The sequence below is a fragment of the Gryllotalpicola sp. genome, assembly GCF_027352875.1.
GTDB lineage: Bacteria > Actinomycetota > Actinomycetes > Actinomycetales > Microbacteriaceae > Gryllotalpicola.
Window position 1 is genome coordinate 1 of record NZ_DAIEII010000067.1, and the last position, 41,779, is coordinate 41,779.

Sequence of the window (41,779 nt, forward strand, 5' to 3'; positions counted from 1 at the left end):
CGCGGCGCGGCGATCCAGCACACCCGACGACGGAGGTGGCATGAGCGTCGACGAGCGCGAGGTCAGCGAATTGACCCTCGACGAGTGCTGGCAGGTGCTCGCCACGCAGCATCTCGGCCGCCTCGCACTGAGCTACGGCGACGGGGTAGAGATCTTCCCCGTCAACTACCTCGCCCACGAGCGCACCATCATGCTCGCCAGCGCGCCCGGAACCAAGCTCATGGCACTGAGCGCCAACCACGCGGTCGCCTTCGAGATCGACGGCCACGAGCACGCCACCCTCGGCGATCCCGGCAGTTTCTGGAGCGTCATCGTGCACGGGGAAGCCGTACGGCTCGCCGCCGACAGCGACATCGTCGCCTCGGGCGTGCTCGAGCTTCCCACCTGGGCGCCGGGCGAGAAGCTCAACTACGTGCAGATCACCCCGAGAACGGTCACCGGCAGGTCGTTCCTGCCGCCGAAGAAGCGGGCGAACAGGCACTAGACGACGACACCACGGACGCTCCCACCCAGCCGCAGCGGCGCGGTGGCCTGTCCGCCGCGCCGGGTGACGACTCGCGCCCGACAAGGAAGGGCGCGACAACAGATTCAGTCGGTGCCGGAATCGAAGGCGGCGCCCTCGGCGAGAGCGTCGGCCTCGGGCGTATCGAGCACGCCGGATTCCGCGGCGTCGAGCGCGGGAGCGATGATCTCCTCGGCGGAGCCCGGCTCCAGCGCCCCGACGAGATCGGCGGTGGCCCCGCCGACGATGCCGGCGGCAACGTACTGCTCGAGGCGCGCGCGCGAGTCCGCGATGTCGAGGTTGCGCATGGTGAGCTGGCCGATGCGGTCATCGGGGCCGAAGGCGGCATCCCCGACCCGCTCCATGGAGAGCTTCTCGGGGTGGTACGACAGCGCCGGCCCCGTCGTGTCGAGGATGGTGTAGTCGTCGCCGCGGCGCAGCCGCAGCGTCACCTCGCCGGTGACGGCCGAAGCGACCCAGCGCTGGATGGACTCGCGCAGCATGAGCGACTGCGGGTCGAACCAGCGCCCCTCGTAGAGCAGGCGCCCGAGGCGGCGGCCCTCGTTGTGGTAGGCGGCGACGGTGTCCTCGTTGTGGATGGCGTTGATGAGCCGCTCGTACGCCACGTGCAGCAGCGCCATGCCCGGCGCCTCGTAGATGCCGCGCGACTTCGCCTCGATGATGCGGTTCTCGATCTGATCGGATGCCCCGAGGCCGTGCCGGCCACCGACGGCGTTCGCCTCGTAGACGAGCGCCACCGGGTCGTCGAACTCGACGCCGTTGACGGCGACCGGACGACCCGCTTCGAAGCGCACCGAGACGACCTCGGAAGCGATCTCGACGTCCTCCCGCCACGAGGCGACGCCCATGATGGGGTCGACGATCTCGAGACCGGTGTCGAGCTGCTCGAGGGACTTGGCCTCGTGCGTGGCGCCCCAGATGTTGGCGTCGGTCGAGTACGCCTTCTCGGCCGGGTCGCGGTAGGGGAAGCCGCGCGCGATGAGCCATTCGCTCATCTCGTGGCGGCCGCCGAGCTCGCCGACGAAGTCGCTGTCGAGCCAGGGCTTGTAGATGCGCAGCCGCGGGTTGGCCATGAGGCCGTAGCGGTAGAACCGCTCGATGTCGTTGCCCTTGTAGGTCGAGCCGTCGCCCCAGATGTCGACGCCGTCCTCCCTCATGGCGCGCACCAGCAGGGTGCCCGTCACCGCACGGCCGAGGGGCGTGGTGTTGAAGTACGTCTTGCCGCCGGAGCGGATGTGGAACGCACCGCACTGCAGGGCGGCGAAGCCCTCCTCGACAAGAGGCAGCTTGGCGTCGACGAGGCGCGCGAACTCGGCGCCGTACTGGCCGGCACGGCCGGGCACCGCGTCGATGTCGGGCTCGTCGTACTGGCCGATGTCGGCGGTGTACGTGCACGGGATTGCGCCGTGCTCGCGCATCCAGGCGACCGCGGTCGAGGTGTCGAGACCGCCCGAGAACGCGATGCCTACTCGTTCGCCGACGGGAAGCGTGCTGAGAACCTTGGACACGGCATAAAGCCTATGGGCGCGGCCGGATTGCTCCGACCGCGCCCCTTACGCACGATGCGTCGCCGACGGGGTCTCAGTGATCCTGGCGGTAGTTCTTCGACATGGCGATGAGCGCAGCGACGACGAGGCCACCGTCGACGACGCCCAGCAGGATGATGCCGCCCCAGGCGATTGCTCCGAAGTTCATGGCGTCAGTCTCCCACGTTCCGGCTATTTCCTGAGATCGAAACGGTCGAGATCGGCGACCTTCGCCCACGCGGCGACGAAGTCGCCCACGAACTTCTCGGCCGCGTCGTCGGAGGCGTACACCTCGGCCACTGCGCGCAGCTCGGCGTTCGAGCCGAACACGAGGTCGGCGCGGGTGCCCGCCCACTGCTCGCCCTTCGGGCCGATGCCGGCGAAGGCGTGCGAGCCGGGGTCGAGCGGGGTCCACGTCGTCGCGAGGTCGAGCAGGTTCACGAAGAAGTCGTTCGTGAGCACGCCCGGCCGGCCGGTGAGGACCCCGTAGCCGGAGCCGTCGTAGTTCGCACCGAGCACGCGCAGGCCGCCGACGAGGACCGTCATCTCCGGCGCGCTCAGCGTGAGCAGGTTGGCGCGGTCGATGAGAAGGTGCTCGGCGGGCAGCACCGCACCAGGACCGTAGTAGTTGCGGAATCCGTCGGCGACCGGTTCGAGGTAGCCGAAGGACTCGACGTCGGTCTGAGCCTGCGAGGCGTCGACGCGGCCCGAGCTGAACGGCACCGCTACGGGGTGCCCCGCCGCCGCCGCGGCCTGCTCGACCCCGACGTTGCCGGCCAGCACGATGAGGTCGGCGAGCGAGACGGCCACGCCGGCCGTCGCCTTGATCTCCTCGAGCTTCTCGAGCACCTCCGCGAGCTGGGCCGGGTTGTTGACCGCCCAGTCCTTCTGCGGGGCGAGGCGGATGCGCGCCCCGTTGGCGCCACCGCGCTTGTCGCTGCCGCGGAAGCTCGCCGCCGACGCCCACGCCGTCGAGACGAGCTGCGCGACCGTGAGACCGGATTCCGCCACCGCCGCCTTGAGCGTTGCGATGGCGCCCGCCGAGAGCGGTCCCGCGGAGGCGGGCAGCGGATCCTGCCAGATGAGGTCCTCGGCGGGGACCTCCGCACCGACGTAGCGCGACTTCGGGCCCATGTCGCGGTGGGTCAGCTTGAACCAGGCGCGGGCGAACGCATCGGCGAAGGCATCCTGGTCGTCTTTGAACCGGCGCGCGATCGGCTCGTAGATCGGGTCGTAGCGCAGTGCGAGGTCGGAGGTGAGCATGCGCGGCTCGCGCCTGCCGACGCCGAACGCCTCGGGCACCATGTCGGCGCCCGCGCCGTCCTTCGGCCGCCACTGCTTGGCGCCGGCCGGGCTCTGGAAGAGCTCCCACTCGTAGGCGAAGAGGATGTGCAAGAACTCGTTGTCCCAGCGGGTCGGGTGGTACGTCCACGTCACCTCGAGGCCCGAGGTGATGGCGTCCTCACCGACGCCGGTGCCGAATGTGCTCTTCCAGCCGAGGCCCTGCTGCTCCATCGGGGCGTCCTCGGGGGCTGGGCCGACGCTCTCGGCAGGGCCGGCGCCGTGCGTCTTGCCGAAGGTGTGGCCGCCCGCGATGAGCGCCACGGTCTCCTCGTCGTCCATTGCCATGCGCGTGAACGTCTCGCGGATGTCCTTCGCGCTCGAGAGCGGGTCGCCGTTTGCCGCCGGGCCCTCAGGGTTGACGTAGATGAGGCCCATCTGCACCGCCGCGAGCGGCCCCTGGAGCTCGTGCTCGCCGGCGTACCGCTCGTCGCCGAGCCAGGTGGTCTCCGGTCCCCAGTACACGTCGTCGTCAGGTTCCCACACGTCGGGGCGACCGCCGGCGAAGCCGAAGGTCGTGAATCCCATGGTCTCGAGCGCGACGTTGCCGGCGAGGATCATGAGGTCGCCCCACGAGAGCGACCGGCCGTACTTCTTCTTCACCGGCCAGAGCAGGCGGCGTGCCTTGTCGAGCGAGACATTGTCGGGCCAGCTGTTGAGCGGGGCGAAGCGCTGCTGGCCGGTGCCGCCGCCGCCGCGGCCGTCGTGGACGCGGTAGGTGCCGGCGCTGTGCCAGGCCATACGGATGATGAGCGGGCCGTAGTTGTCGAAGTCGGCGGGCCACCAGTCCTGCGAGGTGGTGAGCACCTCGGCGATGTCCGCTTTGACCGCGGCGAGGTCGAGGGCCGCGAAGGCCTTCGCGTAGTCGAATCCCTCGCCGATCGGATTCGCGACGGCCGGGTTCTTGGCGAGGATCTTCAGGTTGAGCCGGTTCGGCCACCAGCGCTGGTTGGCCGAGCCCTGGGTCGGGCTCGGCATCCCGTGGGGAACCGGGCAGGTCGCCTCGTCGTCAGACATGATTTCCTTCCATTTCGCTTCGTCGTTCGGGGGTTCAGGAGGCTCGCGCGCAGTCGGGGCAGACGCCCCAGTAGATGACCTCGACCGTCTCGATGACGAATCCGTGGTCGTCGGATGCCGTGAGGCAGGGCGCCTCGCCGACCGCGCAGTCGACGTCGGCGATGGCCCCGCAGGAGCGGCACACGACGTGGTGGTGGTTGTCGTCGATGCGCGACTCGTAGCGGGCGACGGAGCCGCGCGGCTGGATGCGCCGCAGCAGCCGCGCCTCGGTGAGGGCGTTGAGCGAGTCGTACACGGCCTGATGCGACACCTCCGGCACCTCGGCCCGGGCGGCGGCGATGAGCGTGTCGGTGTCGGCGTGGGGGTGCGTCTGCACGGCGTTGAGCACGGCGACGCGAGGCCGGGTGACGCGCAGCCCCACGCGCCTGAGGCGCTCCGCGGCGTCGGCAGCCGGGTCGATGTCCATCGTCACGGCGCCAGTGTGGCAGCCTTTCCTGAACGAGTCAAGAAACACCATCCACTGACTGGGACTCGCTCGGAGTGCATTGAGAGCCGCCGGCCATGTCGGGGGCACGCTCGTTCTCTTCCCGTCATCAGACGCGACAGCGGCGGGCAGCACGGTCGCCCCGGAGATCAGCCCGACCCGGACCGCTCCGGCGCGGCGAGGAACGCAGCGGATGCGTCGAGCCCGCCCCCCTCGCGCGGCTCGAGGCGCGCCGTGCCGCCGCTCGCGGCGGCGAGCTGCGCGACGATCGCCAAGCCCAGCCCGCTCCCACCACCCGACGGCGAACCGCGCCAGAAGCGCTCGAACGCGCGCCCGCGCTCCGCCTCGCCGAGCCCCGGACCCTCGTCGAGCACATGGACGACGACCCGGTCGGATGCCTCCACCAGCACCGTGACCGTCGATCCCGGCGGGCTCACACCCAGCGCATTGTCGATGTAGTTGTCGATGATCTGCTCGACCGCCGTCTCGACGGCGACGGCGGGTGCGGAATCCGGCCCCTGGTACCGCACCGCGACGTCGGCCTCCTGGGCGAGCGGCAGCCACTGCTCCACCCGCTCCTGTGCGATGCGCGCGACGTCGTGCACCCCGGCCGGCTCAGCCTCGGCGCGGCTCAGCGCCAGCAGGCCGTCGATGACCGTCCCCAGGCGGTCCAGCTCGGCGTCGGCGGCGGCGAGCCGCTCGGTCGCGCCGACCGGATCCGTGTCGACGAGGTCGCGGGCCGCGTCCAGCCTCAGCCGCAGCGCCGTCAGCGGCGTGCGCAGCTGATGGGATACGTCCGAGGCGAAGGCGCGCTGCAGGTCGATGAGCGCAGCGAGCCGTTCCGCCATCGAGTTGAACGTGCGGGCCAGTGAACGCACCTCGGGCACGCCTGCCCGCTCCTCGGCGCGGGTGGCGAGCTCGCCGGCGGCGAGCTGCTCCGTCGCGGCCTGTAGAAGCCGCAGCCGCCGACTGATGCCGCTCGCGAAGACCGCTGCGACGACACCCGCCAGCAGCACGGTCACCCCCGCGACCGCGATCAGACCCCACACCTGCCGCGCCGCGGCATCCGCGAACTCCTGGGAGGGATAGCTCAACCGCACGGCGCCCTCGGTCGTGCTGCCGCTCAGCACCGGGACGGCGACGTACAGCATGGTGATGCCGAGGGTGTTGGAATGGCGCTCTCCGCTGACGATCCTGCCCTGCAGCGCGGCGGCGATTTCAGGTCGGGACAGGTACGAGGCGCCCACGCGCGACTGGTCGGCATCGCTCGTCGAGACCGCGACACCCTCCTCGTCGACGACCACGACCCGCGCACCGCTCGCCGCGCTGTATGCCGCGACGGTCGCGACGGCGGTCTTGTCGCCGGCAGCAGTGCCTTTGCTCAGCGCGTCCTCGAGCCGGCCCGCGAGCACGAAGGCATCCCTTTCGAGGGTGGTCACCACCCGCTCGCGCTCCACGCCGGTGAGGTAGAACGCGAAGGGAATGTTCTGGACGAGGAGCACCACAACGGTGAAACCCATCATGGCGAGCATCAGGCGGCGCCTCATGTCGGCTCCTCGCCGGAGTGCACCGCCTCCGGCAGATCGAACCGGAACCCGACGCCGCGGACCGCCTCGATCCACGCCGGATCGCCGAGTTTTTTGCGGATGGCCGCGACATGCGCATCCAGGGTCTTGGTCGTGCCATACCAGTTCATGCCCCACACGTCGCGCAGGATGTCGCCGCGGCGCAGCGCGGCGCCCGGCTCGGCCGTGAGGTAGTCGAGCAGCTCGAACTCCTTCACGGTCAAGTGCACGGGCTCCCCCGCCATGGTCACCCGGTGCGCGCGCACGTCGAGCACGAGCGGACCGAAGGTGCGCACGGCGGAGCCGGCGGTGTCCGGCTGCGCCATGCGCCGCGCGAGGGCACGGATGCGGGCGGTGAGCTCCCGGAACCCGAAGGGCTTGACGAGGTAGTCGTCCGCACCGACCTCGAGCGCGAGCACCCGGTGGAACTCCTCGCTCCGGGCACTCACCACGATCACCGGTACCGACGAGACGGCACGGATGCGGCGGCAGACCTCCACTCCGTCGAGGTCGGGCAGGCCGAGGTCGAGGAGCACCATGTCCGCCGCACCCGCGGCGACGGCCGCGAGCCCATCCGCGGCCGTGTCCACGCGGACGCCGTCGAACCCGGCGCGGGTCAAGGCGTCGAGGATGCCGGCCGCGATCGAGTCATCGTCCTCGATCAGGAGCACTCGCACACCGCCATTCTCGCGGGAGTCGTCGATGCGCCGGGCGGCGGGCGTGGAACCGGCGCAGAAATTTGCCGAATCTTGGATCTTCGGGGGAACGGTCTTCACCATCGCCTGCCTAGCGTGGAGGACATGAAGAAGGCAGCGATCACCACACTGTCCGTGCTCGGCGTCGTCGGTGCGGCCGCTATCGCCACGGCCGCCAACGCGAACACGCTCGGCGTCCTCGGCGGCACCGGCGATACCTCCTCCAACGTGGCGGTCCTGGACGTGCGCTCGCCGTTCGACGGCTCAGTCGCCGCGCCCTCCCCGTCGGCCACGCCGCATCCGACCCCGTCCGACGCCTCGCCGGCTTCCGTCGCGCCGGCGGTCACGGAGCCATCCGAGAGGCCCGCACACTCAGCGTCACCGGAGGTGTCCCCCGCGCCGGCGGTCACAGAGCCATCCGAGAGGTCAACACACTCAGCCTCACCGACGGCATCCCCCACGGCATCGCCGGTCTCGCCGGCACCGGTTCACGCGACGACGAGCGGATCCGGCCAGTCCGCGGTGAGCGGCGGCGACGAGACTGAGAACGAGACGTCAAGTGACGGAGCCTCCGAGCCCGCCGGTGATTCGGGCAGCACCGGCGGCCAGGCCGATGACTGATCGGCGGGACCCGGGGCGGGTCGCGCGCGCGATCGTGAACACCGCGTCGCTCGCGGCCTTCGGCGGCATTCTGGGCGGATTCCTCCTCCTGCCCCAGGGGACGGCCGCGGCCTCGGCAGGCCTAGCAGCACCGGCTGCGCCGCAAAGCCCGGCCTCGACCGCACCGGCCTCGACCGCACCGGCCTCCGCTGCAGCGCCGACCCCGGCCAATCCATCGCCGACGGCCTCGACCCTCCCGACGCCTCCGGTCTCGGCGAGCCGAGCGCCCTCCGCCGCCGCGAACCCCGCACCCGCGGCGGCGCCATCCGCGGCGTCGGCTCCGAAACCGGCACCACGACCCGCGGCGAGCGCGTCTCCGACGACGAAGAAACCCGCCCCGCAGCCGGCGAAGACCACGGCACCCGCCCCTGCCCCGTCGTCGCACCCGGCGCCTGTCCCGGCCCCTCCAGCACCAGTCCCAGCCCCTCCGGCACCCGTCCAGGCGACCACCTCCGGATCAGGAGGCTGAGATGGCGACGAGCGGCGTCGCTGCACCGACCGGCGCCCGCGGCACGGCGGTGAGCGCGGAGACGATGGCGATGGGCAACCGGTTCGTCATGACCGTGGTGGATGCCGACGACGATGTCGCGAACGGCGCACTCGCGCTCGCCCGACGGCTCGATGCGCTCTGGAGCCGGTTCCGCGCCGACAGCGACATCACCGCTCTCAATCTCGCCGAGGGCGAGCCGCGTCGTGTGGACCCGCTCACGTCCCTGCTGATCCGCGAGATGCTCGAGGCCCACCAGCGCACCGGCGGCGACTACGATCCGACACTGCTCCCGACGCTCGTCGAGGGCTACCGCTCGTCGCGCCTCGACCCGACGCTGAGCACCCTCCTGCCCGCTTCCGCCCGCGCACCGGGCGACCTGACAGGGGTGCGCATCGGCGACGACACGGTCGCGCTGCCCCGGGGCACGACCCTCGACCCGGGCGGGATCGGGAAGGGACTCGCCGCCGACCTCGCCGTCCGATACGCCCTCGACCGCGGAGCGGAAGGGGCCCTCGCCCAGTTCGGCGGCGATGTGGCGGCCGCCGGCAGGGCACCCGACGGCATCGCATGGCGCATCGGCGTGGAGGACCCGTTCCACCCGACGGAGCACTGCGATATCGTCCGCCTCGTCACCGGCGGGGTCGCGACCTCCAGCACGCGCCGACTCCGCTGGAACACCCTAGGAGGCGGCTCCGCGCACCACCTCATCGACCCGCGCACTGCGGCGAGCATCCCCACCGACATCCAGACCGTCACCGTCATCGCCGCCAGCGGGGCGCGGGCCGAATCACTCACCAAGTCCGGATTCCTGCGCCCGCTCGCCGACTATCTCGCCTGGCTGCCGACGCAGGGCGCCGCCGGGCTCGCCATCACGGCGGAGGGCGCGATGCACGCCTCACCGAACTGGAGCACCTACCGGTGACCGATCCGCATCTCTGGTGGTACGTATCCCGATCCGCCGCCATCGTGGCCTGGACGCTGCTGACGCTGACGACCCTGTGGGGCATCCTGCTGTCCACCCGCGTCCTTCGGGTCGCCGACAACCCCGCGTGGCTGCGGACCCTGCACGCCCACCTCAGCGGGATCGCCCTCCTCATGACCTTCATCCATGTGGGCTCGCTGCTGCTGGACCCGTACCTGCGCTCCCAGGGCTTCGGGATCGCCGCCGCACTGGTGCCGCTCTCATCGCACTATGCGCCGCTGCCGCTCTCCCTGGGCATCGTGGCGCTCTACCTCATGGCCGCCGTCGGGCTCTCCTCGCTCGCCATGCGCCTCCTCCCCCGCCGCCTATGGAAGGGCCTCCACTTCGCGAGCTACGCCATCGTCGTGCTCGTCGCCTTCCACGCCGCAACGGCCGGAACCGATACCGGCACCGGGTGGTACATCTCGCTGTCCACCGCCGTCATCGTGGCGACGGCGATGGCGGTCATCGTGAGGCAGTTCGTGGGCTCGGCCGCAGCCCAGCGGCGCCGGAGCGCGGCGAAGACGCGCCAGAGCGCGGTACGCGAGCGAATACCCGTCCGGGTGGCCGCGCTGCGCCAGCGGGCGGAGGATGTGCGCGGCGTCCGCCTCGTGCCACTGACCGACGATCCGCTGCCGCCGTGGACGCCCGGAGCGCACATCACCGTCCACCTCCCGAACGGCCTGGAACGGCGCTACTCGCTCTGCGGCGACCCGGCGGAGCGACACTCCTACGACATCGCCGTCGCCCGCTCGCCCGACTCCGCAGGCGGAAGCCGGTTCATCCACGACTGGCTCGTCGCCGGCCAGATGCTGGAAATCGATCCGCCGCGCAACAACTTCCCCCTTGACGCAGCCCCGGACTACCTGTTCGTCGCCGGCGGCATCGGCATCACGCCGATCATGGCGATGATCGCCTCACTTCCCGCGTCGCGGAACTGGGAGCTGCTCTACATCGGCCGGACCCGCTCGAGGATGGCCTTCGCAGAGTCGCTCGCGGCGCGCTACCCGGGCAGAGTCACGATCTACGCGCGGGACGAGCACACCGAGCGGCTCCCTGTGGCGGACCTCGCGGCGCACAGCACCGCCCAGGTCTACGCCTGCGGCCCGGCCGGTCTTCTCGACGCGCTCGCCGCGGTCGTGCCGGCTGGACGACTCCATCTCGAGCGGTTCGTGCCCGTCGACCGGCGGGCCGGCCTGCGCCCGAGCCCGGTGCAGGTCGAGCTCGCGGGCGTCGGCTCGTTCCGCGTTCCGGCCAACCGCAGCATCCTCGACGTGCTGGAGGCCGCCGGGGCGCCCATCGCGGGCTCCTGCCGCGAAGGCGTATGCGGCGCCTGCGAGCTGCGGGTGCTCGACGGAACGCCGCTCCACCTCGACTCGGTGCTCGGCGACGCCGAGAAGGATGCCGCGCGGGTCATGTACCCGTGCGTCTCGCGCTCCGTCACTGATCGCCTGGTCGTCGATCTCGTCGACTGAGGTCGGGACGGATCCACGTCGACGGCGACGGCGGACGCATCGCGGCCAGGAGTGCGTCGAGCTCGACCGAGACGACCCGGATGCGCGCGTCGTCGACACCGTGGGGAATCCACAGCACGCCGTCGTGGACGATTCCGCCGCAACTGTAGACGACGTTCGGAACGTAGCCGCCGCCGTCCAGGCCGGACGGCTCGACGAGCGGGCCGGGAAGCACGCCGATGACGTGGGACGGGTCGGCCAACTCCAGCAGGATCGCGCCGATGCTGTAGACGCGCATCGGCGCGACGCCGTGCGTGAGGACGAGCCATCCGGCCGCCGTCTCGATCGGCGGCCCGCAGTTGCCGCTCTGAACGACCTCCCAGAGTGCGTCGGGGCCGTGCAGCGGCTCCTCGGTGCTCCAGTCGAGCCCGTCCGGCGAGCGGGCGAGGCCGAGGGATTCCCCGTCCGTGCGGCCGAGCGCGAGATGCATCCCGCCGACGAGGCGCGGGAACAGCGCCATGCCCTTCGTCCACGCCGGAGGACCGGTCAGGCTGCGGACGGCGAACTCGCGGAAGTCGGTCGTCGTCAGGAGCTTCGAGGCGATCGAGCCGCCGTCGTAGGCCGTGAAGGTGCCCCGGTACTCGCGCCCGCCGTCGTGCTCGAAGGCGACGAGGCGGACGTCCTCGATTCCGTGGCTCTCCTCGTCGGTGACGGGGAACAGCACCCGCGTGCTGAGGCCACTGGTCGGGTCGAAGACCGCCCGGTAGGACGAGTCGGCGTCGGCGCTGACGACGGCGCGGCTGAGCGGGGCCTGGCGGGGAAGGAACTCCCAGCGGCGACCCGGGCCGATCACCGCCTCGCAGAACTGGACCGAGGAGAGGTGCGGCTCGCCGATCGAGCGCAGCGACAGCATCACCCGGAGCTGGCCGGGGGCGAGCCCGCTCTGATCCGGGTGGGCGACGGCGCTCGGATTGCACAGCGCCGTGCCCTCCACCGAGTACTCGGCGGTGAAGGCCGCGCCCACGACGATCGCCATGTCGTCGTCGAGGTCCGGCGCGCCGGGCGCGCGCACCGCGGCGGCGTTCGCGCGCAGCGTCGCGACGAGGCCGTCGTGGCGGGCGCCGAAGCGGTCGAGGATGGACCACGCCTCGGCCGCGATCGCATCCGGCGACGTCGCCAGCACGCGCGCGAGCACGCCCTCGGTGCGCGGTTCGCCGCCAGGGGTGCTCTCGCCCGGCAGGAAGAGGCGGGCGATGGCCCGTCCAGGGTCCGGGGCGAGCTCGACTCCGGCGTCCGTGGCGAGGATGCTCATGCGAGCCGTCGGGCCGCCAGGCGGGCGTCCTGGTTCGCGCTGATCGCGGCCAGCGTGGACTCCGCGCCGCAGTTCTCGTTGCGCCCGCCGGGCTCGAGACCGTCGTATCCGGCCCCGGTGGCGAGATCGACCATCACCGTGCCGGCATCGTTGTCGCCGGTGAACCAGGCCCAGGCCCTCAGCGTCTCGCGCGCCCAGTGGGCCTCGCCCGTGACGGCGAGCGCTGCGACGCAGGCATCGGCGAGCGCCGCCGCCTCGATCGGCTGCTGGTCCCAGAGCGGCCCGGGCTCGCCGGCGCCGCGTCCGTCCGTGCCCGCCAGAGACAGATGCCCGGACGGGCTCGTCTCGATGGCGAGCAGGGCGGTGAGGAGGGCGATCCCGTCCGCGACGGTCCCGTCCTCGCCGAGCGCATCGCCGCCGACGATGAGCGCGCGGCACAGCGCCGCGTTCGCGTAGCGCAGCCTCGGCTCGGGCCATCCCCAGTCGGCGAGCGGGTGGCGGGGAATGCGGGCGAGGCAGTCGACGAGCAGGAGCCTGGCCGCGGCCAGGTGCGGCAGGGCCGCGAGCACGTCGGCGGCGCCGACGGCGGCGAACGCCGAGGCGCGGACGTCCGTCGACGAGCGCCCCGCAGCGCGGAGGAAGGCGCGCAGCGCGCGAGCCCGGTCGCCCGCGCTGGGCGCGTACCTCACCATCGCGCCGAGGCCGGCGACGGCGCGCCCCCACCAGTCGTCGGTCGAGGGCTGATCGGTCCAGTCGCCGGCCGGCGACATCCGGTTGTGGACGGCGCCGTTCGCCGTGACGGCCCGCTCGAGGAACGCGAGGTACACGCCGGCGAGGCCGACGAGCTCCGCCGTGCGCTCGGGCTCGCGCACGACCGCCGTCAGCGCGCGGGCGACGTCGTCGGTGCAGTAGCCGTGCCCGATACGCGGCGCACGATGGTCGGCGTGCTCGTAGATGCCGTGGCTGCCGGTCATGGCGGCCACATGACTGTAGGGCAGCGGCGCGATGGCCGTCTCGACGACGGTCATCGGGGAACGCGGTCGACGACGGCGAGCTCCGCGGCGAGTTCGCGGTAGCGTTCTGCGACGGTCTCCCAGCTGTTCGCCCGGGCGGATTCCAGGGCGCGGGCCGCGGCGGCCAGCGCATGGCGCGGATCGCGCAGCACGGTGCGGATCGCCGCGGCGATCTGGTCCGGGCGCTGATGGTCGACGAGCATGCCGCCGCCCCCCGCGAGCACCTCGATCGCGTGCGGGAACCGGGTCGCGATGACGAGCTTGCCGGCCGCGGCGGCCTCCGCCAGGACCCCGGACGTCGCCTGCTCGCGAGAGTCATAGGGCAGCAGCACGATGTCGGCGGCCGCGACCTCGGCGGCGAGCTCCGCCGTCTCGCGATACCGTCCGTCGATCTCGACGTCGTCGGCCAGAGCGAGCTCGTCGACGAGCGCCAGCAGGGAGCGCCGGTACCGCTGGCCCTCCTCCAGCACGACCTTGGGATGGGTCTGCCCGAGCACGCGGTACAGCGGCGCCGGCGTCAGGTCGCCGAGCTCGGCGAGCGCGCGGATGCCCCACTCGATGCCCTTTCCCGGGCCGATCAGACCCCACGTCAGGATCACCGGGCGCGGAGACTCGCGCACCGCCGTCGCCGACGCCCACGGCCCGACGCCGTGCGGGATGAGGTGCAGCTTCGCCGGCGGGACCGCGTACTCGTCGGCGAGCAGCGCGAACGCCGTCGCCGTCATGGCCACGACCGCGCCGGCGAGCGCCGCGATGCCCGCGGTGACCTCCCGCTGATGAGGGGTCGGCGTCGCGAGCACGGTGTGCATCACCACGATGCTGGGCCGGCGCAGGCGGGCGAGCACGTCGAGGATCTCGTCGCCATCGGGTCCGCCGTAGATGCCGTACTCGTGCTGCACGATGACGACATCGGAGGCGTCGAGCATGTCGGCCGCGCGCGCCCGGCTGGCGTCGTCGTCGGGGCGCAGCACGCTCCCGATCCGCAGCCCGGGCCCCGGAAGGGACGGGCCCGCGGGGACGAGGTCATCGACGCGCACGATGATCGACTCGTCGTCCTCGACGGCCGCGATGGTCGAAGCGAGGGCCTCGGTGAAGGTGGCGAGCCCGCACCGCGTCGGCGGGTAGGTGCTCAGGTATCCGAACCGGGTCATCGACCGCATCCGTCCGTTACGGCCTGCGCCGAGGCACCGGGCCGATGGCGAGACGTCTGCCGGACGGCACCTCCCGTGGAATCACAGCGTGATCCGGTCGACGACGACCGAGCGGAACTGCTGCGATCCGGCCGTCGCAGGTAGTGCGAGCATACGCCCGCCGCCTGCACGCGGCCTGGGCGCCGAGCGAGCGCTTGACCCGACCGGAGCAGGCCCATCGGGCTAGATTGGGTGCGCAGGACGGTGTGCCGGGAAGTCTGGTCGGCGATGACTCGCTGACGCCACAGAAGGGTACGCCGATGGAGAACGAAACGTTCGCGCTGACCGTCCTGATCGGCGCTGCGGTGGTGGTCGCCGCCGTGTTCTCGAACCGGCTCACCCGCCTGCTGCGGATCCCGACCCCGGCGCTCTTCCTGATTCTCGCCGCCATCGCCGCGCTGTTCCTTCCCCCGTTCACCGCCGACAACCGCATCGTCGACGAACGGGTCGTGAGCATCGCCCTCGTGGTCATCCTCTTCGACGGCGGGATGCACATCGGCTGGAGCCGATTCCGGGCGGCCCTGGGACCGATCGCCTGGATAGGCATCGCCGGCACCGCGGTCACGGCCGGCGCGATCGCCGTCGCCGCGCACTTCCTGTTCGGGTTCGAATGGCAGAGTTCGCTCCTCCTCGGTGCGGCTCTCTCCCCTACCGATCCCGCTGTCGTGTTCTCCGTGCTCGCCGGCCGCGAGATCTCCGGCCGCTCGGGCACGATCCTCGAGGGCGAGTCGGGTGCCAACGATCCGGTCGGGATCGCGTTGATGCTCAGCCTGCTCAGCGTCGGCGGAGCCGGACTCGACTCGGTGGGGACCGGCGTGGCGACCTTCGTGCTCCAGTTGGCGATCGGGGCGGCAGTGGGCATCGCCGGCGGCCTCGTCCTCGCCTGGGTCATGCGCCGGGTGCGCCTGCCGGACGAGGCTCTGGCCTCCGTCTTCACCGTGGCCGCCGCGGTGCTGCTCTACGCGGTCGGCACGGCGCTGCAGGGATCGGGCTTCCTTGCGGCGTTCATCGCCGGCATCCTGGTCGGCGACGTGCGCGCACCCTACAAACGCGAATCCGAGCGATTCAGCTCGGGGCTGGCGAGTCTGGCCGAGATCACCGTGTTCGTCCTGCTCGGTCTCAGCGTCCGGCTGCGCGACGTGCTCCGGCCGGAACTGCTCCTCACCGGGCTGGCGATCGCCGGGCTGCTGATCTTCGTCATCCGCCCGGTGTTCGTCGGCCTGCTCACCCTTCCGATCCGGCTCAAACGCGGCGAACGCGCCTTCATCCTCTGGGCCGGGCTCAAGGGTGCCGTCCCGATCCTGCTCGGCATGTTCATCCTCGAATCGGGCGCGCCGGGCGCCGCCGAGCTGTACGCCATCGTCTTCATCGTCGTGCTCGCCTCGGTTCTGCTCCAAGGCGGGCTCGTGCCGCTCTTCGCGAAACTGCTCCGGGTGCCGATGCGCATCGTGGAGGCGCGGCCGTGGTCCCTCGACGTGAAGTTCGCCGACGAACCGGAAGGCCTGCGCCGTCACGTGGTGGCCGCCGGCTCGCCGGCGGACGGAAGCACGGTCGCCGAGATCTCCACCGGTGACGACGACTGGATCAGTCTCATCAGCCGCGCCGGGCGCAACATCCCGGTCCGCAACAGCACCCGCCTGCACGCCGGAGACGTCGTGCTCACCCAGGTCGACGGCGAAGAACGGCTGGCATCCCGATTCGACGCCCCGGCCTCACCGCAATAGCGTCGTCACGGTCACACGGCGGGCCGGCCGTACGCCTCGAGCAGCCGCAGCCAGATCTCGCTCATGGTGGGATAGGCGGGCACGGCATGCCACAGCCGTTCGAGCGTCACCTCCCCGACGACCGCGATCGTCGCGGCGTGGACGAGCTCAGCGACATCCTGACCGACGAAGGTCACGCCGACCACGACCTTGCGCCTCTCGTCGACCACCATCTTGGCTCGGCCCTGGTAGCCGTCGGCCTGCAGAGACGCGCCGGCAACCCATCCCAGGTCGTACTCGACTGCGCGCACCTCGAATCCGGCCGACCGCGCCTCCGCTTCCGTGAGCCCGACTCGGGCGACCTCGGGATCGGTGAAGATCACCTGCGGCACGGCGGCATGGTCGGCGGTGGCGACATGCGCGCCCCAGGGCGCATCGCGGACCGCGGTGCCGAGGTACCTGGCGGCGATCGCCTCGCCGGCAGCGCGCGCCTGGTATTTGCCCTGGTGGGTGAGCAGGGCGCGATGGTTGACGTCGCCGACCCCGTAAAGCCAGTCGGTGCCGCGCACGAGCATCGTGTCGTCGACGTCGAGCGGCGCATTCGCCGTCAGTCCGACCGCATCGAGCCCCAGGTCGGCCGTCCGGGCGGTCCTCCCGGTCGCCACCAGGACCTCGCTCGCGACCACGGCTGGACCGTCGGGCAGTTCGAGGGCCACCGGACCGTCCGGGCCCGATCGGTCGACCCGCACCGGCTGGACTCCGAGGCGGACGTCGACGCCGAGAGCGCGCAGCGCCCCGGCGACGGCTTCCCCCGCGAACGGCTCCTGGCCGGAGAGCAGACCTGACCGCGCGAGGAGCGTGACGGATGCCCCGAGCCGCGCATAGGCGGTGGCGAGCTCGACGGCCGCCACTCCCCCGCCGATGACCGCAAGGCTGGCGGGTATGGACTTCGCGCTGGTGGCCTCGCGCGTCGACCAGGGCTGGGCATCGGCGAGTCCGGGGATGTCCGGCAGCACGGGCACCGAGCCCGTCGCCACGGCGACCGCGGCGCGAGCCCGGTAGCGGGTGCCGCCGACCTCCACGGCGCGCACGCCGACGAGCCGGCCGTGACCGCGGATGAGGTCGATGCCCGCCGAGCCGAGCCAGTCGACCTGGGAGGCGTCATCCCAGTTCGCGGCGAAGGAGGTGCGCCGCTCGAGCACAGCCGCGGCATCGACCCGAGACCCCACGACCTGTGCGGCGCCTCCGACCCGCTGCGCGGCCGCGAGCGCGTGACCGCTGCGAAGCAGCGCCTTCGACGGCATGCACGCCCAGTAGGAGCATTCGCCGCCGACGAGTTCCTCCTCGACGATCGCGACCGACAGGCCGCGCTTCGCGGCGTAGTCGGCGACGTTCTCGCCGACGGGACCGGCGCCGATCACGATGAGGTCGTAGAGGTCCACAGCTCAGCCGAACAGATTCTTCTGCTTCAGCCACTCCGTGGCGATGTTCTGCGCGGATTCCTTGCCGACCGAGCTCTTGGTGTTCATCTCGATGAGGTCCGCGGTGGTGAGGTTGGCCTGCACCTTGTCGAGCGCCTGGGTGACGGCGGCGTCGGCCTTGCCGGAGTTGATGAGCGGAACGACGTTCTGCGCGAGGACCATGTGGTCCGGATCCGCCAGCGTCACGAGGTTGTTCTGGGTGATCGACGGAGTGGTCGAGTAGATGTCGGCGAGCTGGGCCTTGCCGTCGAGCAGCGCCTTGAGCGTGTTCGGGCCGCCGCCGTCGTTGATCGGCAGCAGGGTGGCGCTCACTCCGTAGACGCTCTTGAGGCCGGGGATGCCGTACGGCCGGGTCTGGAACTCCGGGTTCGCGGCGACGGTGATCGGGTCGGTGACCTTCTTGAGGTCCGCGAGGCTCGTGACGCCCCACTTTTCGCTGAAGGCCTTCGTGACGTTGTACGAGTCGGCGTCCTGCGCCGCAGCCTGGTCGAGTACCTCGTAGCCCTGCGGAACCGCCGTCTTCAGCGCCGTGTACACGTCATCGCTCGACTGGGCCGTCGCCTTCGCGTCGAAGTACTGCAGCAGGTTGCCGGTGTACTCGGGCACGAGGTCGATCGAGCCGTCCTTCAGTGCGGCGATGTAGGCGTCGCGGGCGCCGATGTTCGGGGTGACCGTGGCGGCGACGCCGCTCGCCTGCAGCGCGTCGGCGTAGACGTAGGCGAGGATCTCGCTCTCCGGGAAGGCGGCCGATCCGACGGTGATGCTCGTCACCGGCGCACCGGTCGAGGGCGGTGAGCTTGCCGGGTTGTTGTCGCCGAGCGGGTTGCTGGATGCGCATCCTGCGAGGGCGGCGGCGAGGGCGAGCACCCCCGCGGCGGCGGTCAGGCGGATGGTTCTGGCCATGGGATTTCCTTTCGGGACGGCTGGTGCGTGGTGGTGGGGGCATCGGGGATCCGGGCGGCGCGCACGCCGCGCGGAGTGGCGAGGCGCTGGGCGATGACGAACACGCCGTCAGCGGCGAGGGCGAGGGCGATGACGACGAGCGAGCCGCCGAGCATCTGGGCGTAGTCGCGGATCGCCAGGCCGTCGATGAGGAAGCGGCCGAGCCCGCCGAGCGGCAGGAACGCCGCGACCGTCCAAGTGGCGATGACCTGCAGGCACGCCGAGCGGATGCCGCCGAGGACGAGCGGGAGCGCGAGCGGGAACTCGACGCGCCAGAGGACCTGCCAGCCGGTGAATCCGATCGCCTTGGCGGCGTCGACCGTGTCGCGGTCGACCGCCTGCACCCCCGCGTACGCGCCGGCGATGATGGGCGGCAGCGCGAGGATGACGAGCGCGATGAGCGGGGCGAGGAGGTCGCTGCTCACCAGGAGCGCCAGGACGGTGACGAGGCCGAGCGTCGGCAGCGCCCGCAGCGCCCCGGTGAACGGCACGACGATCTCGCGACCGCGGCCGGTGTGGCCGACGGCGAGACCGGCGGGAAGCGCGATCGCGACGGCGAGCGCAAGGGTGAGCCCGGTGTAGTCGAGGTGCTCGAGGATGCGCCATCCGATGCCGCCCGGACCCGCCCAGTTGCCGGCGTCGGACAGCCAGGCGAAGGCCTGCGAATAGGGGTTCACGACGGCTCCGCCTCGACGCCGAGCAGGGTCGCCGTCGCTCGGCCGGCCCGACGACTCGGGCGCGCCCACGGCATGAGGAGGCGACCGGCGAGCACGAGCAGCAGATCGAAGACGACCGCGATGACCACCGTGCCGACGATGCCCACCCAGATCTCCGTCGGGAAGTAGCGCTGGTAGCCGTCAAGGAAGAAGAAGCCCAGCGAGTTGACGCCGATGAGCGAGCCGACGGTGACGAGGCTGACGGTGCTCGCCGAGACGACGCGCACCCCCGCGAGGATCACGGGGCCGGCGAGTGGCAGCTCGACGCCCCAGAAGCGGCGCCATCCGCCGTAGCCGACCGCCGTCGCCGACAGCGTGACCTGCCCGTCGACCGAGGCGAGCGCGTCGGCGGTGGCGCGCAGCATGAGCGCGAGGGCGTAGATCGTCAGCGCCACCTCGACGTTGAGGGGGTCGAGGATCCTGGTGCCGAGCAGGGACGGCAGCAGGACGAAGAGCGGCAGCGACGGGATGGCGTAGAGGATGCCGCCGATCGACAAGAGCACGCCCCGCGAGAGGCGGTAGCGGTTCGCCAGCTGGCCGAGCGGTATCGACAGCGCGGTGCCGGCGACGATGGGCGGAACGCTCAGCCAGACGTGCTGCAGGCCGTAGCGCGCGATCTGGTCCCAGTTCGCGACGATCCAGGTCATCGCAGGATGCTCCGCGGGCGCCCGGCGTCGATGAATCCGCTGACGAACTCGTCGGCCGGGTTGTCGAGCAGTTCGCGCGGCGCGCCGAGCTGGGCGAGGATGCCGCCGTGGCGGAAGAGCGCGACCTGGTCGCCGAGCAGAAACGCCTCGTCGATGTCGTGCGTGACGAAGACGATCGTCTTGCCGAGTTCGCGCTGGATGCGCTGCAGCTCGACCTGGAGCTCGGCGCGCACGATCGGGTCGACGGCACCGAAGGGCTCGTCCATGAGGAGGATGTTGGGGTCGGCAGCGAGCCCGCGGGCGACGCCGACGCGCTGCTGCTGCCCGCCGGAGAGCTGGGCCGGGTAGCGCTGGGCGAGATTCGGATCGAGGCCGACGACGGCCATGAGCTCGCGGGCGTGCTCGCGGGCGGTTCCCCGCTTCGCGCCGCGCAGCAGCGGGACGGTGGCGATGTTGTCGAGCACCGTGCGGTGCGGCAGCAGGCCGGAGTTCTGCATGACGTAGCCGATGGAGCGCCGTAGCGCGACCGGTTCGAGGCCGCCGATGTCGTTGCCGTCGATGAGGATCGACCCGCTGCTCGGGTCGACCATGCGGTTGATCATGCGCAGAATCGTGGTCTTGCCGCTGCCGGACGACCCGACGAAGACGGTCGTCTGCCGGGCGGGGATGACGAGGTCGAGGCCGCTCACGGCGAGCGTCCCGTCGGGAAAGCGTTTGGAGACCTGGCGGAACTCGATCACGCGCCGACCGGCCTCAGTCGAGGACTTGCGCGAACTTCCAGAACGCGACGTAGTTGGAAAAATCCTTGCCGACGCGGTCGAACGCGGTGGGCAGCGGTTCCGGGTAGCTCCATGCCGTGTCACGGTAGGCCTTGCCGCCGACATTCAGCGTGAAGTACTGGCATTCGCCCTTCCACGGGCACGTGTACGGGGTCGGGCTCTTCTCGAAGTATTCGGTCTTCACCGCTTCGGGCGGGAAGTACCAGTTGCCCTCGATGCGAATCAGCTCCTCGCTCGGTGCCTCTGCGACCACCGTGCCGTCGACTACTGCCTTCACGACGCACCTCTTTCCGTTTCCGTCATCTCAAGCTAGATGACCGCCTCGGTTATTCCTAGGTCCGTTCCAGGACCCCGCGGATGAACGCGGCCTGGCCGAGATGCTGGAGGTCGTCGCTGACGATGCTGACCAGTCGGGCGGCGAGGGTCACCGGCGGACTCCAGTTCCGGTCGACCACGCGGTCGAGGTCGGACTCGCTCAGTGTGCCCAGATAGGCGACCGTGCGGTCGCAGACGGCTTCGATGTATCCGAGGAGCAGCTCGGCGGCAATGCCTTTCACCGCGCCGACTTCGTCCGCGCTTTGCCTATATCCGGTCGCGGAGGAGTCGAATGGCAGCCCGAAGCGGTCGACCCAACCGTCCGCGATCCAGACCTCGTCGGTCCCCGCGGCGTCCGCGACCTGGGCGTCCTGCACGCGCCCGACATGCCAGAGCAGCCAGGCGATGGTGTTCGCCTCGGGGTCGAGCCTGCCCTCGAGAAGCTCGGGCGTAAGGCTTCGCGCCACTGTGCCGGCGATCGACCGCACCCGGCCGATCGCATCCACCAGGACCTCTGCGCTCGTCGTCACGCCGTCGACGCTACGCCACGGGGGCGCGAATGCGGCAGGCCTTCCCTCAGACGTCGGACGTCGTCGCTTGGGCGATGACAGCGGGGGGCGGGCCGTTGACGCCCTCCTCCTCGACCGGCTCGCGATCCCAGGCGCGGAGTCGGCGCAAGAGGCTGCGCTTCTTCTGCATGTGGTCCTGCATCCTGCCGAGGATTCCGGCCAGCATCCGGATGGCCTCGTCGATGTACGGTCCCTTGTTGAGCATGACGCACTCGGCGCGCTCAGCCATCGCCGCATCGGTGACCTCCGCCCGGGAGGGGATGCCGGTCCTGGCCATCGAGTCCAGGACCTCAGTGGCCCAGATCACGGGCGCGTGGGCCGCCTCGCAGAGCCAGAGGATCTCCTCCTGGACCTCGGAGAGCCGCTCGAAGCCGACCTCCACCGCAAGGTCGCCGCGGGCGATCATGACGCCGATACGGTCCCAGCGCATCGCCTCGAGGAGGATCTGCGGCAGCGCGTCGAACCCGGCGACGGTCTCGATCTTGAGCACGACGCCCAGACCGCCCTCCGGCACCTGGTCGAGGCGGTTCAGCAGGTCGCGCACGTCGTTCTCACTGCGGACGAAGGACATCTCCACGATGTCGGCGTGCCCTTTCACGAACTCGAGATCCTCGATGTCCTGCTCGGTCAGGGCGGAGAGCGAGAGCCGGGTGTCGGGGAGGTTGATCCCCTTCTCGGCACCGAGCTTGGTTCCCGCGACCCCTGCGGCACGCACCTCCACCGTCAGCGCGCCCGGCGAGACAGCGGTGATGACGCCGCTGATCTTGCCATCGTCGAGCAGCACCCTCTCGCCCGGCCTGGCGTCCGCGAAGACGTCGGGCAGGGTGCATCCGATCCGATGCAGGGCATCGGTCGTGGGTTCGACGGGGCTGAGGTCGTCGGAGAGGACGATCCGGTCGCCGCGCCGCACCAGGATCGTCCGTTCGGCCTGCGGGAGCGGGCCGATGCGGGCGTTCCGGCTCTTCGTGCCGGACTTCTTCCCGTCGGACAGGATCATCCCGGGCACAAGGTAGGCGGTCTGCCGGAGCGAGACCAGGCAGCCCGCGGCGGTGACCCTCTCGACGGTCATGGTCCGGCGCGCTCCGCGGGCATCCACGGTCTGGATCCGCTCGCCGACGCGGCGGCTGCCCACCCAGGCGGGCTCCTGCAGCGGGACGGCCGGGACGGAGGGCTGTCCGGCGTCCGGGGGCGGGGTTCCCAGCCAGACCCGGGCGGGCTCGATCACCGCCCCGAGCGCGTCACGAGACGGCCGGACCTTGAGTACGGACGGGCCGGGCTGGATGGGACCGGTGCGCAGCTTGGGGCCGCCCAGGTCCATGGACACCAGGCACGGCCGGTGGGAGGAGGCCGTCCCGGCGCGGATGTTGGCGAGCATCGCCTCCCATGTCGCCGGATCGTCGTGAGCGCAATTGATCCGCGCGATGTCCATGCCGCTTTCCAGCATGTCGCGCACGAGCGGCGGGTCGGAGGCGGCCTCGGTCGGAAGCGTCACCATGATTCGCGTGACCCGGCCCGCCGGCTGCGGGCCGAGCAGGGCGACCGCATTGCGGGAGAGCAACTCCGCACCGTCCGGGACGGACGGTAGCGGCAGGTCGCTCTCGACCCGCCCGGTGAGACGGGCCAGTCTGCGAAGCAGCGCGTCGATGCTGACGAGCACATGCGACTCGGTCCTGCCGAGCGAGGAGAGGCCCTGATCGGAGAGGCGGGCCTGCAACTCGCGCATGTCGTGCCGGCGCAACTCCACGTAGTGGATGAGGTTGGCGGCGCTGTAGCGGTGATTCGGTCGGACGGCCTCGATCTGCGCGGCATTCCGTACTTCGGCGTCGAGAATCGCCTGACGGAGAAAGCTGACATCCGCGAACAGCGCGTCGAGTTCAGCGCTCTGCGCCGTCGCGGACCCCTCGGCTTCCTCGTTCGGCACGGTCGATCACTCCATCTCGGCAGCAGCTGCGCTCGTTACCGCGAACGGCCTGCCCTGCGCGGGCGTCGGGCTGGTCTACTTGTGTGTCGTGTCGTGGCTCGCGGCGTGGTGGATCTTGTCCGCCGCCGTCTTCAGCGCGTTCTCCACCGCGTCGGTGGCCTCGTTGACCTTGCCCTCGACGGCGTCCACGACGTTGTCGGTGACCTTCTTGGCGCCTTCAGCACCTTTTTTGATGCTCTCTCCAGCGGTCATGATGACTCCTTCATCTCGTTGTCCCGAATCTACGCTCCGGTGAAGACGGTCGCCAAGGACCAAAGTCCCAGAGGAAAAGATGGCGAATTCCGGTCCATGAAGCGATCGGCCGGCGACGTTGAGGCCGCTGGTCGAGTCCGACTCCGGTCTCTACCCGTTCCGGTTGCACCATCAGACCGGCCAGATGGGAATCGGTGTCGCCGGAAAAAGCTGATCGGCATCACGGTGCTGACGACCGCCACCGCGCTGATGTTCGCCGATACACCAAACCTGCACCTTGGCCACCATGGTCGTGGCGGCTCATCGCGGCCGTTGCGCTCATGGTCGCCTACGAGCCTGGCTTGTACTAGATCACGACGAAGCTCGCGCTCACTCCCGGCGTGAGCGGGGACGAGGTCGCCCTCAGGGTGTAGATTCCGGCCCGATCGATGCTGCACCCCGAGAAGGCGGCGACGCCCGACACCGCCGCCTTCGGGTTGCTCATGCAGTTGAGGGTCGCCCCAGCGGGATTCGTGATCGCCAGAGTGACCGATGCGGTGCTGGTCGTGGTGTTCCCGAACGCGTCGAGCACGGCGACGACCGGCTGGGTCGCGAAGGTGATCGACCTGACCGAGTTCGAGGGCGATGAAGTGAAGCTCAGCCGGGTCGCGGGGCCGGCGCTGATGGTGAAGCTGGCGCTCGTCGCCGAACTCAGGCCGAAGGCCGTCGCGGTCAACGTGTAGGTCCCCGCCTTCCCGATAGCGCACCCGCTGAAGGTCGCGGTGCCGTTCACTGCCGCCTTCGGGTTCGCGGCGCAACTCAGCGTCGCCCCGGCCGGGGTGGTGATCGACAGGGTGATCGAGGTCGTGCCTGAGGTCGTGTTGCCGCTCGCATCCTGAATGGCGACGGTCGGCTGGATGTCGAACGCGGCGCCGCTGAGCGCCGACGAAGGCGAGGTGGTGAAGGCCAGCTTGCGCGGGGTCGTGAAGATGAAGAACGTGGAGCTGACCCCGCTCTGCAGGCTCGCCGAGCTGGCGGTGAGCACGTAGCTTCCGGCCTGATTGATCCGGCAGCCATCGAAGGCAGCGACTCCCGCGACAGCGTTCTTGGGGTTGCTCGTGCAGACGAGCTTCCCCTTGGCGATGGTCAAGGCGACCGGAGCGGTGCTGCTCGTGACCGTGTTGCCGCCGGCATCCTGCACGGCGACCACCGGCTGGGTGGTGAAGGCCACGTTGCGGGCCGCGTTGCTGGGACTCGTCGTGAAGACCAGCTTGCTCGCCGCGCCAACGGAGACGACGACGGTGCCGCTGATGGCCGAGGACAAACCCGGCGAGGTTGCCGTCAGGGTGTAGGTGCCGGCCTTGTCGATCGTGCAACCCGAGAACCCGCCGGTTCCGGAGGCAGCGGCGACCGGGTTGGCACTGCAGCTGAGGGTGGCGCCCGCAGGGGTGCTGATGGACAGCGTCACCGGAGCGGTGCTGATGGTCGAGGAACCGCTCGAGGTCTGGATCGCGACCACCGGCTGGATGCCGAAGGCGATGCCGCCCGTCGAGTTGGACGGATTGGTCGTGAAGGCGAGTTTGGCCGGACTCAGCGCCGTGGAGGCGACCCAGTTGTTCGCTGCATTCGTCGTGCTCCCGGTGAACGCCGCGCTCGCGGCCGGGACGATCGGGGCGATGGCGACCATTGCGGCGCAGAGAAAGAGAAACATCACCGACAGGGCGCTCTCCGGGCCGATGCGTCCGGCCAAAGTGCGGATGCCAGGGTACGGCGGCCGAGAGTGCCCGGATCGACGGTCGCCTCGTCCTCGGGTCTCGCCCCGCGACGCGAGGAACTCGATGACCAGCGCGAGCAGCGTCACCGCGATCCATGCGGCGAAGGGGACGAGAAGGCCGTGCTGCAGCCAGTAGGCCGGAAGGCCGATCCACGGAATCAGCAGGCAGCTCACCGCGATGATGTCGGCTCGGGCCAGCGGCGCGCTGTCGACGTCCCGGTTGGCGTCGCCCGCGGTGATCAGGCTGCCGTCAGGATTGATTCCGACGATGCGATGCAGCCGGATGCCCGGCTCCGCCGAGCCTGCGGGAGCCCGGAAGGTCACCACCCGACCGAGCGGAGTCGGCGCGTCCGCCGACAAAGGCTGGGAGAGCACGACGTCGCCGATGGCGATGTGCGGCATCATCGAGCCGCTCTGCACGACCGTTCCCGTGAGGCCGAAGGCCATCGGGAGTGTGGCGCAGGCGGCAAGCGCGACGAGGAAGACCAGGTAGCCGCGCGCGAGAACGCGCACGACCAAGAGCCCCCAGTCCACGACGACTGCGCGACGCGTCTGAGGCTCCTGGGCCGGCTCCCCTGTCATCGAGCTGCACCCTCACGCCGCCACGACCGCTACGGGGTGGACTGCAACTCCCAAACGACATCGGCACTTGCCGACTTCCCCTGAAGGGCGTCGATCTGGGCCTAGGTCAGAGCGGTGACGTCGAAGGTCCAGGTCGCCTTGTAGGTCTTGGTCTCGCGCGGGGTTCCCGCGGTAGCCCAGGGCAGAACGCCGGTCGTGTAGTTGTTGGTGCTCGCGCCGAGCGCGGCGAGCGACGTCGCCGGGAGGGTGCTGGACGGCGCGAATCCGGTGCAATCCGAGAAGCTGCCCCCGGCTCCGATCTGGATCGACATCGTGATGTTGTTCTCGAGGCCCTGGGCTCCCACGGTGTCGATGTACATCCGCACCTCGCCGGGAACGGTCGAATCGGAGGTGACGACCAGGCACTTCGAGCCGGTCTGCCCTGGAGTGACTCCCGTCACGCGGAAGGCCGCAGCACCGAGGTCGTCATCGGAGAGGAGCACCGAGCCGGTCTCCCAGTTGTTGCCGGTGTTTCGGGTGGTCGCCGTGAAGGCGGCGCTGGAGCCTTGCCAGACGAGCAGCCCGGCAACCAGGATCGCGGTCGGACCGACGAGCAGCGTGGCGAGCCGACGAGTACGAGCTACGGACTTGTTCATTTCAAGTGCCCCCTTCGGGACTGGTATCGCACCGACGCCGATGTCAGTGGCGATGCGCGGAAGAGCGGGTGTGTCCGAATATTTCGGATGTCCCGGACCCCATAACTAGCGAGTCTCCGCCGTGATAAGCACCGGTGACAGAGCCGAAGGTCCCGTCCCCGACGCGGCCGACGATGCGGCGGACCAGCGGGCGCGCACCGATGAAGGCATGCGCTCTGCGCATGATCGAACCCCGGGGAGTCGGGCTCGTCATGTCCGGACGAGGATCACCCGCCCCATCAGCGAGCGGTTGGCGGGGGCGCGTCGGGCGCGGCGAGGGAGGTGTGCGTGACGAGATAGGAGCCGGCGAGGACGAGGAGGAAGCCGGCGACCGTCCACAGGGTGATCTGCTCGCCGAGGACGATCGCACCGGCCGCGATCGCGATCGCCGGGTTGAGGTAGGTGACGGTGGTCGCGCGCACCGGCCCGATTTCGCGGATGAGCGCGAACAGGACGACGAAGGCGATGGCGGTGCAGACGACGGCGAGGACGACGATCGACCACAGCGCCGGCGCGCTGGGCCAGGTGGTCGGCCAGGTGCCGCGGATCGCGACGAACGGGACGTAGAGGATCGCGGTGATGATGAGCGACCAGGTGGTGAGGCCGATGCTGGGCGCGTCGCCGAGCCAGCGGGCGGCGATGACCGGCGCGATCGCGTAGCCGACGACCGCGACGGAGACCTCGGCGACCGCACCCAGGTCGGAGCCCTGGACATCGAGGCCCACGAGAGCCGCGACGCCGACGAGGCCGATGCCGAAACCGGCCCAGTTCGAGGCGGTGAACCGCTCCTTGCGGCGCAGCACCAGGGCGACGAGCACACTCACCAGCGGCACCGCCGCGAGCAGCAGCCCGGTCATCGAGGACGGCAGGCGCTCCTCGGAACTGGTGAGGAAGAACCACGGGAACACGATCTCGGCGACCGTGTAGGCCAGCAACGGCAACCAGTGCCGCCGCTCGAGGCGCAGTTCGCGCCGCCACACCGCGACCGGCAGCAGAAGCAGGGCGCCCAGAGCCGTTCGGCCGAGCACGACGACCTCCGGAGCGAGCTCGCCGACCGCGATCTTGATGAACACGTACGGCACTCCCCACGCCACCGACAGCACCGCGAACAGGATCAGGCCTCGACGAGTCACGGCTCCATCCTGGCGCGGGCCGCGGACATCGCCGAACCCGGCCGCATTCCGCGGATGGGGTCTAGACGGTGTCGGGGACGACGTACGGCAGCCCACGCAGCCATGCCGCGAGTTCGCCCCAGGGCCGACCGGTGGGGAGCTGGCGCAGCAGAGCACGCACCTGAGCCGTCGAGCCGGGCACGGGCAGCACCCGCGTGGGCGCCTTGCGGGCGAGCGCGCCGAACCACCAGTGCCGCCAGGTGCCCTCGACGGTCTCCGGTTCCAGCACGAGGTAGTAGTCGGGCATCACGGTCGCCCCCGACTGCAGCGCGGCAGCGGCCGTCTCGGCCTCGAGGCTCAGCGTCTCGAGCGAGACCAGATCGTCGTAGAACTCGACCCAGGCCGCCGCGACATGCAGCAGCGGATCGGCATCGCTGACGAAGTACGACGCGTGCGAGCGGCTGATGCGGCTGACGAGTTCGGACGCTCCCGCGGCGGCGAACTCGACGGCCTCGACGTTGCGCAGGGCTGCGAGGCCCTTGAGCACCTCGGCCGAGCTATCGCCCACGAGGGAGACAACGGTTCCATTCGATGTGACCATGATCGAGCTTATGTCGCACGCTGCCGCAGCACGGGCGCTGCTGAGCCTGGCATGCGACCGCTCCGCGACTCAGTGCGCGCTCACGGGCTGCGGCACGCGCACGAGCTTCTTGTTGGCGAACTCGCTCATCCCGTACTTGCCGAGCTCACGACCGACGCCGGAGCGCTTCACCCCGCCGAACGGCAGCTCGGCCGAACTCCCCGTGACCGCGTTGATCCACACCATCCCGGTCTCCAGATCGTCAGCCAGGTCGCGAGCGAGGTCGAGGTTCTTCGTGAAGATGCTGCTGCCCAGGCCGAACGGCGAGGAATTCGCCAACTGGACCGCCGCCTGCGGCGACGGCACGCGGTACACCGTCGCAACCGGGCCGAACAACTCCTCAGAGAACGCGCGCATCTCGGGGGTGACGCCGGTGAGCACCCCAGGTGCGTAATAAGCGCTGCCGCCGGTCGGTTGTGGTGCCGAGTGCAATTCAGCGCCCTTGTCGACCGCGTCCTTGACGATCTCGCCGAGATCCTCGGCGGCCTGCGCAGAGGAGAGCGGCCCGATCAGGGTGGCGGGATCCGCGGGGTCGCCGGTGGAAATCTGCGTCATCGCCCCGATGAACTTCTGGGTGAATTCGTCGTACACGGAATCGACGACGATGAACCGCTTCGACGCGGTGCACGCCTGCCCGGCGTTCAGCACCCGGCCCATCACGGCCTCCTGGACCGCGGCGTCGATATCGGCGTCTTCGAGCACGATGAACGGATCGGATCCGCCGAGTTCGAGCACGTAGCGCTTCATGTGGCGTCCGGCGACCTCGCCGACCGCCGAGCCCGCCTTCTCCGACCCGGTGAGGGAGACGCCCTGCACGCGCGGGTCGGCGATGACCTCGGCGACCTGACGGCTGTCGATGAACGCGTTGATGTAGGCGTCGGTCGGGATGCCGGCGTCGTGCAGCAGCTTCTCCATAGCGAGGGCGGATTGCGGGCAGTTGCGCGCATGCTTGAGGACGATGGTGTTGCCGAGAGCCAGGTTGGGGGCGGCGAATCTGGCCACCTGGTAGTAGGGGAAGTTCCACGGCATGACGCCAAGGACGACGCCGATCGGCTCGGTGCGGACGACGGCCTCGCCGCCGCCGACAGCGTCAAGAACCTCGTCGGCGAGGAACTTCGCCGCGTTCTCGGCGTAGTACTGGAAGATCGATGCGACGATCATCACCTCGCCCTGGGCCTGCATCAGCGGCTTGCCCATCTCGAGGGTGAGCAGCCGCGCCAGTTCGTCGATGCGCTCGGTGCACAACTGCGCGGCGCGTGCCAGTGCTGCGGTGCGCTGAGTCAACGGCGTCTTCCGCCACGACAGGTACGCAGTGTGGGCCCGATCGAGGATCGTGTCGACCTCGCGGTCGCTGATGACCGGGAACTCGGCGAGTGCTTCGCCGGTCGCCGGATTGATGGTGGCGTATGCGCTCACTAGTTCCGTCTCCTTGCTCCATTGCCAGGGTCAGTGCGTGTTCCGTGCGCTCGCGCGGACACAATGCCGCAACTGCTCGTCTGCCTTCACAAGCTGCCACCGGTGGGGGCGGATGTCAATGGGCCGACGAGACTCACGGCGGATGCCCACGATACGTCTGCGGTGCCTCCGATGAGGCTGCCCGCAAAGCGGTGAATGCTCACGGCGCGGAAAGCGGGTCGTCGCCGACCATGGCGAAGCACGACCGGTGGAGCGCTGAGCGCTCCCGCGCCGCTCGTGAGCCGAGCCTCCCGTCCTCAGTTCCGCCGCCCCATTGCGCCCATTGCGGTGGGCCCGACGCGGGCATAGCGTGGAGGCATGTCCTGGCCAGTAGCGCCGGGAGCTCGCTATGACGACGATGTCGAAGGAGAGATTGCCATGAAGACCAAAGCGGCCGTGAACTGGGGCGTCGGCCAGGACTGGAAGATCGAAGAGCTCGAGCTCGACGATCCTAAGCGCGGCGAGGTGCTCGTCAAGCTCGCCGCATCCGGGTTGTGCCACTCGGACGAGCACATCCTCACCGGGGACATGCCGGTGCCGGGCTACCCGTACATCGGCGGCCACGAGGGCGCGGGCGTCGTCGAGAAGGTCGGCCCGGGCGTGGAGAACCTCAAGGTCGGCGATCATGTCGTGCTGAGCTTCATCCCCGCGTGCGGCCGGTGCAAGATGTGCTCCACGGGCCACCAGAACCTGTGCGATCTCGGCGCGGGGATCCTCGAGGGTCTGCAGATCACCGACGGAACCTCCCGGCACCACGTCAAGGGCGATGACGCCCGGCTGATGTGCGTGCTCGGCACCTTCGCCCCGTACACGGTCGTGAACGAGGCATCCGCCGTGAAGATCGACGACGACATCTCGCTCGAGTTGGCGGCGCTCGTCGGGTGCGGTGTGACGACCGGCTGGGGATCAGCGGTCAACAGCGCGGAAGTGAAGCCGGGCGACGTGGTGGTCGTCGTCGGCGTGGGCGGGATCGGCTCCAACGCGGTGCAGGGCGCCCGGATCGCCGGGGCGAAGTACATCGTCGCGGTCGACCCGGTGGAGTTCAAGCGCGAGAACGCGCAGTCGCTGGGCGCTACCCACACCGCCGCGAGCATCGAGGAGGCCATGCCTCTCGTGCAGCAGCTCACCCGTGGTGCGATGGCCGATGCGGTCATCTACACGGCAGGGGTCGTGGAGGGCGCACTGATCGCGGGCATCATGGCGCTGACCACGAAGGGCGGCATCGCGGTGGTCACCGGCATCAGCCCGGCCGCCGACATGAGCGTGAACATGTCGCTGTTCGATCTGACGCTTTCGCAGAAGCGGCTGCAGGGCTCACTGTTCGGTTCGGCCAACCCGCGCGCCGACATCCCGCGCCTGCTCAGCCTCTACCAGAACGGGCAGCTCAAGCTCGACGAGCTGGTCACCAAGACCTACAGCCTTGAGGACATCAACCAGGGCTATCAGGACATGCGTGACGGCAAGAACATCCGCGGCGTGGTCGTCTACAACTGACGTGACCTCGCCCCACGGGATCGCCGCGACTCCACCCGGCGGGGTCGCGGCGATCCTCACTCCGGCGACGCTCGCCGCCTTCGATGCGGCTGTGATCGGTCGTCGTCCGGAAACCGAGGTGCTCCTGGCCGCACTCGCGGCGGGCCGCCACATCGTTCTGGAAGGCCCGCCGGGCACCGGCAAGTCCACCTTGCTGCGCACGCTCGCGGACGCCGCCGGCATCGGCCTGGTGTTCGTGGAGGGCAGCGCCGAGTTGACCCCGGGTCGGCTCGTGGGCAGCCACGACCCGAGTCGGCTGCTCGCCGAGGGCTACCGCGATGAGAACTTCCTCGACGGCCCGCTCGTGCAGGCGATGCGGACCGGCGCGCTGCTGTATCTGGAGGAGCTCAACCGCGTCCCCGAGGAGACCATCAACGTCCTGATCACGGTCATGAGCGAGGGCGAGTTGCATGTTCCGCGCCTCGGCCTCGTGCGGGCGGCGCCGGGGTTCGCTCTCGTCGCCGCGATGAACCCATTCGACGCGGTCGGCACGGCTCGGATCTCCGCGGCCGTCTACGACCGCACCTGCCGCATCCGGATGGACTACCAGAGCGCGGCGGATGAGGAACGCGTGGTCGAGCGCGCCGTCCACGCCGGCGGTGCCGCCGCAGTGCCCGATGGGAGCCGGCAGCCGCTCGATGTCGGCCGGGTGGTCGCACTCGTGCGCGCGACCCGCAGCCACCCCGACGTCCGCATCGGTTCGTCGGTGCGCGGTGCCATCGACATGATGCTCGTCGCCGACCGGCTCGCCGAGTTGCGCGGCGCGGCCGCAACGGATGCCGGCGTCAGTCTGGATGCCGCCCTCGCCGCGCTGACCGGACGCATCCGGGTGCAGGAGAGCAGCGAGCGCAGCGCTGAGGAGATCATCACCGAGCTGTGGCATCGCGTCTACGACCCGGCCGTCGCGCCGCAGCCGGGAGCGGACGCGGGGGCGGAACCGGGAAAAGCGCGCGGGGCGACCGGCCCCGACCGACCGGCGCCCCTCGCAACGAGCTGAGCCCCGACCCGCAGCCGCGCGCCGAGCAGGGCGACCAGCCGCGTGTCTCCACGGGCCGTCACCTGCTCAAGGCGATAGCGGGGTTCGAGGAGGTGTCCCCGCAGGTGGGGATGCTCGACGAACAGGCCCTCAGCGCCCTCGAGCGACGGGACCCGGATGCTGCGCTGACCCTGCTCGCGGAGATGAGCGGCGCCACTGACGAGCGGCTGCGACGCCTGGCGCGGGCGCTGTCGGGCCGGGTCATGGTCCGCGCGGCGTCGCCGCGCGGCGCACCACGGCCCGGCGCAGGGCGCATCCGGTCGCGGCGCTGGGAGCCGGGCGTGGACGTGGACGTGGATGCGAGCCTGGACGAGCTCATGGTCTCGAACCTCGCCGGGCGGGCCGCTGACCCGGCCGGGCTGCGCGGACCCGGCTGGGTCCGGTCCGCGACCGCGATCAGTCTCGTGCTGGACCGGTCCGGATCGATGGGCGGCGCAAGGCTGGCCACGGCGGCGGTGGCCGCGGCGGCGGTGGCGCTGCGAGACATCGAGGACTACAGCGTCATCGCCTTCGGCTCGGCCGTGCGCGTCGTCAAGGCGCAGCGCCAGCCGCGCTCCGTGGAGAGCGTCGTGGGCGACCTGCTGAGCCTGCGCGGCCACGGCCGCACCGATCTGGCCGCCGCGCTGCGAGCCGCCGCGCGCGAACTGTCGGACTCGGCCGCATCACGGCGGATCGTTCTGCTGCTCTCGGACGGGCGCGCCACCACCGGGGACGACCCGCTTCCGGCAGCGCGCGCACTGGACGAGCTGCTGGTGCTGGCGCCGGTCGGGCCGGACGAGTCCGGTGCGCAGGCGCGCGCACTGGCGCGGGCGGTCGGCGGTCGGGTGGCGGAGGTGACCGGACCGAGCGCTGTCCCTGCCGCGATCGCCGCCCTCTGGCCGTGACGTCAGCGCGTGAGGCGTCGAGCCGGCCCGACCCGTCCTGCGGTGGCGATGCCGCGGGCTCGGAAAGCGATCGGGCCGCCCGCGGCCGGCCCTTCGCGGCCGATAGCCGCAGGCAGTGAAACACACTCTCCGCCGCAGCAAGCGTGCGGCAGATGGCCCAGACCCCGAAACGCACCCATCTGATCGATGAAGCGGACCATCTCGTCGCGGGGCGGTCGAGCTCCGCGGCGAAAACGCCGACGCCGCCCGCAGTATCTCGTTCGCCCGCTTGAGCTCCGCGTTCTCCTGCTTCAACCGCTTCACCTCAGCATGCTCGATCGAGGTCACTCCCGGCCGCTCGCCCGCGTCGACCTCGAAGCGGCGCCGCCACTTCTGTCGACGGCGCTCGAAAACTGGAAACCACCGGTGAAGGGCCCCGCGGAGAGCCGCTGTCACGCCCCGATCTTGTGCTCCGCGAGGAGCAGCTGCACGGCCTCGCGGACGAGTTCGCTCTGCTTCTTGCCCGTCTGTTCCTCGAGCTGCTTGAATGCGGCGAAGTCGGCCTCAGCCAGCCGCCCCCGCACGGTGGGAGAGGCTCCCTTGGGGTGCTCGCCGAGTCGTGTACGCCCGGCACGCCGCAGCACGGCGTCCAGCGCCGCCTCGCTGCCGTACTCGCGCAACATGAGTGCGCGGCCGCGCCCGGCCGCTTCGGCGCCGGTTGCGATGTCCGTCACCTTCGGCATCGGGGTCGAGGGGTCGGTCAGCCACGCGGCCAGCGCGTCGTAGTCGGTGTCCTTGGGGTCAGCCATTGGGGTTCTCCTCTCGGTGTCGGCGGAACTTCGGGCCAAGCTCCATCGTGTGAAATACAAGGGCTTCGCGGCCGTCTGAGAACACTTCCACCAGGATCTCGATTTCGCGGTCGGTCTGCGGGTGCGGGTGCCCGATGTAGAGCCATACGTCACCGCTGGCGGAGCCTTCATCCGGCAGCTTGGCGGAGTACGTCGCGTGAACGACGGCGTACACCTGGTCGTCGCGTGGGATGCCATGCTTCTCGGTTGAGTCGGTCCACCCGGGCGTCACGCCCTCATGCTATCATGTAGCCGTCATTGGTGGATACTAAATGTGTAGCCGATAACCGCTGCTGTGTCAGTTTGAAGTTACTCCGACCACAAGGGGCCGCCGGGCTCCCACGAAAGAGACCTACGTCGGGCTGTCTCAGATGGTGACGTCCCGCTGAGTGGATGCTCCTATTGCTGTCAAGGGCAAGGTGGAGGGGTGATTTGGTCGAGGGCGGTGTGTGCTTGGCGCTCGAGCGTGGTGTCGCCGCGGGTGCCGACCTCGAGGCGGCGGAGCTTCTGGTAGGGGGCTCCGAGGGTCGCGGCGAGGACCGTGATCGGGATGCCGAGGGCTTGGCGGCGTTGACGAAGGACCAGGCCTGTTGGTGTCTCGGGTGAGGGGTGGGTGAGGGTGTGGAAGATCTCGTTCGCGATGTGCCGTTTCAGGCAGCGGATGATGTCGCGGTCAGAGAGCCCCTCGGCTCGACGCCGGGCGAAGTACTCCTCCGTTCGGGGCTCTTGGTGTCGCATCCGCAGGAGCACGATGCGGTAGAGGGCGCTGTTCGCTTGCCGGTTCCCACCTCGAGAGAGGCGGTGTCGGATGCGTTGCCCTGATGAGGCGGGGATCGGGGCGGCACCGCAGAGGGATGCGAACGCGGCCTTGGAGGTGAGTCTTTCGGGGTTGTCTCCGGCGGCGGTCAGGATGGTCGCCGCGACGACGACACCGACGCCGCTGAGGGCGAGGAGTGCCGGGTTGACGGCTCGGACGAGGGCATCGAGTTGCGCGTCGATGATCGTGAGCTCGTTGCGGAGAAGCGTGTGTCGGATCGCGAGCCGCTTCAACGTCTGCCGGGCGACGGAGTCAGGATCGGAGCCGCCTGAAGGCCTGGTCCGGTTCAAGACGGCGACAAGTTTCGTCTTGTCCAGTGCCCGGTAGTCCTGGCGAACCCGGTCGGGTGCGGTGATCAGGAGGCCGTGGATTTGGTTCATGGTCTGCGACCGGGCCTTGACCGCGGAATGGCGTTCGCTCATCAGAATCCGAAGCGATTCCACGCCCCCGTCACCCCGTTTCGGAGTCGCCGTCTGGGTGCCGGCGATGACCCCCAGCGCGGCTTGGTGGGCATCGATCGGGTCGGACTTCCCTTTGAGCCTGCGATGCTGCCTGTTCGGGCGGGCGATCTCCATGGCAGTGATTCCCGCAATCGCGAGGGCGCGAGCGATGCCGGCGCCGTAGGAGCCGGTGCCCTCGACGCCGACACGCTCGACGGTCTCGTGCTCCTGGAAGAACGCGACGACAGGGCGCCGATCCAAGTAACGATGACTTTTGGGGACCAGAACGCCGGGGGCCCGGAAAAGACGAAGCCCTGGTGAGAAACATGCTCTCACCAGGATTTTTTGTCGGGCTGACAGGATTTGAACCTGCGACCCCATGACCCCCAGTCATGTGCGCTACCAAGCTGCGCCACAGCCCGTGACGTTCGATATTCAGTTGTGTCGGGCCGACTGGAAAGGGCCTAAACCCCTTATCCCCCAGGCGTCCAAACTGCTCGATCTGGCATTGATCCCGCGTGGTTCTGCGGCTCAAGTCATGCCGAGCGCGTCACGAGATGCATGGTTTCCATGGTTTTGGTCCCCTTTTTGGTCCCCGCACCGGGGACGTGACCCCAAGCAGGGAACTGTGATGTCGCAGGACATCGGTGACGGTTCTGTGTCAGGACATCGGTGACACTTCCGGGGTGTCTGGTGGTGACACTTCTGCCGTTCTGATTGGTGGGTGAGCAAAAACGAGCCTGTCGATCCCCGTGTCCGTCTTGCGATCGCCCAGTGGCCGCCGGACGCGCCACGAGGTGCGGTGACGACGTTCTGCGCTGAGCACTCGGTCTCGAGGAAGACGTTCTACGAGATCCGGAAACGCGTCGCCGCCGATGGGCCTGCGGCGGCGTTGGAGCCACGCTCAAGGCGTCCGAAGAGCAGCCCGACGACGATCGCCGATGAGGTGAAGCAGCAAGCACTCGGGGTGCGGGCCGCGCTGGAGCAGTCGGGGCTGGATCACGGTCCGATCAGCGTGCATGAGAAGCTGCGCGCCCTCGGGATGACCGCCCCGTCCCCGGCGTCGCTGGCGCGGGTCTTCCGTGACGCAGGCGTCGCGAGGTTGGAGCCAAAGAAGAAGCCTCGGGCCGCGTGGCGCCGGTTCGTGTATCCGGCGCCGAACGCGTGCTGGCAGCTGGATGCGACCGAATATGTCCTGACCGGTGGGCGCAAGTGCGTGATCTTCCAACTCATCGATGATCACGCCCGCTACGCCGTCGCCTCCCACGTCGCGGGGTCCGAGACCGCCGAAGCGGCTGTGATGGTCGTGAAGAAGGGCATCAACGCGCACGGGGTCCCGCAGCGGCTTCTCAGCGACAACGGCCTCGCGCTCAACCCCTCCCGACGTGGGGTGATCGGTCAACTCACCGCGTATGTCACCTCTCTCGGAGTCGAGGCGATCACCGGGAAACCATACAAGCCGACCACGCAGGGCAAGAACGAACGCTTCCATCAGACCCTGTTCCGCTTCCTCGATAAGCAGCCTCTCGCCGAGACGATCGAGCAACTTCAGGAGCAGGTCGACCAGTTCGACATCATCTACAACACGCAGCGTCCGCACCAGGGCCTACCCGGCAGGATCACACCGCAGCAGGCATGGGAAGCGACACGGAAGGCCGACCCGCCCCGGCCTCGCCCCGACAACACGCAGCGGCCACTGCCACGGCACGCTCCCGCGACCACCATGCACGGTCGGGCCGCCGACGAGGTGCGTGTCGCACGGATCCGCGGCAACGGGACCGTCAAAGCACGCGGCGTGTTGTTCCAGACCAGCAGCACCCTCGCCGGGCAGAGCGCCTATGTCGTTTACGAACAGGACACCGTGCTGTTCTTCGACGACGCCGGCACCCTGATCATCGAACACTCCTGGCCCGATCCCGGCATCAGATACGTCGGCAACGGGAAACCCCGAGGCCGACGACCCCAAACCCTCTAACCGTCACCGATGTCCAGACACAGGAAGTGTCACCGATGTCCAGATACAGTTTCGTCACCGATGCCCCGAGACATCACACCCCAAGCAGGGAACTCGCGGGCTTTCGAGGTTCGAAGTTCGCGAGTCGACGATCAGGCGGAACCTTCCTGGCCGACTGTGGCCTGTACCCGCTCGCCACCCTCAACAGGTTCCGCCGTCACGAAGCCTTCCTTCGACATCACGCGTCTGCGCCGTGAGTACATGCGTTCCAAGATAGGCACGTTCTTGTCTCGGTAGTCGTGAACGATCGCGGGCATAGACTGCTCCGCTCGTCCACGCGTGATGCGGCCGATCTGCTGAATGACGCGCCCTTTGAAAGAGACCGGGACAGTGAGGAAGAGAGTGTTGAGCGTCGGGAGGTCGAGACCTTCTCCGGCGATCTTGTCGATGGCGACAAGAACGAACGGCTGCTGCTGCGCGTCCATCTCCTCGAGCGAATGCCTGATGTCACGGCGGTTGGCGGCGGTGAGGCGTCCGTGAAGCCGGATCACCGGCGAAGCGCATGATTCCAGCGCATCCGCGAGCGCGTCGAGGTGTTGGAGCCTGTTTGTCAGTACGAGGCAAGTGCGCCCCTGGTCGGCTGCTTCTCTGACGTGCCCTGTAATCATTGCGTTGCGCTCGGTATCGGCGGCGAGTTCCGAGTAAATCGCCTGAACGGATGGACCGTCGATTCCGGGTTCCTCGGTGCGGAAGGTCGTCTCATGGACGACCATCTCGCGAGCAGCATGATCGGCGGTGTCGACCACGTGGCGGATCGGACCGCATTGCATCGTGATCAGTCCATTCATCTGATCGGCGCGGTAGGGTGTCGCCGTCATCCCCACCCAGTAGCGGACATTGACGTTGCGCAGGGCGGCTTCGGTTGCTGGTGCTGCGACGGCGTGGCATTCGTCGATGATGATCTGCCCGTACTCCTCCAGCATGCTGGGGTCCGCGTTCCGATGCGCGACGGACTGCATCATGATCAGGTCCACAACGCCGCGCCGTTTCCGTCGCCCCGCCCCGAGCTGACCAATCTGCTTCTCGGTCAGGCCAAGGAACTGCTGGAGTCGTTCGCGCCACTGGGCGAGCAGTTCGGCACGGTTCACGAGGATCGCCGTTGGCGTCGCGCGTTCGGCGATGAGGGCGCAGGCCATGACCGTCTTGCCTGCGCCTGGAGGAGCGACGAGCACTCCGGTGTCGTGCGCGAGGAGCGCATCGACCGCGCGCAGTTGCTCGTCTCGGAGTTGACCCGCAAAGGTCACCTCTAGACACGCCGGCGCCGTAGCCACTGTCTCGGTCGTTGTCTGGAAGCCTGCGTCCGCGAGGAGCGCTTCGGCTTCGTCGGCGAGTCCCCGAGGCAGGCGCAGTTCGTGCTCGTCATGCTCGAAGCTGGTGACCAGACGCGGCGTGCCGAAGGTACTGAACCGCTGAGCCTGTCTGCGGTAGAACTCCGGATTGGGCACGGACGCCATGTGCTTGAGTTCGGTGATCACAATCCCCGGAAGGAGCTCTGTCGGGATGTGCAGAACCGCATCGCGGCGTAGCCCCAGCTTTCGTCCCGCTATCGTGCGCGCGACCGCCTTGATACTTGATCGCCGCGGCCGTGCACCGAGCGACTCCGCGGGCCCCACGCGTGACTCCGCGAGGCTCGTCGAACCGAGTTCAGCGACCCGTTCGACGGGTACGGGCGTCGTCATTGCCAGGGCCGCGAACTGATCCTCATACGGATCCCAGGTCCCGGGATCGACGAACACGGTCGTCCCGCGTCGGCGGCAGTCGCCCTGCAACGGTAGCGCGATGAGATTGCCCAGGCGCGCCCGCCCAGTGGATCGTTCCGGCAGGGTGTCTTGCGACGGAAAGAAGCGATCGTAACTCTGAAAATCCATCGTCGGTCGGCGCGCCATGGCGGCGCGCAGAAGGCGCATCCCTGCCGTGCGTGCTGTCGCCGCCGGAACAAGGTCCTCGATAAAGATCCAGACATGCGCACCCTCACCGGATCGCGACACTTCGGTGAGCACGTCGATCCTGGCGCGCTCGCACTCCGCAACGAATGCTGCGGCATCATGCCGCCACTGCGCGTCGTCGAAGTCGCAGACCAGTAGACGGCACTGGTCGCCAGCAAGCATCGGGTAGAGGCCTGCGTGAAACTCGCGCTCTCCGGGTTGAGAAGCGCCTCGAAGATGCCGCTCCACGGTTCGATTTTCGAGTGGCAGATAGTCCGCAGTGGTCTCGGATCCGGTGTAAAAGCCGCCGCGTACCGCGGGGGCCCAACCTGACTTTCCCGTGCGCGCGCTGGTCCATCGCACCGCGTGGACATCATTCCTGCCGACGAAGCGAGCACGGAACAGGGCGAGCTTTTCGGCACTCGACGATGCTGCCGTCACCGCAGGCAGCAGGCCAGCACGAGCGGGTACAGCCACCAAGGCCTTTTCCATCGCGTCTCTCGCGCGCTCAAGTTCTCCGAGCTCGCTGCGAGCCTCCGCGAGGTCCTGCTCCAGTCTCGTGATCCGAGACCTCAAGATGTCGATCTCGGCGTCAGTCAACGGCTTTTCCCCAGGACTGAGCGTTCGGGTCCCATATCAGATGGGCCACGTTATTTGTCAGGGCAGGTTCGGCGAAGAGTATGCATGCCTGAAGAAGTTCGACGAAGCTCTCCGGTGTCGACTGTTCGAGTCGTTGCTTTTTACGCCACGTTTCCCACTTGCGTTGTGCCAGCGCCGGCATCCCCGCGATCAGTGGCCCAAGAGGTTCGATGTCGACGTGACGGTAGCGGGCGACGGTGTCGATCGCTTCGCGCAGGTCTGCTCCGCGGATGATCCTGGACCGTGCGATGGCCGCGATGTCGGTGAAGTCGCGCCAGCGGGTGTTCTGCTCACCTCGTTCGAGTGCGGTGACGATCTTCTCGGCAAGCACCATGTGGTCGGGATAGCCTCTCAAGCGAAGTGTTCCGCCGAGCAGCAGCGGGAGCACGACTTCAGTCGGGGCCGGCCAGATCGGATCACCAAAGTTCACGTCGACGTGCAGAGCTACCCGCGCTGTCGCGAGTTGCGCGGTGATCTTGACGCGGACACCGTTGTAATCGGCGTCGTCCCGGATTGGCTCTCCTACTGCGGAGTCCGAGTCGAACTCCAATCCGTCCTCGAGGTGCACTTCGATGATGCTGCGCACCCGTTGCTCGACATCGGCTATGTCGTTGGCGAATCCAGTCGCTGCGAAGTCGATATCGCGGGTCGGCCGTCGCGCAGCGAATGCCGCCATAAGCACACCGCCCTTGAGTACGAACTCTCCGACATGCTCAGAGACGGCCAACCGGGCGAGAAAACCTTCGAGCGCGTACAGCGTGAAGTACTCAGCAGGATCGCGTCCGTCGCGGCGGGCGAGATTGCGCAGATCGTTGTACGCCTGCCCAGCAGGAGTGTCTCGTGTCGGCGTTGGCGGAGTCATAGGAGCGCCTCGAGCGCCTGGCGGATCCGCGGCTGCGCCTTTGGGAACGACGAGGCAACCTTCAACAGGGCTGCCGGTGAGTTCCCGCGGCGGCGTAACCACCGTCGGAGTGCGTCGTAGGCGACGTCGCTGCCTTCTTGATGCATGAGCCGGAAGCAGTCCACGATCGTTCTCTCGGCTGAGTAGATGGAGAACCTAAGTCCATTTCCGGCATCGATGTGGTCGCGTCCGATGTGAAAAGTTGTCGGGTCGAAGCTGTGCCAGGCAACGTGAGCGAGCCCAACGGGATGATGGACACCACGCGGTAGGGCGATATCGGACTCGAACGGGATGGCGTCGCTCAGGTCGTGGTGCACGAGCGCACTCGTTAGACACAACGTCGCCTCTTCACGCACGGCCGTTGCTGCGGCGAGCGAAGCAAAGGCAGTGTCGATCTTGTCAGGACGCAGATACACGCCGCGACCTACGCGTTCGATCTCACCCTTCGCGAGAAGGTCGTAAACCTGATCTTTCCGCAGGCCTGCGGTGCGAGCGTCGCCGAGCGTGAACACGGGTCCGAGGTCCGCCGCCATCATCCACCTCCCAACTCTCTACACATGAAGCCTATCTGTAATGAGTTAGGAAGGCTACGACGAGGCTCAAGGGATGAAACGTTCCTTAGGGCTATTCATCTGAGCGGAGTGGTCTTTGGCGTGTGGTTGATCGCCTGCGCGCAGGTGTGCATTACCCCAGGTCGGCGGGCGAGTTGAGGTCGTGGTTCGCTACAGATGAGGACTGCCTCGATTACCTCGACTGGGTCCGATGGCCGGCGGGGTTCGTCTGCCCGCATTGCGGGGGCGCGGGCGGCTGGCGGGTAGCGGACGGCGGGTACCGGTGCCGGCGCTGCGGTAGGCGGACCGCGGTGACGGCGGGGACGTTGTTCGACCGGCGGCGCACGCCTCTGACGGTGTGGTTCGAGGCGTGCTGGATGTTCGTTTCGGCCAAGAATGGTGTCTCCGCGTTGACGGTGCAGCGGTCGCTGGAGATCGGT

37 protein-coding genes, 1 tRNA gene and 3 pseudogenes are annotated in these 41,779 nt (G+C 69.3%); 9 read left to right on the forward strand and 32 right to left on the reverse strand.

Annotation, left to right across the window (positions count from 1 at the left end):
* The coding region (locus M7D61_RS08245) for a pyridoxamine 5'-phosphate oxidase family protein (RefSeq protein ID WP_298229411.1) at window positions 1-484 on the forward strand (484 nt) is incomplete at its 5' end.
* Window positions 485-588: 104 nt separating this feature from the next.
* Here M7D61_RS08245 and argG read toward each other — a convergent pair.
* From argG to M7D61_RS08280, 7 genes are all read right to left on the reverse strand, one after another.
* Window positions 589-2,031, reverse strand: coding sequence for an argininosuccinate synthase (argG, locus tag M7D61_RS08250; protein WP_298229413.1), 1,443 nt, complete (start codon window positions 2,029-2,031; stop codon window positions 589-591).
* Window positions 2,032-2,241: 210 nt separating this feature from the next.
* Entirely contained in the window at window positions 2,242-4,407 is a 2,166-nt protein-coding gene (gene katG / locus M7D61_RS08255) for a catalase/peroxidase HPI (protein ID WP_298229415.1), read from the reverse strand.
* A 34-nt stretch (window positions 4,408-4,441) separates the two neighbouring features.
* Window positions 4,442-4,873: a Fur family transcriptional regulator gene (locus M7D61_RS08260; protein ID WP_298229480.1), complete on the reverse strand. Its 432-nt coding sequence runs from the start codon at window positions 4,871-4,873 to the stop codon at window positions 4,442-4,444.
* A 167-nt stretch (window positions 4,874-5,040) separates the two neighbouring features.
* Window positions 5,041-6,438: an ATP-binding protein gene (locus tag M7D61_RS08265; RefSeq protein WP_298229417.1), complete on the reverse strand. Its 1,398-nt coding sequence runs from the start codon at window positions 6,436-6,438 to the stop codon at window positions 5,041-5,043.
* Window positions 6,435-7,133, reverse strand: coding sequence for a response regulator transcription factor (locus tag M7D61_RS08270; protein WP_298229418.1), 699 nt, complete (start codon window positions 7,131-7,133; stop codon window positions 6,435-6,437). Before M7D61_RS08270 ends, M7D61_RS08265 begins: the two co-directional genes overlap by 4 nt.
* A 95-nt stretch (window positions 7,134-7,228) precedes the next feature.
* A complete protein-coding gene (locus M7D61_RS08275) occupies window positions 7,229-7,612 on the reverse strand; it encodes a hypothetical protein (protein WP_298229420.1) in 384 nt (127 codons plus the stop codon).
* Between the two features lie 94 nt (window positions 7,613-7,706).
* Complete coding sequence (locus M7D61_RS08280; protein ID WP_298229422.1) at window positions 7,707-8,168, reverse strand: hypothetical protein; 462 nt, start codon at window positions 8,166-8,168, stop codon at window positions 7,707-7,709.
* 113 nt (window positions 8,169-8,281) lie between these two features.
* Here M7D61_RS08280 and M7D61_RS08285 point away from each other — a divergent pair, with 113 nt between their 5' ends.
* Both M7D61_RS08285 and M7D61_RS08290 read left to right on the forward strand, forming a co-directional pair.
* The gene (locus M7D61_RS08285; RefSeq protein WP_298229424.1) at window positions 8,282-9,223 is read left to right on the forward strand and encodes an FAD:protein FMN transferase; all 942 of its coding nucleotides are present in this window, start codon (window positions 8,282-8,284) and stop codon (window positions 9,221-9,223) included.
* Entirely contained in the window at window positions 9,220-10,737 is a 1,518-nt protein-coding gene (locus tag M7D61_RS08290; protein WP_298229426.1) for a 2Fe-2S iron-sulfur cluster-binding protein, read from the forward strand. Before M7D61_RS08285 ends, M7D61_RS08290 begins: the two co-directional genes overlap by 4 nt.
* Here M7D61_RS08290 and M7D61_RS08295 read toward each other — a convergent pair.
* Genes M7D61_RS08295 through M7D61_RS08305 form a run of 3 tightly spaced genes read right to left on the reverse strand, consistent with a single transcriptional unit; the run spans window position 10,703 to window position 14,192 of the window.
* Window positions 10,703-12,028, reverse strand: coding sequence for a glycoside hydrolase family 130 protein (locus M7D61_RS08295; RefSeq protein ID WP_298229428.1), 1,326 nt, complete (start codon window positions 12,026-12,028; stop codon window positions 10,703-10,705). The two genes, M7D61_RS08290 and M7D61_RS08295, sit on opposite strands and share 35 nt — an antisense overlap.
* Window positions 12,025-13,056 carry a glycosyltransferase gene (locus M7D61_RS08300; protein ID WP_298229430.1) on the reverse strand — a complete coding sequence of 344 codons (1,032 nt, stop codon included), beginning with the start codon at window positions 13,054-13,056 and terminating at the stop codon, window positions 12,025-12,027. Before M7D61_RS08300 ends, M7D61_RS08295 begins: the two co-directional genes overlap by 4 nt.
* Window positions 13,053-14,192, reverse strand: coding sequence for a glycosyltransferase (locus M7D61_RS08305; protein WP_298229432.1), 1,140 nt, complete (start codon window positions 14,190-14,192; stop codon window positions 13,053-13,055). The genes M7D61_RS08300 and M7D61_RS08305 overlap by 4 nt, the downstream gene beginning before the upstream one ends.
* A gap of 299 nt (window positions 14,193-14,491) precedes the next feature.
* On the opposite strand from M7D61_RS08305, the gene M7D61_RS08310 reads away from it, so the two are divergent.
* Window positions 14,492-15,955 (forward strand): cation:proton antiporter, encoded by a 1,464-nt coding sequence (locus M7D61_RS08310; protein WP_298229434.1) that lies wholly within the window; start codon window positions 14,492-14,494, stop codon window positions 15,953-15,955.
* Window positions 15,956-15,966: 11 nt separating this feature from the next.
* Here the strand turns inward: M7D61_RS08310 and M7D61_RS08315 are convergent, their stop codons facing one another.
* The 14 genes and pseudogenes from M7D61_RS08315 to M7D61_RS08380 all read right to left on the reverse strand — a co-directional run bounded on the left by M7D61_RS08315 (window position 15,967) and on the right by M7D61_RS08380 (window position 29,733).
* Window positions 15,967-17,376 (reverse strand): NAD(P)/FAD-dependent oxidoreductase, encoded by a 1,410-nt coding sequence (locus M7D61_RS08315; protein ID WP_298229436.1) that lies wholly within the window; start codon window positions 17,374-17,376, stop codon window positions 15,967-15,969.
* Between the two features lie 3 nt (window positions 17,377-17,379).
* Window positions 17,380-18,318: an ABC transporter substrate-binding protein gene (locus M7D61_RS08320; protein WP_298229438.1), complete on the reverse strand. Its 939-nt coding sequence runs from the start codon at window positions 18,316-18,318 to the stop codon at window positions 17,380-17,382.
* Window positions 18,297-19,034 carry an ABC transporter permease gene (locus tag M7D61_RS08325; RefSeq protein ID WP_298229440.1) on the reverse strand — a complete coding sequence of 246 codons (738 nt, stop codon included), beginning with the start codon at window positions 19,032-19,034 and terminating at the stop codon, window positions 18,297-18,299. The genes M7D61_RS08320 and M7D61_RS08325 overlap by 22 nt, the downstream gene beginning before the upstream one ends.
* Window positions 19,031-19,720 carry an ABC transporter permease gene (locus M7D61_RS08330; RefSeq protein ID WP_298229442.1) on the reverse strand — a complete coding sequence of 230 codons (690 nt, stop codon included), beginning with the start codon at window positions 19,718-19,720 and terminating at the stop codon, window positions 19,031-19,033. The genes M7D61_RS08325 and M7D61_RS08330 overlap by 4 nt, the downstream gene beginning before the upstream one ends.
* 11 nt (window positions 19,721-19,731) lie before the next feature.
* A pseudogene (locus M7D61_RS08335) lies at window positions 19,732-20,460 on the reverse strand (ATP-binding cassette domain-containing protein); the annotation flags it as partial.
* A gap of 13 nt (window positions 20,461-20,473) precedes the next feature.
* Window positions 20,474-20,776, reverse strand: coding sequence for a DUF427 domain-containing protein (locus M7D61_RS08340; protein ID WP_298229444.1), 303 nt, complete (start codon window positions 20,774-20,776; stop codon window positions 20,474-20,476).
* A 55-nt stretch (window positions 20,777-20,831) separates the two neighbouring features.
* Window positions 20,832-21,344: a DUF664 domain-containing protein gene (locus M7D61_RS08345; RefSeq protein WP_298229446.1), complete on the reverse strand. Its 513-nt coding sequence runs from the start codon at window positions 21,342-21,344 to the stop codon at window positions 20,832-20,834.
* Between the two features lie 46 nt (window positions 21,345-21,390).
* Window positions 21,391-23,304 (reverse strand): pyruvate kinase, encoded by a 1,914-nt coding sequence (locus M7D61_RS08350; protein ID WP_298229448.1) that lies wholly within the window; start codon window positions 23,302-23,304, stop codon window positions 21,391-21,393.
* Window positions 23,305-23,379: 75 nt separating this feature from the next.
* Window positions 23,380-23,556 (reverse strand): hypothetical protein, encoded by a 177-nt coding sequence (locus M7D61_RS08355; RefSeq protein ID WP_298229451.1) that lies wholly within the window; start codon window positions 23,554-23,556, stop codon window positions 23,380-23,382.
* A 346-nt stretch (window positions 23,557-23,902) separates the two neighbouring features.
* Window positions 23,903-25,891 (reverse strand): S26 family signal peptidase, encoded by a 1,989-nt coding sequence (locus tag M7D61_RS08360; RefSeq protein ID WP_298229453.1) that lies wholly within the window; start codon window positions 25,889-25,891, stop codon window positions 23,903-23,905.
* A gap of 101 nt (window positions 25,892-25,992) precedes the next feature.
* Window positions 25,993-26,526, reverse strand: coding sequence for a hypothetical protein (locus M7D61_RS08365; protein ID WP_298229455.1), 534 nt, complete (start codon window positions 26,524-26,526; stop codon window positions 25,993-25,995).
* Window positions 26,527-26,804: 278 nt separating this feature from the next.
* Complete coding sequence (locus M7D61_RS08370) at window positions 26,805-27,698, reverse strand: DMT family transporter (protein ID WP_298229456.1); 894 nt, start codon at window positions 27,696-27,698, stop codon at window positions 26,805-26,807.
* 61 nt (window positions 27,699-27,759) lie between these two features.
* On the reverse strand, window positions 27,760-28,278 hold the full coding sequence (locus M7D61_RS08375; protein ID WP_298229458.1) for a hypothetical protein: 519 nt from the start codon (window positions 28,276-28,278) through the stop codon (window positions 27,760-27,762).
* A 69-nt stretch (window positions 28,279-28,347) separates the two neighbouring features.
* Window positions 28,348-29,733 (reverse strand): NAD-dependent succinate-semialdehyde dehydrogenase, encoded by a 1,386-nt coding sequence (locus tag M7D61_RS08380; protein WP_298229460.1) that lies wholly within the window; start codon window positions 29,731-29,733, stop codon window positions 28,348-28,350.
* Window positions 29,734-30,150: 417 nt separating this feature from the next.
* Here M7D61_RS08380 and M7D61_RS08385 point away from each other — a divergent pair, with 417 nt between their 5' ends.
* From M7D61_RS08385 to M7D61_RS08395, 3 genes are all read left to right on the forward strand, one after another.
* Window positions 30,151-31,266 (forward strand): NDMA-dependent alcohol dehydrogenase, encoded by a 1,116-nt coding sequence (locus M7D61_RS08385; RefSeq protein ID WP_298229462.1) that lies wholly within the window; start codon window positions 30,151-30,153, stop codon window positions 31,264-31,266.
* Window position 31,267: 1 nt separating this feature from the next.
* The gene (locus M7D61_RS08390) at window positions 31,268-32,302 is read left to right on the forward strand and encodes a MoxR family ATPase (protein ID WP_298229464.1); all 1,035 of its coding nucleotides are present in this window, start codon (window positions 31,268-31,270) and stop codon (window positions 32,300-32,302) included.
* Window positions 32,303-32,412: 110 nt separating this feature from the next.
* Window positions 32,413-33,225 (forward strand): vWA domain-containing protein, encoded by an 813-nt coding sequence (locus tag M7D61_RS08395; RefSeq protein WP_298229466.1) that lies wholly within the window; start codon window positions 32,413-32,415, stop codon window positions 33,223-33,225.
* Between the two features lie 179 nt (window positions 33,226-33,404).
* On the opposite strand, the pseudogene M7D61_RS08400 reads toward M7D61_RS08395, so the two are convergent.
* The 5 genes and pseudogenes from M7D61_RS08400 to M7D61_RS08420 all read right to left on the reverse strand — a co-directional run.
* Window positions 33,405-33,660: pseudogene (locus tag M7D61_RS08400) on the reverse strand (hypothetical protein); the annotation flags it as partial.
* Window positions 33,657-34,013 carry a ribbon-helix-helix domain-containing protein gene (locus tag M7D61_RS08405; protein WP_298229468.1) on the reverse strand — a complete coding sequence of 119 codons (357 nt, stop codon included), beginning with the start codon at window positions 34,011-34,013 and terminating at the stop codon, window positions 33,657-33,659. The pseudogene M7D61_RS08400 and the gene M7D61_RS08405, both read right to left, overlap by 4 nt.
* Window positions 34,006-34,284, reverse strand: a complete 279-nt coding sequence (locus tag M7D61_RS08410; RefSeq protein ID WP_298229470.1) for a hypothetical protein — start codon at window positions 34,282-34,284, stop codon at window positions 34,006-34,008. Before M7D61_RS08410 ends, M7D61_RS08405 begins: the two co-directional genes overlap by 8 nt.
* Before the next feature lie 176 nt (window positions 34,285-34,460).
* Window positions 34,461-35,570, reverse strand: coding sequence for an IS110 family transposase (locus tag M7D61_RS08415; protein WP_298229472.1), 1,110 nt, complete (start codon window positions 35,568-35,570; stop codon window positions 34,461-34,463).
* An 87-nt stretch (window positions 35,571-35,657) separates the two neighbouring features.
* A tRNA-Pro gene (locus M7D61_RS08420) sits at window positions 35,658-35,731 on the reverse strand.
* Window positions 35,732-36,111: 380 nt separating this feature from the next.
* Here M7D61_RS08420 and M7D61_RS08425 point away from each other — a divergent pair.
* A pseudogene (locus tag M7D61_RS08425) lies at window positions 36,112-37,325 on the forward strand (IS481 family transposase); the annotation flags it as partial.
* Window positions 37,326-37,415: 90 nt separating this feature from the next.
* Here M7D61_RS08425 and M7D61_RS08430 read toward each other — a convergent pair.
* From M7D61_RS08430 to M7D61_RS08440, 3 genes are read right to left on the reverse strand one after another with little or no spacing between them, the layout of a single operon-like run.
* Complete coding sequence (locus M7D61_RS08430; protein ID WP_298229474.1) at window positions 37,416-39,848, reverse strand: DEAD/DEAH box helicase; 2,433 nt, start codon at window positions 39,846-39,848, stop codon at window positions 37,416-37,418.
* Window positions 39,841-40,749 carry a nucleotidyl transferase AbiEii/AbiGii toxin family protein gene (locus M7D61_RS08435; protein WP_298229476.1) on the reverse strand — a complete coding sequence of 303 codons (909 nt, stop codon included), beginning with the start codon at window positions 40,747-40,749 and terminating at the stop codon, window positions 39,841-39,843. The genes M7D61_RS08430 and M7D61_RS08435 overlap by 8 nt, the downstream gene beginning before the upstream one ends.
* Window positions 40,746-41,324, reverse strand: a complete 579-nt coding sequence (locus tag M7D61_RS08440) for a type IV toxin-antitoxin system AbiEi family antitoxin domain-containing protein (protein ID WP_134434228.1) — start codon at window positions 41,322-41,324, stop codon at window positions 40,746-40,748. The genes M7D61_RS08435 and M7D61_RS08440 overlap by 4 nt, the downstream gene beginning before the upstream one ends.
* 143 nt (window positions 41,325-41,467) lie before the next feature.
* Here M7D61_RS08440 and M7D61_RS09885 point away from each other — a divergent pair.
* The coding region (locus M7D61_RS09885) for an IS1595 family transposase (protein WP_366083919.1) at window positions 41,468-41,779 on the forward strand (312 nt) is incomplete at its 3' end.

Excerpts from the sequence above, each read along its gene's own strand:
- katG (WP_298229415.1), bottom strand. The coding sequence starts at position 4,407 with ATGTCTGACGACGAGGCGACCTGCCCGGTTCCCCACGGGATGCCGAGC.
- M7D61_RS08260 (WP_298229480.1), bottom strand. The coding sequence starts at position 4,873 with ATGGACATCGACCCGGCTGCCGACGCCGCGGAGCGCCTCAGGCGCGTG.
- M7D61_RS08265 (WP_298229417.1), bottom strand. The coding sequence starts at position 6,438 with ATGAGGCGCCGCCTGATGCTCGCCATGATGGGTTTCACCGTTGTGGTG.
- M7D61_RS08285 (WP_298229424.1), top strand. The coding sequence starts at position 8,282 with ATGGCGACGAGCGGCGTCGCTGCACCGACCGGCGCCCGCGGCACGGCG.
- M7D61_RS08295 (WP_298229428.1), bottom strand. The coding sequence starts at position 12,028 with ATGAGCATCCTCGCCACGGACGCCGGAGTCGAGCTCGCCCCGGACCCT.
- M7D61_RS08300 (WP_298229430.1), bottom strand. The coding sequence starts at position 13,056 with ATGACCGTCGTCGAGACGGCCATCGCGCCGCTGCCCTACAGTCATGTG.
- M7D61_RS08305 (WP_298229432.1), bottom strand. The coding sequence starts at position 14,192 with ATGACCCGGTTCGGATACCTGAGCACCTACCCGCCGACGCGGTGCGGG.
- M7D61_RS08310 (WP_298229434.1), top strand. The coding sequence starts at position 14,492 with ATGGAGAACGAAACGTTCGCGCTGACCGTCCTGATCGGCGCTGCGGTG.
- M7D61_RS08320 (WP_298229438.1), bottom strand. The coding sequence starts at position 18,318 with ATGGCCAGAACCATCCGCCTGACCGCCGCCGCGGGGGTGCTCGCCCTC.
- M7D61_RS08330 (WP_298229442.1), bottom strand. The coding sequence starts at position 19,720 with ATGACCTGGATCGTCGCGAACTGGGACCAGATCGCGCGCTACGGCCTG.
- M7D61_RS08355 (WP_298229451.1), bottom strand. The coding sequence starts at position 23,556 with ATGACCGCTGGAGAGAGCATCAAAAAAGGTGCTGAAGGCGCCAAGAAG.
- M7D61_RS08360 (WP_298229453.1), bottom strand. The coding sequence starts at position 25,891 with ATGACAGGGGAGCCGGCCCAGGAGCCTCAGACGCGTCGCGCAGTCGTC.
- M7D61_RS08365 (WP_298229455.1), bottom strand. The coding sequence starts at position 26,526 with ATGAACAAGTCCGTAGCTCGTACTCGTCGGCTCGCCACGCTGCTCGTC.
- M7D61_RS08375 (WP_298229458.1), bottom strand. The coding sequence starts at position 28,278 with ATGGTCACATCGAATGGAACCGTTGTCTCCCTCGTGGGCGATAGCTCG.
- M7D61_RS08385 (WP_298229462.1), top strand. The coding sequence starts at position 30,151 with ATGAAGACCAAAGCGGCCGTGAACTGGGGCGTCGGCCAGGACTGGAAG.
- M7D61_RS08395 (WP_298229466.1), top strand. The coding sequence starts at position 32,413 with ATGCTCGACGAACAGGCCCTCAGCGCCCTCGAGCGACGGGACCCGGAT.
- M7D61_RS08405 (WP_298229468.1), bottom strand. The coding sequence starts at position 34,013 with ATGGCTGACCCCAAGGACACCGACTACGACGCGCTGGCCGCGTGGCTG.
- M7D61_RS08435 (WP_298229476.1), bottom strand. The coding sequence starts at position 40,749 with ATGACTCCGCCAACGCCGACACGAGACACTCCTGCTGGGCAGGCGTAC.
- M7D61_RS08440 (WP_134434228.1), bottom strand. The coding sequence starts at position 41,324 with ATGATGGCGGCGGACCTCGGACCCGTGTTCACGCTCGGCGACGCTCGC.